General features: G+C 35.7%; 40 protein-coding genes and 2 riboswitches (1 of these 42 cut by a window edge). Of the genes, 7 read left to right on the forward strand and 33 right to left on the reverse strand.

The features are described 5' to 3' along the window. Window positions 1-745: the 3' portion of a 5-methyltetrahydropteroyltriglutamate--homocysteine S-methyltransferase gene (metE, locus tag G3A47_RS04770; RefSeq protein ID WP_166920898.1), read on the forward strand. 1,580 nt of this gene lie to the left of the window's left edge; only the last 745 of its 2,325 coding nucleotides appear in the window; its start codon lies beyond the left edge, outside the window; its stop codon occupies window positions 743-745. A 98-nt stretch (window positions 746-843) separates the two neighbouring features. Here the strand turns inward: metE and G3A47_RS04775 are convergent, their stop codons facing one another. Next, window positions 844-1,539 carry a type 1 glutamine amidotransferase gene (locus G3A47_RS04775; RefSeq protein ID WP_166920900.1) on the reverse strand — a complete coding sequence of 232 codons (696 nt, stop codon included), beginning with the start codon at window positions 1,537-1,539 and terminating at the stop codon, window positions 844-846. Window positions 1,540-1,634: 95 nt separating this feature from the next. Continuing rightward, window positions 1,635-2,216: an outer membrane beta-barrel protein gene (locus tag G3A47_RS04780; RefSeq protein WP_166920902.1), complete on the reverse strand. Its 582-nt coding sequence runs from the start codon at window positions 2,214-2,216 to the stop codon at window positions 1,635-1,637. Between the two features lie 149 nt (window positions 2,217-2,365). Between G3A47_RS04780 and gldA the strand changes: the two genes are divergently transcribed. Both gldA and G3A47_RS04790 read left to right on the forward strand, forming a co-directional pair. Next, window positions 2,366-3,262: a gliding motility-associated ABC transporter ATP-binding subunit GldA gene (gene gldA, locus G3A47_RS04785; RefSeq protein ID WP_166920905.1), complete on the forward strand. Its 897-nt coding sequence runs from the start codon at window positions 2,366-2,368 to the stop codon at window positions 3,260-3,262. Between the two features lie 650 nt (window positions 3,263-3,912). Further along, window positions 3,913-6,036 (forward strand): outer membrane beta-barrel family protein, encoded by a 2,124-nt coding sequence (locus tag G3A47_RS04790; RefSeq protein WP_166920907.1) that lies wholly within the window; start codon window positions 3,913-3,915, stop codon window positions 6,034-6,036. A gap of 407 nt (window positions 6,037-6,443) precedes the next feature. Here G3A47_RS04790 and G3A47_RS04795 read toward each other — a convergent pair whose 3' ends face one another. The 18 genes from G3A47_RS04795 to G3A47_RS04880 all read right to left on the reverse strand — a co-directional run bounded on the left by G3A47_RS04795 (window position 6,444) and on the right by G3A47_RS04880 (window position 30,314). Then, window positions 6,444-7,616 carry a PepSY-associated TM helix domain-containing protein gene (locus tag G3A47_RS04795; RefSeq protein WP_166920909.1) on the reverse strand — a complete coding sequence of 391 codons (1,173 nt, stop codon included), beginning with the start codon at window positions 7,614-7,616 and terminating at the stop codon, window positions 6,444-6,446. A gap of 114 nt (window positions 7,617-7,730) precedes the next feature. Further along, entirely contained in the window at window positions 7,731-8,978 is a 1,248-nt protein-coding gene (locus G3A47_RS04800) for a DUF4374 domain-containing protein (RefSeq protein ID WP_166920911.1), read from the reverse strand. Between the two features lie 72 nt (window positions 8,979-9,050). Then, window positions 9,051-11,408 carry a TonB-dependent receptor gene (locus tag G3A47_RS04805; protein WP_166920913.1) on the reverse strand — a complete coding sequence of 786 codons (2,358 nt, stop codon included), beginning with the start codon at window positions 11,406-11,408 and terminating at the stop codon, window positions 9,051-9,053. Between the two features lie 629 nt (window positions 11,409-12,037). After that, window positions 12,038-13,441 (reverse strand): pyridoxal phosphate-dependent decarboxylase family protein, encoded by a 1,404-nt coding sequence (locus G3A47_RS04810; RefSeq protein WP_166920915.1) that lies wholly within the window; start codon window positions 13,439-13,441, stop codon window positions 12,038-12,040. A 91-nt stretch (window positions 13,442-13,532) separates the two neighbouring features. Next, window positions 13,533-14,756, reverse strand: coding sequence for a dicarboxylate/amino acid:cation symporter (locus G3A47_RS04815; protein ID WP_166920917.1), 1,224 nt, complete (start codon window positions 14,754-14,756; stop codon window positions 13,533-13,535). A 101-nt stretch (window positions 14,757-14,857) separates the two neighbouring features. Further along, window positions 14,858-15,511: a class I SAM-dependent methyltransferase gene (locus G3A47_RS04820; RefSeq protein WP_166920919.1), complete on the reverse strand. Its 654-nt coding sequence runs from the start codon at window positions 15,509-15,511 to the stop codon at window positions 14,858-14,860. A gap of 278 nt (window positions 15,512-15,789) precedes the next feature. Next, complete coding sequence (gene metF, locus G3A47_RS04825; RefSeq protein WP_166920921.1) at window positions 15,790-16,746, reverse strand: methylenetetrahydrofolate reductase [NAD(P)H]; 957 nt, start codon at window positions 16,744-16,746, stop codon at window positions 15,790-15,792. A 172-nt stretch (window positions 16,747-16,918) separates the two neighbouring features. Continuing rightward, a complete protein-coding gene (gene metH / locus G3A47_RS04830) occupies window positions 16,919-19,594 on the reverse strand; it encodes a methionine synthase (protein WP_166920923.1) in 2,676 nt (891 codons plus the stop codon). Between the two features lie 110 nt (window positions 19,595-19,704). Next, window positions 19,705-20,706, reverse strand: coding sequence for a homocysteine S-methyltransferase family protein (locus G3A47_RS04835; protein ID WP_166920925.1), 1,002 nt, complete (start codon window positions 20,704-20,706; stop codon window positions 19,705-19,707). A gap of 280 nt (window positions 20,707-20,986) precedes the next feature. Then, window positions 20,987-21,103: riboswitch (SAM riboswitch) on the reverse strand. A 127-nt stretch (window positions 21,104-21,230) separates the two neighbouring features. Continuing rightward, window positions 21,231-21,407 (reverse strand): hypothetical protein, encoded by a 177-nt coding sequence (locus G3A47_RS04840; RefSeq protein ID WP_166920927.1) that lies wholly within the window; start codon window positions 21,405-21,407, stop codon window positions 21,231-21,233. 116 nt (window positions 21,408-21,523) lie between these two features. Next, window positions 21,524-22,576 carry an NAD(P)/FAD-dependent oxidoreductase gene (locus G3A47_RS04845; protein ID WP_166920929.1) on the reverse strand — a complete coding sequence of 351 codons (1,053 nt, stop codon included), beginning with the start codon at window positions 22,574-22,576 and terminating at the stop codon, window positions 21,524-21,526. Between the two features lie 93 nt (window positions 22,577-22,669). Then, the gene (locus tag G3A47_RS04850; RefSeq protein ID WP_166920931.1) at window positions 22,670-23,251 is read right to left on the reverse strand and encodes a precorrin-2 dehydrogenase/sirohydrochlorin ferrochelatase family protein; all 582 of its coding nucleotides are present in this window, start codon (window positions 23,249-23,251) and stop codon (window positions 22,670-22,672) included. A 41-nt stretch (window positions 23,252-23,292) separates the two neighbouring features. Further along, window positions 23,293-24,069, reverse strand: coding sequence for a uroporphyrinogen-III C-methyltransferase (gene cobA, locus G3A47_RS04855; protein ID WP_166920933.1), 777 nt, complete (start codon window positions 24,067-24,069; stop codon window positions 23,293-23,295). Continuing rightward, window positions 24,062-26,152, reverse strand: a complete 2,091-nt coding sequence (locus G3A47_RS04860; protein WP_166920934.1) for a HEPN domain-containing protein — start codon at window positions 26,150-26,152, stop codon at window positions 24,062-24,064. Before G3A47_RS04860 ends, cobA begins: the two co-directional genes overlap by 8 nt. 143 nt (window positions 26,153-26,295) lie before the next feature. Beyond that, window positions 26,296-27,540 (reverse strand): sulfate adenylyltransferase subunit 1, encoded by a 1,245-nt coding sequence (locus tag G3A47_RS04865; protein WP_166920936.1) that lies wholly within the window; start codon window positions 27,538-27,540, stop codon window positions 26,296-26,298. A gap of 130 nt (window positions 27,541-27,670) precedes the next feature. Beyond that, window positions 27,671-28,570, reverse strand: a complete 900-nt coding sequence (gene cysD / locus G3A47_RS04870) for a sulfate adenylyltransferase subunit CysD (RefSeq protein ID WP_017497285.1) — start codon at window positions 28,568-28,570, stop codon at window positions 27,671-27,673. A 103-nt stretch (window positions 28,571-28,673) separates the two neighbouring features. Continuing rightward, window positions 28,674-29,384, reverse strand: a complete 711-nt coding sequence (locus tag G3A47_RS04875) for a phosphoadenylyl-sulfate reductase (protein WP_166920938.1) — start codon at window positions 29,382-29,384, stop codon at window positions 28,674-28,676. A 27-nt stretch (window positions 29,385-29,411) separates the two neighbouring features. After that, entirely contained in the window at window positions 29,412-30,314 is a 903-nt protein-coding gene (locus G3A47_RS04880) for a sulfite exporter TauE/SafE family protein (protein WP_166920940.1), read from the reverse strand. Window positions 30,315-30,602: 288 nt separating this feature from the next. On the opposite strand from G3A47_RS04880, the gene G3A47_RS04885 reads away from it, so the two are divergent. After that, window positions 30,603-31,385 (forward strand): sulfite exporter TauE/SafE family protein, encoded by a 783-nt coding sequence (locus G3A47_RS04885; protein WP_166920942.1) that lies wholly within the window; start codon window positions 30,603-30,605, stop codon window positions 31,383-31,385. A gap of 188 nt (window positions 31,386-31,573) precedes the next feature. Here the strand turns inward: G3A47_RS04885 and G3A47_RS04890 are convergent, their stop codons facing one another. The 13 genes from G3A47_RS04890 to G3A47_RS04950 form a co-directional block, all read right to left on the reverse strand. Continuing rightward, entirely contained in the window at window positions 31,574-31,984 is a 411-nt protein-coding gene (locus G3A47_RS04890; RefSeq protein WP_047772871.1) for an RrF2 family transcriptional regulator, read from the reverse strand. Between the two features lie 115 nt (window positions 31,985-32,099). After that, a complete protein-coding gene (locus G3A47_RS04895) occupies window positions 32,100-32,630 on the reverse strand; it encodes an alpha/beta hydrolase (protein WP_166920944.1) in 531 nt (176 codons plus the stop codon). A gap of 329 nt (window positions 32,631-32,959) precedes the next feature. Continuing rightward, entirely contained in the window at window positions 32,960-34,132 is a 1,173-nt protein-coding gene (locus G3A47_RS04900; protein ID WP_166920946.1) for a trans-sulfuration enzyme family protein, read from the reverse strand. A 159-nt stretch (window positions 34,133-34,291) separates the two neighbouring features. Beyond that, the gene (locus G3A47_RS04905) at window positions 34,292-34,720 is read right to left on the reverse strand and encodes an OsmC family protein (RefSeq protein WP_166920948.1); all 429 of its coding nucleotides are present in this window, start codon (window positions 34,718-34,720) and stop codon (window positions 34,292-34,294) included. Between the two features lie 23 nt (window positions 34,721-34,743). Continuing rightward, entirely contained in the window at window positions 34,744-35,379 is a 636-nt protein-coding gene (locus G3A47_RS04910) for a LysE family translocator (protein ID WP_166920950.1), read from the reverse strand. Next, on the reverse strand, window positions 35,376-36,062 hold the full coding sequence (locus tag G3A47_RS04915; protein ID WP_166920952.1) for a hypothetical protein: 687 nt from the start codon (window positions 36,060-36,062) through the stop codon (window positions 35,376-35,378). Before G3A47_RS04915 ends, G3A47_RS04910 begins: the two co-directional genes overlap by 4 nt. Before the next feature lie 131 nt (window positions 36,063-36,193). Beyond that, the gene (gene thrA, locus G3A47_RS04920) at window positions 36,194-38,608 is read right to left on the reverse strand and encodes a bifunctional aspartate kinase/homoserine dehydrogenase I (RefSeq protein ID WP_166920954.1); all 2,415 of its coding nucleotides are present in this window, start codon (window positions 38,606-38,608) and stop codon (window positions 36,194-36,196) included. A 1-nt stretch (window position 38,609) separates the two neighbouring features. After that, entirely contained in the window at window positions 38,610-39,593 is a 984-nt protein-coding gene (locus G3A47_RS04925; RefSeq protein ID WP_243860378.1) for an alpha/beta fold hydrolase, read from the reverse strand. A gap of 76 nt (window positions 39,594-39,669) precedes the next feature. Then, window positions 39,670-39,778, reverse strand: a riboswitch (SAM riboswitch). A gap of 188 nt (window positions 39,779-39,966) precedes the next feature. Beyond that, a complete protein-coding gene (locus G3A47_RS04930) occupies window positions 39,967-40,167 on the reverse strand; it encodes a hypothetical protein (RefSeq protein WP_166920958.1) in 201 nt (66 codons plus the stop codon). Window positions 40,168-40,799: 632 nt separating this feature from the next. Beyond that, window positions 40,800-41,888 carry a homoserine dehydrogenase family protein gene (locus tag G3A47_RS04935; RefSeq protein ID WP_166920960.1) on the reverse strand — a complete coding sequence of 363 codons (1,089 nt, stop codon included), beginning with the start codon at window positions 41,886-41,888 and terminating at the stop codon, window positions 40,800-40,802. Window positions 41,889-42,703: 815 nt separating this feature from the next. Further along, entirely contained in the window at window positions 42,704-43,999 is a 1,296-nt protein-coding gene (locus G3A47_RS04940) for an O-acetylhomoserine aminocarboxypropyltransferase/cysteine synthase family protein (RefSeq protein ID WP_166920962.1), read from the reverse strand. 56 nt (window positions 44,000-44,055) lie between these two features. Continuing rightward, the gene (locus G3A47_RS04945; protein WP_166920964.1) at window positions 44,056-44,232 is read right to left on the reverse strand and encodes a hypothetical protein; all 177 of its coding nucleotides are present in this window, start codon (window positions 44,230-44,232) and stop codon (window positions 44,056-44,058) included. A 393-nt stretch (window positions 44,233-44,625) separates the two neighbouring features. After that, entirely contained in the window at window positions 44,626-47,472 is a 2,847-nt protein-coding gene (locus tag G3A47_RS04950) for a TonB-dependent receptor plug domain-containing protein (protein WP_166920966.1), read from the reverse strand. Between the two features lie 554 nt (window positions 47,473-48,026). Between G3A47_RS04950 and metK the strand changes: the two genes are divergently transcribed. The 3 genes from metK to G3A47_RS04965 all read left to right on the forward strand — a co-directional run bounded on the left by metK (window position 48,027) and on the right by G3A47_RS04965 (window position 51,500). After that, window positions 48,027-49,277, forward strand: a complete 1,251-nt coding sequence (gene metK / locus G3A47_RS04955) for a methionine adenosyltransferase (RefSeq protein ID WP_166920968.1) — start codon at window positions 48,027-48,029, stop codon at window positions 49,275-49,277. A gap of 273 nt (window positions 49,278-49,550) precedes the next feature. After that, a complete protein-coding gene (locus G3A47_RS04960; RefSeq protein WP_166920970.1) occupies window positions 49,551-50,891 on the forward strand; it encodes a hypothetical protein in 1,341 nt (446 codons plus the stop codon). Window positions 50,892-50,897: 6 nt separating this feature from the next. Further along, on the forward strand, window positions 50,898-51,500 hold the full coding sequence (locus G3A47_RS04965; protein WP_166920972.1) for a hypothetical protein: 603 nt from the start codon (window positions 50,898-50,900) through the stop codon (window positions 51,498-51,500). Window positions 51,501-51,559 lie beyond the last annotated feature (59 nt).

Raw genomic sequence — 51,559 nt, forward strand, 5'->3', positions numbered from 1 at the left:
TAGCCGTTGTGTAAAACCACCGGTTATTTATGGCGATGTTTCAAGACCCAACCCTATGACGGTAAGATGGGCAAAATTTGCGCAATCTTTAAGTCCAAAATGGGTAAAAGGAATGTTAACAGGCCCTGTTACTATCCTGCAATGGTCTTTTGTTCGTAATGATCAGCCTCGTTCTGAAACTTGTACACAAATCGCTTTGGCCATTCGTGATGAAGTGGTGGATCTGGAAAAAGCAGGAATTAAAATCATTCAAATTGATGAACCTGCCATTCGCGAAGGACTTCCGTTGAGAAAAGAAGAATGGGCCGCCTATCTGGATTGGGCTGTTAAAGCATTCCGAATTTCTGCCAGCGGTGTGCAAGATGACACGCAGATTCACACGCATATGTGTTACAGCGAATTTAACGACATCATTCAGAATATCGCCGATATGGACGCGGACGTAATCACCATTGAATGTTCCCGTTCACAAATGGAATTATTAGATGCTTTTGCCGACTTTAAATATCCGAACGAAATTGGCCCGGGCGTTTATGACATTCACTCTCCTCGTGTGCCTTCCAGCCAGGAAATGGTAAAACTATTAGAAAAGGCTGCCGCTGTAATTCCGGTAGATCAATTATGGGTAAATCCTGACTGTGGTTTAAAAACACGTCATTGGGATGAAACTAAAAAAGCTTTAATTGAGATGGTTGCTGCTGCTCAGGGAATGAGAGCTGCAGTTGAAAACGAAATTACTTTATAATTTTAATTTGGATATTTTTGTTTTTTAGTGCCAACAAGTGGAGTCGAAAATCTTGTAGTTATGATTTCTTTCGACTTCACTGCTGTTGGTTTTATCTTTTATTGTATCAGATAATCTAAAAACCCAAACATAATTGTATTGTTTTGCTCTATAAATGCAGTAGTATTCAAAATAGTATCTAAAGACTGAATGTACTTATTTTCTATTAGTTCCTTTTGTCCTGCTAAGACCATTTCACGCATCGTTTCGTTTGTAACTTCAAAATGAAACTGCAATCCTAAAACCTGTTCTTTATACAAAAATCCCTGATTGTAACAGCCCTCAGATTGAAATAAACGAATCGCATTTTCAGGAATTGAAAAAGTTTCTCCATGCCAGTGAAACACCTCTAAAACCGATGGAACATTTTTTAAGATCGGTAATTCAGGAGCAACAACCTCAACAGGATACCAACCAATTTCTTTGTCTTTATTTGCCGAAACTTCTCCGCCTAAAACATGGGAAATCAATTGTGCTCCCAAACAAATTCCGATTACTTTTTTACCTTGATCAATTGCTTCTTTTATGAATCTCTTTTCTGTTTTAAGCCAGGGAAAATCAGCCTCATCGTGAACACTCATTTCACCACCCATCACGATTAAAACATCAATCTCTGCTAAATCAGGAAGTGTTTCTCCTTTATATAAATGGGTATAAGTTAACTTATGATTGTGGATTGCAATCCATTCTTCCATACAACCTAAACCTTCAAAGTCTACGTGTTGTAAACAATGGATATTTACTATTTGCGCCATAATCTATTTTGTTATCTAATGGAAGTTTGTTTTTCAAAAATACAAAAAAAGCACCCCGATTGGAGTGCTTTTTATAATTGAAAATTAACTTAAAATTAGAAATTTTTAGAAATTCCAATGTTAAATGTCTGTCCAAAGTTAAAGTAGAATTTATTAACATCTGCTCCGTTATTGTCATAACTCAATGTTTCGTATCCTAAACCACCAATACTGAAGTTAAGACCGAATCCTTTTTTCATATTGATAAAAAGAGCTGGAGTTACACCTACGTACATACCGTCAGCTTTAGCTTTTGAAGAAAAACCGTTGTTATCAATTCTTTTGTCTGTTTGATTTTGGAAACCTGCTCCTAAATCAGCAAAAACAGAGAAAGTTTGGCTCAATGGCACTGAATAACGTACAAATGCTCCAAATTTAGAGCTGTTTGTTTTGTATTCTGTAGTTCCTTGATCATCTTTTGAAGAAGCCACTGTAAATTCACCTCCAACAGTCCAGTTGTCGTTGAATTGGTAACCTACTCTAGGAGAGAAATGAAATTCACTTTCTTTTCTTTCATCACCTGCAAATTCTCTAGTTTCTGAAGCATAACCGATACTTCCACCTACTAATACTGTTCCTTTTTGCGCGCTTACAAAACTAGTTATCGCTAATGCAGCGACAATCAAAATTTTTTTCATAATTTGGGTTTTTAATTTAAATTGTATTGTCCCTTAAGCAAGAACGATGCCGTCATTGCTCGGTTTTATATTTATTTTAAGAATTCTTTGAAAGATAATTTTTAGCAATCAAAGTTATTTCTGTTTACTTTTGTAGCAAATAAAAAGTTATGTCGATAGAAGTAAACAGTATATCAAAAAGTTACGGAACACAAAAAGCGCTTAATGAAGTTTCTTTTACAATTGAAAAGGGTGAAATCGTCGGATTTCTTGGTCCAAATGGAGCCGGAAAATCTACTTTGATGAAAATTTTGACTACTTATTTACTTGCCGATAGTGGCGCAGCCCTTGTAAATGGTCATGATGTCATGACAGACACCAAGGCAGTACAACTTTCTATAGGCTACTTGCCGGAGCACAATCCTTTGTATTTGGATTTGTATGTTCGTGAATATTTGGCTTTTAACGCTGATGTTTATCAGGTAGCAAAAGCAAGAATCGAAGAAGTTATTGAACTGACAGGACTGACAATCGAAAGTCATAAAAAAATAGGACAATTGTCAAAAGGATACCGCCAACGCGTGGGACTTGCCAATGCTTTGCTTCATAATCCGGATGTTTTGATTTTAGACGAACCTACTACCGGTCTGGATCCTAATCAGTTAATGGAAATTCGAAATGTAATTAAAAACGTCGGAAAAAATAAAACCGTTTTCCTGTCAACTCACATCATGCAGGAAGTGGAAGCGATCTGTGATCGTGTCATAATTATTGACAAAGGGCAGATTGTAGCGGATAAAAAACTAGACAAACTAATTTCTGAGGACAAACAACAGGTAATTGAAGTAGAATTTGACTATCAGGTGGAGCCGCAATTACTTGCCAAACTGGAAAACATCAGTTCTTATGTTAATACGCATGACATGATCTGGGAACTTACTTTTATTACCGAAAAAGACATGCGCCCTGCCCTTTTTGATTTTGCTAACGCGAATGGCCTAAAAACACTACAACTGAATCAAAAAAATAAAAATCTGGAAGCTGTGTTTAGAGAGATTACCAAATAAGTTCTCAATCTCAGTTTATACTTTGATCTGCAAATACATGAAAAATCGCTCTATTAATTTATAGGGCGATTTTTTTTTCGATTTTAAGACCGGGCAACACGAAAACTATGGAGAGGCAAAAATCTTAGCCTGCTTTGTGTTTATTTAACCGCAAAGGGCGCAAGATTTTTTTGCTTTCCCATACGCAAAGTTCGCAAAGCTTTACGTAAAAAGTCACCTTCAACCTTTGCGAACCTTACGTAAAACCTTTGCACCCTTTGCGGTTAAAACAAACTACATTTTTTCACAAGAGACGAAATATCGTACAAAACCTGCAACTTTTGAATCTGATTATTTAAAAGCAACTAACCTTCAGACAATTGCTTTTTTTACATAGAAATTTATTTTATTTTTATTTAGACTTGTTTTAAATAATACTATCTTTGAGAATTGAAATTTCAAAAAACAGTCCAATGCCTCTTTCAATTCCCTCTATCAAAAACTTCTCTTATCTGTTACCGGAACAGATATTACGCTTTCAGAAAAAGATCTACATCCTACTGAAAGAGATTATCTTAAAATAAAACGCACTCATTAGCACTTGATTTACGCTGTTTTTGAACTCCCTGAGTTTAAAAACCCCTTTAATATCCTTTAAATAAATACGTAATATGAAAAATATTATAACCTCCCTTATGCTTGCTTTTTCGGTATACAGCTATTCGCAAACCGAAAAAGAAAAAGATAGTGTAGTCGAAACCACTATAAATGCTTTAGAAGAAATTGTAATCACCAAAAAGAAGGTTTTATATACCCAAAAATCAGATCGGCTTGTGTTTAATGTCGAAAACAGTATCGTCTCAGAAGGAGGAACTGCCTTAGATGTTTTATCACGTGCTCCGGGTGTTGTAGTCTCTCAGGATGGCGATTTATCGATAAGAGGACAACAAGGCGTTGCTGTTATGATCAATGGCAAATTGACGCAGCTTTCGCAAAAAGAACTTGCCAATTACTTAAAATCTACTGCCTCTTCCAATATCAAACAGATCGAGGTTATTACTAATCCTTCTTCAAAATACGATGCTACAGGAAAAGCCGGGATCATCAATATTGTACTTAAAAAACCAAATTCATCAGGATTAAAGGGAACTGCTTTTGCCAGTTATGCCAGAGGACGAAAAAACAGAACCAATTCCGGATTTAACTTAAACTACAACAAAGACAAATGGGGTGTTTACGGTAACTACAGCTATACTTTTAGAGGAGAAGAGGAACGCAAAAAATTCAATCAGCTGCAATATACAGATGAAACCCGACAAACAGTTTCTTCCAAAAACTACCAAACTTCTGTCACTGATGAACCTCTTACATCAAACAATTTTAAAATTGGAACACAATATGAAATCTCTCCCAAAACAAATTTAGAGGTGTATGTTGATGCCAAAATTGGCCGTTATGAAAATATAGCAGATGGTAGAAATACATTGCTTAACGCCATGAATCAATTGCAATTTGATGCTGCCACCTATAACGACAGCAAAGAAAAATGGAATGATTATACCTATGCTTTTTCCGGAACTCATAAATTCAATACCGAAGGCAAAACGATGTCCTTTGATTTTGAATATGAAACATCGAAATTCAGATCCAATCAATTTCAAAGTGCCAAAAATATAGATCCGGCCATAAATACTGAAATTAAGGATCGCAGAGGTTTTATCCCTTCTCAGTTAAGAGTATTCACAGGAAAAGTTGATTTTAACAACCCTCTAAGAGAAAAAGAGTCTATCGAATGGGGCTTTAAAGGAAGCATAAAAAACAACGACAACCCTTCTGTTTACGAATATTCCGAAAACAATCAATGGGTAGTCGACCTCAATTCTACCAATCATTTTGAGTACAAAGAACAGATCTATGCCGCATATGCCAACTACAAATACCAGCTGGAAAAATTAAATATTCAGGGAGGAATAAGAACAGAATATACGGCAATAAATATCCTGCAAAAAACCATGAATGAAGAGCATAAAGACGATTATTTGAAATGGTTCCCAAGCCTTTCGTTAAAATATGAATTCACCGAAAATCATTCTATGCACGCTTCATACAGTAAAAGAATCAACAGACCAAGTCAGTTTGATTTAAACCCGTTCCGTTTTTATGATGATTCTTTTAACTATTCACAGGGAAATCCGAATTTAATTCCTGAAATAACGCATGCAGCAGAAATAGGTTATGCCTGGAAAAGCGCTTTTATGGCTACCGTATATTTCAACAAAACAAAAGACGTTTTTACCGAAGTTTATGTTTACAATCCGGCAGACAACACTACTGTGACTTCGCAGATTAACGTAGACAAATCCTATAATTACGGGGTAAATATTACCAATACGTCCGAAATCCGCAAATGGTGGTCTGTGAATACTCTTTTTAATGTTTTTGAAAATAAATTTATGGGGAACGTTTTAAACACGGAAAAAATCGATCCTATAGTAACGTTAAACATGAGTGTTCAGAATTCGTTTACGATTACGGAAAGCTGGAAAGCGGAAATAAATGCACAATACCAATCGAAATCAAATCTTGGTATTTACGAACGTGACAGTTTTTTTGACTTGAGTATCGGAATTTCTAAACAGGTACTGGCAAACAAAGGAAGTATCAAACTTAATGTCACTGATATTTTCGATACCAATAACTTTTATATCAATTCGGTTATCAGACAAACAAGCATCGATAAAAGATACGATCTTGATAATCGAATTGCCACAATAGCATTCACCTACAGAATCTAAAACTACCTTTTTTGCCTCTAGAAATCCCATAAAACATTTTGGTCTTATGGGATTTCTTTTGTTTTTGAAAGTAAGCCTCCCTTTTTATTTGACTATAACTGCCGAAGTAAAAACAAAAAAATCATGAAATTAGCGGCAAAAAAAATCTTAGCCACAAATTGCACGAATTTGCACGAATTAAATTTTAAAAACTTATAAATAATCCTTATAATCCTTTTCTGATTCATAGTTAGCACTCAACAATTGAGTTCGCAGCAAAAGCAAAACAATTCGTGTAAATTCGTGTAATTTGTGGCAAAAAAACCGCAATATCCCTTACTAGATTATACTACATAAAAAAGCCTTTTGAAGAGAATTTTACTTCTTTCAAAAGACTTTCACAACTAACACAAAACAGATCAAAAAACTCAGGATTTAACAGCCACGGGCTTTTTTTTCTTTCTTCCCCACCAGATATAAAAACCGGTAACCGGTAGACTGGCACAGATCAGGCTGGCTAAAAAATATATAATTTTGGTTGACAATCCTCCTATCGCTCCTATGTGGAGACTGTAATTGGAACGCATTAACCAATCTGAAAAACGTTCGCTACCAATATACTTTTCTGAATTTGGAAGTAACTTTAAAGTTGTTGAATCAAAATACAAATCCCTCCAAATTCCCTTATGCATATCGGTACAGGCGTAAAAATCTTCTTTTGGATCATCCGGAAAATGAATAATAACCGCTTCTTTGTTTTCCTTGGCTATTTCGGTACGTACTTTTTTCCAAATAAAATCGGCAGCAACCAGTTTATTCATTTGCTGTACGGATAAAGCATCCTTTTTAACCGGAGCAAGCTGTTCTTTTTTATCTTTTTCATCGGCCCAGCCACCACTGATCCAATACGTGCTCTCTCTAAGCCAGTGGAAACTCATCAGCATACCGGTAAAAGAAATAAGGACAGCCAAAAGAATTACATAAAATCCCATTACATTATGGAGATCGTAATTTAATCGTTTGAACTTCGCATCCCATTTTACCTTAAAACTTGTATTGACAGTGGTTTTATTCCACTTTTTGGGAAACCACAGAATAAGTCCGCTCACTAACAAAAAGAAAAAAATAAAGGTCGCCCAGGCCGTGATCTGCGATCCAATTTCGCGATCTAACCACAGATTACGATGTCCTTCGTCTATGATATGGAAAAAATCTTCATGGTCTACAATTCCGGTAATCTTACCGTTATAAGGATTTACATAAAGCAATGAATCCGATTCAATATCGACTTTTATTGTTTTATCTAAACCATTGTACCATAAACCGTGTATTTCTTTTCCCGGCAGTGCTTTCTGAACTGCACTATAAATCTTAGAGGGCGGCAGTAATTGTTCCGAATCTTTGGCTTCAGCATACAACCATGGTGAGGTGAATGCTCTGATTTCTTCTTCAAAAACCAGTATGCAACCCGTAATTCCCATTATAAAAACAATAATTCCGGAAGCAAGTCCAAGCCATAAATGCAACCAGGCATTAATTTTACTAAAGCGTGATTTTCCTTTTTTTTGTGATTTTCCTATTTGTTTTTTAATAACAGTCATTATAGAATATTTTGCTTGACGATAAATGGAGTTCTTCAGCATTTAAAAAACCACATTATCAATGCCACAAAAGAACATAGATAATGTGGTTTTCTGGTTATAAGAAAATAAAAATTATTTTCTAGGTTTCAATTTTGTAATCGCTGAGATATCAGTTCCTCCTCCGGTTACTTTTGCTCCTGCTGTTGCTACACCTGTCTCAAGATTGATTTTGTATATACGAACCTCATCTTTTGTTACAAAAGCTTTGTAAGCATTACCACCTTCAGCATATAAACTTCCAACACCAAAATAACTATCCCCTGCATGTCCGGGTAATCCTGTTACCTGAGTTATTTTTTTAGACGGTAAATCTACAATTGCCGATTTAAATTTATAAGAAGCATGATTAAGGAATCCCCACGAAACAGTATCGTCTGCTGTAGGTACATAAACGATATATGCTTTTTCTCCTCCAATAGGGTATGCTGCTAAAACTTTACCACCAATTGAGCTTGCCTCAAGATCAAAGAAGTAAGAAGCATCAAATTCTGTTTGACCTTTGTTGATACGAAGAATTCCCGAATGTGACTCTGCGATCGCCTTATAACCTGCCGCCTGAGCATTTGATGAAAAACTATAAATATTACCTGAATCTGTACGGATGATCCCTGTATTTGTATAATACATACCAACTGCAGTAGTACGCGGATCAGCAATTCTCTTAACAAAGTTTAAAGATGGGTATTCGTAAACTCTGATGTATGCCTTTTTCTGATCAATATCCCAATTTTCACTTGCGTCTCTATCAAATACTGATACAAACACTTTATCTCCAACAACAGTTACACCAGTAGGAAAATCAAAACGTCCTTTAGTTGTTGCAAAACTGTTAAATTTACGACTTGTAATAGCCTCTTTCGCCGGATCATAAACAATTAATTCATTATCCGTTGAAGTTCCTCCCCAGGATGCACCAACTATTAATAATTTATTATCATCTGTAACACCGTAAGCAAAGGTAGATTCGATAAAAACACGATTTCCGGCCACCAGTTTACTTGCGCTATTTAAATAAAATGGGGCTGCTCCTTCTACTTCGTTGTCACAAGCAAACATTGTATTGGCTAGGGGAATATAAGAACCTCCCTGCTCAATTCCTTTTCCGGTCATATCAACAGTACCGGTCATTAATTGGTCTAATGATTCGAAACTCCACATATAATTACTATTCCATGTTGCGGTTTGATACCCTAAAACATACTTACTGCCATCTTCTGTGATTGGCGCCGGATCTGAATTTGAATCATCACTACTACATGAAAATAGTGTAACAGACAGTAACAATACTGCTAATAGATTTTTACTTTTAATTGTTTTCATTTTACTTAAATTTAGTTAATTTCATCTGTCCTTACTAACAGATTTAGGATTTGTGTTTTTTTAATTTCCGGGCTACATAAAGAAGTATCTCAACTTCAGTGTAAACGATCTTCCCGGTTTCTGTACATTATAATAGTCAAACAGCATTACATCTGTAATATCATGGCATTCAACAGCAATATTGTAACGTCCATTTTTAAGTGTGTAAGCTAAAGCTGCAGAATAATAAAGTTGTTCCGGAATTTCTTTTTTATTTTCTCCTCCCAGAGTCGGAGGACGCAAGTAATAACTATCAGAATAAGTAGCTGACAGATTAAAAGTAAGGAAGTCATCCTTAAATTTTAATTGTTTGAAATGAAATCCTAAATTACCGTTTCCATAGAAAATAGGCTCATTTGGCACTTGTGTCTTATACAAATCGTTTGTTTGATTCGTCCCGGGCTGAGCAGAATCATCCATATTCAATTTCTTTTGATAAGTGGCGTTTGCATCAAAGGTAAACCACTCTTTGTAGCCATAGTGGACTACACCATCAACTCCGGTAACCTGAATGTTTTTGAAATTCCTGCTTATACTTTTAGTGGCATCAGCGGGATCAATTCCGGGTTGTATAAAATTATTTCCCTGGCGGTAAATAAAACTGGTTTCCAATCCTAATGAATGAACCCCGAAAGTTTTTTTATAAGCAAAACCAAGATTAAAATTGTCACTAACCTCTCTTTTAAGATCCGGATTTGGATTTACTCTATATCCTCCGTCACCCAATAACTCAAGAGCTGAAGGCAATCTGAAAGCATGCTCATAAGATGCTTTAATCTGAAATTCTTCCGGAATAACAAAATAAGCTGCCGCAGTACCATATCCGATATCATTAAACATCGGTTTTGTTATACTCCCGTCTTGCTTTTCAATTTCCCCTTTTAAGTCAAACATTTTTGTAAACGCAGTGTATGAAAATCTACCTTCCAGTGCGGATAAGTTATAGGAGAGACCTAAAATATTTTTATTAACAAAAGGCTCTCTGGGCGTGTCTTTATCTGAATATTCATTGTCCTCTTTACGTTTGTAGTTTAAAATCGTATAATTAAGAGCAAAAGCATTATTCTCATTTAACTCGTATTTCAAGTTGGCATTACTCTGAAGCGATTTGACGTTAAACACCATTAAAGTTTTAACCGAATTAATTTCCCCTCCACTATCATAACTTTTTATGGAATAATTACCGGACCAATCATATCGCGCTGATGAAGTATCAACCACGCGGTCTTGCGAGACGTTATAAGACGCGGCTAAACTTGCCGTCAAACCTTTAGTAAACAAATTTGCCTTTTTATATTTTAAAGAGGGTACAAAATTCTGACTATCCGTAAACGCATCACCAACCACTCTTAACATTGTAGTTCCTTGCTGGATTTCCTTTTTATTAGCGCTTACAGCCATTCCAAACATTAAGTAGTCTGCATATTTTTTATCTTTAACGCCTACTTCAGCCATGATTGCTCCCTGTTTATAGCCATCATGAAAGTGCTTTAATTTTTGTATTGGTCCATATACACCTGAAAAAGAATCTGGAATTCGGGCATCAACTTCAAAACTGTTATCAGAATAATTACCAAAAGCAAGAATATTGGCCACTACACCCTTTTTACTTGTAAATCTGGTATTGACTGAAAATTTATGTGTATTAAACGATCCAAAACTGTAGGATGCATCCACGAAGTGTTTTATACTTCTATTGCTGACAATATTAACAGCACCTCCCAGTGCATCACCCCCCAAATCAATTGGCACAACTCCCTTATAAACATCAATTCGTTCAGCCATCGTAGCCGGAATATTATTTAAGGTAAAGGAAGATCCATAATTATCCATCGGAATTCCATCGAGGAAAAACTTAATTTGCTCTCCTGCAAAACCATTCACAGAAAATTTAAACTCAGATCCCATACCCCCGGATTCACGCACACGAACACCTGTAGTTGTGTTTAAAACCTGATTTAAATCTGCCGATGTATTGTACAAATGTTTTAAATCAACTGAAGAAATATTAAATGCCTGCTCTTTAACCCGCTGCACCTTTGTTTTTCCTACTACCTGAACTTCGTCCAAAGCAGCAGTATCTTCTTCTATTTCTATTGTTGGAATAACTTTATCGGATTGTTCCAAACTTATTTTTGTTTGTTTTGACTTAAATCCAACAAAACTAATTGATAGGGTATAATTGCCCGGCTCAGCAACAAGCTCATATTCTCCTTTTTCATTTGTTAAAGTTGAATAGCGTGTTCCTTTTAATGCTACTGAAACACCTTCTGCCGGCTGACCGCTCTGTGTCAGAACAATACCCTTTAAATTTACTCTTTTTTGTTGTGAAAAACCTTGAATTGAAGTCAGGAAAATCAGTACTAAGATTACTATTCTATTTATCTGCATCAGCTAAAATTTGTGGTGAGTATTAAAATTTGGCACAAAATTAACTTCAGAAAATGCTATTTCCAAATTATTTTTAATTATTCTAAATAAGAATAGTATTTAACGTTTAAAATGAGATATTATTAAAAATTAGACAAATCTTAAGTTCACATTAAACAAAAATTAAAATTTTATTAAACATAAATATCAAAAACAGTTAAATCTAAATAAAATGCTTTGTTAAAAACCCTACAAAAAATCAAAAAAAAATCCCGTTTACAGTAGTAAACGGGATTTTCAAAAAGTTAAAAAAAAGAAACTCTATTTCCGAATCGCAATTATCAATCAAAAAAAATTCGTGAAAATTCGTGAAATTGGAAGCAAAAAAAATTAGCCACGAATTTCACGAATTTTCACAAATCCAGTTTTAAAAACTTATAAATAATCACTTTAATTCTTTTAATCTGTGGCAAGATATAAAAAGAACTGCCACAGATTTCACTGATTATAGAGATTTCTTTTCTGAGTCATAGTTACCACTCAACAATTAAGTTCGCAGTAAAAACAAAACAATTCGTGGAAATTTGTGTAATTTGTGGCTAAGATTTTTACCGTGAATTACACGAATTTCCACGAATTAAATTTTAATTCTAGATTTCTAAAAGAGTGGCTTTCATTTCTTCGATTACAATTTTAATATCATTTTCGGTCGTTCTCCAATTGACAAAAGAAGCACGTATTCCTTTTCGGTTTTGATATACTGTTGGCGTCATAAATACTTTCCCTCTATCATTAAGAAGCGATAAAAACGAAGCTACTTTTTCCTGGTTGTGATCTCCTTTTAAAGTAAAGCAAACATTATTAAGACGAATCGGTGCCAGAAGTTCAAAATTCCCGTCTTCGATAAGCGCATTTCCAAAATGCAAGGCCAATCTTGTGCTGTCTTCTATAATATCACAAAAACCTTCCTTCCCATAAGCCAATAAAGAAAACCAAACCGGAAGCGCTCTTAAGCGACGTGAATTCTCCGGCAACACATTTAAATAATTAAAATTTTCCAACGGATTCCCCAAATATGGCGCATTAGAGTTCTGAAAAGTTTCAATCTGTAAATTAACATGGTCTTTTTTAACTAAGTAAAAAGCACTTTCATATGGCACGTTAAGCCATTTGTGACAATCTATGGTAACACTGTCTGCATTTTCCCAACCGTCAACCAAATGTTTATATTTCTCTGAAACAGCTGCAAAACCTCCAAAAGCAGCATCAATATGCCACCAGAAATTGTATCTTTCTTTCAATTTAGAAATGGCTTCAAAATCATCAAAATCAGCCGTATTAACTGTTCCGGCGCTTGAAATTAAAATAAAAGACTTTCCGTTTAAGGTTTTAATTTGTTCTTCGAGATCGACAACATCAATGGCTTCTCGATTGTCTTCCAAGGTTTTAACGACAGTATAATTCTGACTTCCAATTCCGAGCATCGCCAATGATTTTACAGCAGAAGAATGCGGTGTTGCTGTAAAAATATGGATCGTTTCTGAGATTCCGTTTTTAGCAAAATCTTTCCCAAATTGAGCGCCAAACCATTGTCTTGCAATTCCCAAACAGGTAAAATTAGACATTGTTGCTCCCGTTACAAATCCGCCCATAAAAGATTTTGGCAGGTCTAATAACTGCAATAATAAATCGATCGTTTCAAACTCTATTAAAGCTGAAGCGCCTCCCTGCGCTTTTATCGATTGTGCATTTTGATCGTAAACTGAGGCCAGCCAATCTCCAACAATAGATGCAGGTGTTGATCCGCCTGTTACAAATCCCCAATACCTTGGTCCGGGTGAAGCAACCATTAAAGGTGCCATTTGTTTATTAAATTCTGCTAACGCTTCTAATGATCCTAAACCTAAATTGTTTAATTCACGGTCCAGTCCAATTGTTGCTTTAGTAGAGGTGGGGATATTTTCAAGATTGTTTAAGAAACCAATCCCGTGTTGTTTTACTTTTTCAAGTATATTCTCAAAATCATTTAAATCCTTCTGAAGTACTGAGTTCATTCTATAGTGGTTTAGTGCCTATCTGAAAAAACAGCGCGCAGATTTTACAGATTAAGCAAATTAATAAAAGATTTTAATGTAGAAAATTAAGCTACCATTTGGTTTTTTCGGAAAAACGGGAAATCATCATCGAACAGATTAAATCACCGTTAACATTTAGCAATGTCGCAATCGGATCAACAAGGGTTCCTAAAATCATGGCTACCGGCAAAGCCTGCTCCATTGGAAGCCCGTAAACCGTTATGGCCAGAACTTCTCCGATATAACCTCCGTTTGGAATTCCTCCTTCAACAATCGAAACGATTACGGTAATTCCCAATGCTAAAAGAATTGTGGAAGGTTCGGTGAAGTCTTTTCCAAACATGGCAAAAAGAACTGTAATCTTGAGTATCGAAGACATACTCGATCCGTCTTTGTGCAAAGGCGCACCGAGCGGAATAACTAAATTCCGTACATGATTCGGGATATTCATTTTTTCAGCTGCTTCAAGGTTTGCAGGAATTGTAGCAATACTGCTGCAGGTTCCCACTGCTGTTAAAGCCGGCGTTATATTATTACTCCAAAATACCACAAAGGCTCTTTTCCCTCCTGCTATAAAAGCATACAGACTAAAAAAGACAAAAAAGTAAAAGATACAGGCTCCGTAATAAATTCCTAAAGGTTTTGCATAAACGCCAAATAATTGCGGGCCAAAAACACCAACCTGATAGGCAAAATAAGCCCCCAGACCAATTGGGGCCAGTTTCATAATCAGATTCAATAACTGTTTCATGACTTCGTTACCTGAATCTAAAAAACTTCTGAAACTCTTTCCTTTTTCTCCGGATTGCAAACTTGCAAAACCAATTAAAAAAGAGAAAATGATAAGCGCCAGCATACTTTTTCTGGACAATAATTCAAAGAAATCATTTACCGTAACCAATTGCGCTATTTGCTCACCAATACTACCGGATTTTATATTTTCTAAAGGAACTTTAGAAATAATTATATCTTGATGAATAGGAAAAAAATAAACGACCAAAATCATTACAATAGCCGAAATCAATAGGGTTGCGAGAAAAACAAGCACCATAATGACAAACAATTTTCCGAGTCTTTCTGTTTTTTCTAAATTGGCAATTGAAGAAGCAATTGTAAAAAAAATAAGCGGAATAATTGCCGTGAAAAGCAAATTAAGAAAAATGTCTCCAAGCGGTTTTATCACCTCAACTCTGCTACCAAACAATAAACCTAAAATACTTCCTGCAATGATACCTCCTAAAAGCAATAGAATACTACTGTAGCTTTTTAGGAAATTGATTTTTTTAACCTCCATAATTTTAAAAAAGTATTAGGATTCAGAAATAAAAACTAAGAATAGAAAATCAATTAAATTACTCAAAAAAAGCGCACCAAAACCAATAAGCTCTTTTTTTGTTATTTTTCTAATACGATAGTGGTAAAAGCTCTGTCGACCAATTCGCCGGTTTTGCTTTTTATCTTTTCGGTCAGTGTTTCCTTGTACACTATTTTAAAAGCCGTTTTCTCAATCAATTGCTGAGCTTTTTCAGTGCTGTACAATGTAAATTCGTATGCTGTAAACGGAAGTTGTTTCATGAAACTCTCTTCTGCAAACGTCAGACAGAAAGTCCCGTTTGGTTTTAGAACCCTGTAAATTTCCAAAAGTAACTCTTCCGGTTTTTGCCAAAAATAAAGCGTATTTACAGTGAAAATTTTATCAAAAAAGGCATCGGTAGCCGGAATCACATTTCCGTCATAAAGCAAAAAGAAGGCCTGTTTTTGAGAAACAAAATTCCTGTTGATCTGTCGGGCTTCCTGAAACATTAATTCCGACATTTCGAGTCCGTAATAAACCAACTTTTCAGCCTGATCCATTATAAATTCTAAATGTCCCGCATTTCCGTGACCCAATTCCAGAATTTTATTTTCTTTAGAAACATTCAGATTTTGAATCGAATGACGCGTCATGCTGATGTTGGTTTCATGCATCATATTGGCCATTTCAATTCCTTTTTCTCCTGTTGGATGTTTTAACTGAGCGGCTATTGCCTGTAATTCTTCTTGTTTCATACGGATTGAATATTAAATTCCAAAATTTAAAAAACTCCAAATTCTAAGCCACGTTTGTCATTTCGACGTAGGAGACCCGAGCGATAGCGAACAGACGAAGTAAATCACACTAGAAACTTCATGCAGAATGTCGCCAATCTTTGCCGAATTACTGGTGTGATTCCTCATTCTTCGGAATGACAAAGCACACTAAAAGCTCCATGCAGAATGCCGCCAATCTTTGTCGAATTACTCTGTGCGATTCCTCCTTCGTCGGAATGACATAAATAGGGCCTTCTCTAAAAAATACGACTCGCGATCTGGCGAATATTTTCTGATTTTCCCATTGAATAATAGTGCAAAACAGGTACTCCGGCTGCTTTTAATTCTAAAGATTGCTGGATCGCCCATTCTACTCCTACCTGCTTTATTTCGGCATTATTTTTACATTGATCTACAGCATGAATCAAATCTTCCGGAAGATCAATACGGAAAATCTGTGGCAAAATCTGCAAATGTTTTTTTACCGCTATTGGTTTTATCCCCGGAATAATAGGAACGGTAATCCCCATTTCTCTGGCTTTTGCCACAAACTCGAAATATTTTGCATTATCAAAAAACATCTGTGTCACCACATAATCTGCTCCTGCATCTACTTTTTCTTTTAATCTTCTTAAATCAGATTGCAAGGAAGGAGATTCTAAATGTTTCTCCGGATAACCCGCAACACCAATACAAAAATCGGCTTTGTTATCGATATCCATTACCTCATGCAGATATTTCCCTTGGTTCAGCTCATTGATTTGTTTTACTAAATCTATGGCATAACTGTTTCCTCCCACCTTTGGCACAAAAGACTGTTCATCTTTCATCGCATCACCACGAAGTGCCATTAAATTATTGATTCCCAAATAATGACAATCTACCAACATATATTCTGTTTCTTCCTGTGTAAATCCACCACAAAGCAAGTGTGGCACTGTATCAACATTATATTTATGTTTTATAGAAGCACAAATTCCAAGTGTCCCCGGACGCATACGAGTCAGTTTTTTATCTAAAAGCCCATTCCCTTTATCAATGTAAATGTACTCTTCACGTGAAGTAGTGACATCAATAAACGGCGGTTTAAACTCCATCAACGGATCGATATTATCATATAATTCCTGAATACTTTTCCCCTTTTGAGGCGGAATAATTTCAAACGAAAATAATGTGTTCCCCTTGGCGTTTTCTATATGTTCTGTTACTTTCATTTTTAAAATTATGAGTTATGAATTATGAGTTTTGAATTTGAGCTTGTTGTAAAAAATCTGAATCAAAAAACGTAAATCAAATAATCTTCTTTCTTTAGATTTCTCTTAGTTTCAGGTTTCAAGTTTCAAGTTATCTGAGAACATGAAACCTGAAACTAAAAAAAACTTTTTTCTAGTCTGCTATGTTTGGATTAAGCCACTTCATGGCGTAATCGGTTGGTACACTTCTTCTTTTGGCATAATCAACCACCTGATCCTCTTTTATTTTTCCCAGTCCAAAATATTTACTTTTTGGATTTCCGAAGTAATAGCCTGAAACAGACGATGCCGGCCACATTGCCATACTTTCGGTTAAGGTTACTCCAATTTCTTCGGCTACATTCAGCAACTTCCAGATCGTTGGTTTCTCTAAGTGATCCGGACATGCCGGATAACCCGGAGCAGGACGAATTCCTTTATAATTCTCTTCGATCAAATCTTCTTTTGATAAGGTTTCACCGGGATCATACCCCCAATAATCCATACGAACCTGTTCGTGTAAATATTCAGCGAAAGCCTCCGCAAAACGATCCGCCAACGCTTTTACCATAATAGAATTATAATCGTCAAGATCTTTCTCATATTCAGCTGCCCATTCGTCTACGCCAAAACCTGTTGTTACACAAAAAGCGCCCATATAATCTGTTACTCCTGAATCTTTTGGTAAAATAAAATCCGACAAAGCAATGTTTGGTGCTCCTTTTGTTTTTTGTGATTGCTGACGTAATGTTAAAAATTTCTCTAACACTTTTCCGTCCTCATCACGCAATTCAATATCATCATCGTCTACCTGATTACACGGAAAAATTCCGTAAATCCCTTTTGCCGTTAATTTTTTCTCTGCTAAAATAACGGCCAACATTTCCTGAGCGTCTTTAAAAACTGATGTTGCTTCTTTCCCCACAACCTCATCGGTTAAAATTGCCGGATATTTTCCGAACAACTCCCAGGTTCTGAAAAATGGCGTCCAGTCGATATAGGGAACTAAAACGTCTAATTCGACTTCAATGATTTGTTTGCCAATTACTTTTGGTTTTACCGGAGTATATTCCTCCCAATCCAATTGTAATTTATTTTTACGGGCATCTTCAATCGAAAGGAAATTTTTGTCTCTTGAACGATTCAAAAAAGTCTCTCTGAAAGAATCGTATTCTGCCCGAATATCACTTGCGTATATTTTTCGGTTATGATCCAACAGATTTCCGGCAACAGTCACCGCTCTCGAAGCATCGTTTACGTGAATTACCGTTTCTCTGTATTGTGGTGCAATTTTCACAGCGGTATGCGCACGCGAAGTAGTTGCTCCCCCAATCATAATCGGAATTTTAATCCCTTGCTTGTCTAACTCTTTAGCCAGATAAACCATCTCGTCAAGCGAAGGCGTAATCAATCCGCTCAATCCGATAATATCTACATTGTGTTCGATCGCAGCCGCAATAATTTTTTCCGGAGGCACCATTACCCCTAAATCTACGATTTCGTAATTGTTACAAGCCAATACTACCGACACTATATTTTTTCCAATATCGTGAACATCTCCTTTTACGGTTGCCATCAATATTTTTCCGTTTCCTTGTTTGTCTCCGGCTTGTTTACTGGCTTCGATGAAAGGCAATAAATAGGCAACGGCTTTTTTCATTACACGTGCCGATTTTACAACCTGTGGCAGGAACATTTTTCCACTTCCGAATAAATCTCCAACCACATTCATTCCGGTCATCAAATTAATTTCGATAACTTCAATTGGTTTTGTTGCTGCTAAACGGGCTTCTTCTACATCTTCTTCAATAAAAGAATCTACTCCTTTTACTAAGGAATGTGTAATACGTTCCTGAACGGTTCCTAAACGCCATTCCTGAACCGCTTTTTCATCACTTTTTACTTCTCCTTTTACATTCTCTGCAAAGTCTAAAAGTCTTTCGGTAGCATCATCACGCCTGTCCAGAATTACGTCTTCTACGTGTTCTAACAGGTCTTTTGGAATATCGTCGTAAATCGAAAGCATTTCCGGATTTACAATTCCCATTGTCATTCCGTTTTTAATCGCGTGGTATAAAAACACGGAGTGCATGGCTTCACGAACGGTATCATTTCCTCTAAAAGAGAAGGACACGTTACTAACTCCACCACTAATATGGGCATGAGGCAAATTATCACGAACCCATTTTGTTCCTCTGAAAAAGTCCAAAGCATTTAAGCGGTGTTCTTCCATTCCGGTGGCAACGGGGAAAATATTTAAATCGAAAATGATGTCCTGCGGCGGAAAACCAACCTGATTGACCAAAATATCGTACGAACGCTGACAGATTTCGACCCTACGGTCGTAATTATCAGCCTGACCTACTTCGTCAAAAGCCATGATGATTGCCGCTGCTCCGTAACGTTTGATTAGTTTGGCATGGTGAATAAAGGCTTCTTCTCCTTCTTTTAACGAAATGGAGTTCACTACACTTTTTCCCTGTACAACTTTAAGCCCCGCCTCGATGATTTCCCATTTCGAACTGTCGATCATAATTGGAACTCTCGAAATATCCGGCTCTGATGCTATTAGATTCAGGAATTTTGTCATTGCCTGAACACCATCGAGCATCCCTTCATCCATATTGATATCGATGATTTGTGCTCCTCCTTCTACTTGTTGTCTTGCAATATCAAGCGCCTCGTCGTATTTCTCTTCCTTGATCAGACGCAGGAATTTTCTTGAACCTGTTACATTCGTACGTTCTCCAACGTTTACAAAAACACTATCCGGTTTTATAATCAATGGTTCTAATCCGGATAATACAAGGTCTCTTCTATTTTCTGTCATTTCTTTTTTTAAGTTACTGAGGTCCTAAGGGGCTTAGGGTCTAAGTTTTTTTTATTCTATATTTTATTTTCCTGTGAAGTTTTTTGAAACGTCACAGCAGGAACGGAGTTTTAGGTAAATACCGGAGCCACACGTGGCTTATAATCCTTGGCAACCTCGGCAATCAATCTAATATGATCCGGAGTTGTACCACAACAACCTCCTATTATATTGATTAAATTATCGTCTAAATATTCTTTGATGAAGGCCTGAGTTTGCTCAGGTGTTTCATCATATTGTCCGAACGCATTTGGCAAACCTGCATTTGGATGTGCTGAAACGTTGAAAGACGTGTGTTGCGATAATGTTTTTAAATACGGTTTCAATAAATCTGCTCCTAAAGCGCAATTGAAACCAACACTCAATAACGGAATATGTGATACCGAAATCAAAAAAGCTTCAACCGTCTGTCCCGAAAGTGTTCTTCCTGATGCATCTGTAATCGTTCCTGAAACCATGATCGGAATATCGATATTGCGTTCGTCTTTTACTTCTTCGATTGCAAAAAGTGCTGCTTTTGCGTTTAAGGTATCAAAAATCGTTTCTACTAAAAGTAAATCGCATCCGCCATCCATTAAAGCTTCTGCTTGTTGTTTGTAGGCTATCCTTAGATCATCAAAAGTTACAGCTCTGTAGCCCGGATCATTTACGTCCGGTGACATACTTGCTGTACGGTTTGTTGGCCCTATCGAACCGGCTACAAAACGAGGTTTGTCCGGATTTTTAGCGGTAAATTCGTCGGCTACTTCTCTGGCAATTTTTGCTGATTCGTAGTTTAATTCGTAAACCAGGTCTTCCAGAAAATAATCGGCCATACCAATTGTAGTTCCCGAGAAAGTATTGGTTTCGACGATGTCCGCACCTGCTTCGTAGTAAGCGGCGTGAACATCGCGAATTGCCTGTGGTTGTGTTATGGATAGTAAATCGTTGTTTCCTTTTAAGGGATGCGGGAAATCTTTGAAACGCTCTCCGCGAAAATCTTCCTCAGAGAAATTATAGCGTTGCAGCATCGTTCCCATTGCTCCGTCAAGGATTAGGATATTTTTTTTAATTGCTTCTTGTATTGTTGACATATCGTATTTTATTTAAACCTGACGGGTTTTTGAAACCCATCAGATTTAATTTTATTTTAATTTATATAAATTATTCCAAGAGCGCACTATCATGCCTCTTTAGCCCCGATTGAAGTGGAAATCCTTTTGTTTTTTCTTTAAAAACAAAAGATTGCAACAAAAAGCGGGAACCGATGACGGAAAAAAGGCGTCAATGATTCGCTCATGATACCAAAATGCATTCGGTAAAATAATTGTATAAGTTTGTCAGGAAAAGTTTTGAGAAATACTTTATGTATTTGTGTTATCTATCTTAAATACCATGTGTATTGGTAGTAAGTAGAATGTAGCACCTTCTTTATGATAAAGGGTTGCTAAGGTTTCATTGGGTCTTTCCCTCCGCCTTTCGTGATAACTGTCAATAAAATTATGAACAGTGCAAAGTAAAGACATAACCTTAATACTTGCAAGTATTAAAGCTATTTTTTTATTTAAGTTTCTGAGGGGCTAAGTAGCTAAGATTCTAAGGTTAAAAAAACGGAGCTTTACTGTTTGGTTTTATATTTCAAGAATACTTTCATGACTTCTTTGTGGTCAGTAAACTCCCCTTTTTCTGCTTGGTTGATGCCTATCTCTATTTCCATTTGCTCTTCTTCTGACCAATCATCAAACCAATCTTTTTGAGGATCAATGTTATTATAGTTTTTTCTTTCTGAGCCCATTGCGATAAAATTAGCAGAACTTAAATATACAAAAAAAGCCCAAACTATTTAAAGTTTGAGCTTTGTACTATTCAAAACTTGGTGTCTCAGTATTTTAGACCCTCAGTATCTAAAAACTAAACAATTGCTTTCACAACTGCTTTAGGAGCCTCTTTACGGGTTCCGTCAAAACCGTCAACACCTGAAACGGTTGTATATTTTAAAACGTATTTTTTACCCGGATTGATAATTCCGTAGGCAGCCTGACACATTAAAGTCGCTTCGTGGAAACCACAAAGGATTAGTTTTAATTTCCCAGGGTAGGTATTAACGTCTCCGATAGCGAAGATTCCCGGAATATTAGTTTGGTAATCCAAAGCATTATTTACTTTAATCGCATTTTTCTCGATTTCTAATCCCCAGTCCGCGATTGGCCCTAATTTTGGAGTCAATCCGAAAAGTGGAATAAAATAATCTGTTTCAATTTTACGGTGTGCTCCGTTTTCTTCAATATCTAAAGACTCAACGTGTTCTGCTCCATTGATTCCGATTACTTCTGCCGGCGTAATTAATTTAATTTTTCCTGCACTTTTTAATTCCTGTACTTTTTCTACCGAATCTAAAGCTCCTCTAAATTCATTTCTACGGTGAATTAAAGTTACTTCTGAAGCCACATTAGCCAAGAAGATACTCCAGTCTAAAGCTGAATCTCCTCCTCCAGCAATAACCACTTTTTTATCTCTGAATTTTTCCGGATTTTTAATGAAATATTTTACTCCTTTGTCTTCATAAAACTCGATATCTTCGATTAGAGGCTTACGAGGCTCAAAACTTCCCAATCCTCCGGCGATAGCAATAACCGGCGCATGAAATTGAGTTCCTTTGTTTGAAGTCACGATAAAACTTCCGTCTTCCTGCTTTTCGATGGTTTCAGCACGCTCTCCTAAAGTAAAGCCCGGTTCAAATTGTTTGATTTGTTCCATTAATCCATCAACTAAATCTCCTGCTAATACTTCAGGGAATCCCGGAATATCATAGATTGGTTTTTTTGGATACAATTCTGAAAGTTGTCCCCCTGCTTGTGGCAGTGCATCTAAAATATGGCATTTTAATTTTAATAATCCTGCCTCGAAAACGGCAAATAAACCTGTTGGTCCTGCTCCAATAATTAGTATATCTGTTTTAATCATTACACTGTTGTTTATAATCATTCTTAATAATACAAAGAAACGAATAATTTATTCTATTTTCAATGATTTATATCATTCATTTCTTCTGTTTTTTTACTCTTTATTTTTTAATGAAGCGGTAATCTCGTTCATTTTTTTAACTTTATCTTCAAAGTTGCCTTTCAACGTTTTCCGGTATTCATTTAGGTTTTCAACCATTTTATTAATATCGTCCGGAATCACTTCTTCAAAAAATTCTCTAAGCCTTTTTGCTGTGGTAGGAGATTTTCCGTTGGTCGAAATGGCAATTTTTACATTTCCTTTGGTTACAATTCCACCCAAATAGTAATCACATAAATCGGGTGTATCGGCAATATTACAAATCAAATGACGCTTTCTGGATAAATCGTATACTCTTTTATTGACTTTTAAATCATCGGTACAAGCGATAACCATATGACGTTTTTTAAGCATCTTTTTTTTGAATCTCGATTGAGTCAATTTAAGCGAAGGATGATTTTCTGCTAAAACCTTAATCTCAAGATGAAAATGTTTTGCCACCACCTCTACCTTGGCATTCGGACTCGACTTCAATAAAAAAGAGAGCTTTTCCAGTCCAACATTTCCACCTCCCACAATAAGGACATTCAGATTGTGTACTTTTAAAAATATTGGATATAATTCGTTTTGTTCCATTTTAATTCCTTTACATCGCATGAAAGTACGATGTTTTCCCTTTATCCTGCAATTTCTTTTAACAGAAACTCTTCGTAGAACCCTTTCAGTTTATTGCTTTCGCGAACAACTTCCCCAAGAACAATAATGGCGGGTGAGCTTAAACCTTGTTCTTTTACAACATTTAAGATTGAATCTACTGTTCCTACACCTACTTTTTCTTCGGCAGTTGTTCCGTTTTGAATAATTGCAACCGGTAAATTCCCTTTATCTTCTTTCTGAAACAAACTAATAATCTGAGACAATTTGTGCATACCCATCAAAATCACTACCGTTGCAGACGATTGTGCTGCTAAAGCGACATCTGAAGACAATTTTCTGTCTGATGTTGTCCCTGTAATTGCCCAAAAGCTTTCTGAAACACCTCTTTTTGTAATTGAAATACCCTGACTTGCCGGCACCGCCACTACTGATGAGATTCCCGGAACAACAAATGTCGGGATTCCGAAACTTTCTACAAATTCAATTTCTTCACTCCCACGTCCGAAAACAAAAGGGTCTCCTCCTTTAAGACGCACTACATTACCATACGTTAAGGCATTATCTACAATCAACTGATTGATCTGATCCTGAGTGTACGCATGATTCCCCATTTTTTTTCCAACAAAAATGGTAATCGCCTCTTTTGAGGCGTGAGAAAGAATTTCCTCATTTGCCAATGCATCATACAAAACCACATTCGCTTCAGCAAGTGCTTTAACGGCTTTTAGTGTAAGCAGATCCGGATCTCCGGGACCGGCACCTACTAAAGTTACTTTGGGTTTAATTGTACTAAGCATTTTCTAATTCTTGAGCTCTATATTTTTCTATGGTATCAAAAAAAGCAATTCCTTCCTGAATGTATTGTTTTGCAAAAGCTTCTGAAGGCTCTTTCTGATTGATTTGATATACTAATTCTTTGAACGTTGTTGCCAATTCTATTTTAGAAGTTACAACAAAAACATTATCAAACAAATCAACAATTCCGGCGTGATTGTTTGTTTTTTCATTTTCGGCAAGCAATAAAGCTTTTGCGCCATTTACAAATCCTGCGTAAGCATGGTAAATAGCATCCGACCATTTTCCTTCGTCGAATGATTCCTGAGCAAATGTTAGTTTGTCTTTTGCTTCCAACAATAAAGTGGCAACCAAATCTATAACAACACCGGCACATTCTCCTACTCCAACTGCTTTTACATAATTATCTGCATTCCCCCAATCTACAAAATCGGCTTCTGTTAAATTGGTTACATCTGCTAAAGGCTTTAATATTTCGTAGAAGTATTTTTCTCCTTTTTCATCGTAATAATTCAGAAATTTTTGTCCGTTTGCATTGGCATCAAAATCATTCAGAATGGCACGCAGGGCATCCGGTCCTCTACGGCTTGGAATTTTGATTACTTTATCGGCAAAACGTCCTTCTCCGTTTCCTAATCTTCCTCCTCCTAATAAAACCTGCAAAGCCGGTGCTACCAGTTTACCGGAGTTGATAGACATTCCCTGAAAACCGATTGCAGACATGTTGTGTTGTCCACAGGCATTCATACAACCACTGATTTTTATTTCAATTTCACGGTTGTTTCTGTATTGAGGATACTCTGCATTGATCACTCTTTCTAACTCTTCTGCTATCCCGGTACTACTCGCAATCCCCAAATTACAAGTGTCAGTACCCGGACACGCAGTAATATCCGCCGTAGAATTATATCCCAAATGAACGAAGTCCAATTTGGCTAATTCCTGATAAAAGAAAGGTAAATTCTCTTCTTTTATATGGCGAAGCACAATATTTTGACGCAATGAAAAACGCAATTCATTTGCTGCATAATTTTTTATTAAATCGGCTAATAATCTTGCTTTATCCGTATAAAAATCACCTAATAAAACTTTGATTCCAATAGCATAATATCCTTTCTGTTTCTGCGCAATTACATTCGATTCCTTCCAGGTTTCGTAAGCTGCCGTATCTTCAATAGTTACTTGCGGAACTTCTAACAAAGGTTCCGGAATCGGACCATCAAAATCGGTAGTATCAATTTCATAGGTTTCAAAAGCGATTGCTTTTTTCTCTTTTTCAACTAAATCCAAAAAGACATCTTTTCCAATTTCTTTGATTAGAAACTTCATACGTGCTTTCATTCTTTTCGCACGTTCACCGTATCTGTCAAAAATACGAACGATTCCTTCCGCTGTTGGAATGATCTGATTGGCAGGAACAAACTCTGAAAGCAATTCAGCATGAGCCGGCTGTGAGCCTAATCCACCACCGAAAACAATTTTAAAACCACGTTGTCCATCTACAATTTTAGGGATAAATCCTAAATCGTGTAAATAACTCAAAGCAGTGTCTTCATCAGAAGAAGAGAACGAAATTTTGAATTTACGTCCCATTTCCTGGCAAATCGGATTTCTTAAAAGGTATTGAAATAAGGCATGTGCATAAGGCGAAACATCAAATGGTTCATTTACATCTACACCTGCCAATTCGCTTCCTGTGATATTTCTGACGGTATTACCGCAAGCTTCACGCAACGTAATATCATCTTTAGCCAAATTTGCCCAAAGTTCAGGAGTTCTGTCCAAACTTACATAGTGAATCTGAATGTCCTGACGCGTTGTAATATGCAAACGACCTGTAGAATATTCGTCTGAAACTTTAGTAATACGCACCAACTGTTCGCTCGTTACTTTACCATATGGCAATTTAATACGAATCATTTGAACGCCTTCCTGACGTTGTCCGTAAATACCTCGTGCTAAACGAAGACTACGAAAACGCTCATCATCAATTTTTCCCCCACGGAATAAGTGAATCTTTTTTTCAAGATCGATAATCTCTTTCTGAACTATCGGATTTTCTATTTCTGTTCTAAAACTTTCCATTTTCTTTTCGCTTTAGGCTCCAGGCTATACGCTGTAAGCTGACTTTTATTTTTTTGCTTTAGGCTCTAGGCAATAGGCCTTAAGCTCAAATTATCTTGTTATGCATTTTGCTTAAAGCTTAAAGCCTAAAGCATATCGCTTTTTTATCGAATAAATCCAACTCCTGCTGTTGTGTTCGTTGCGGTATCAATTAAGATAAAAGCACCGTTTGATTTATTATCGTTATAAGCATCAAAATATAAAGGTTTACTCAATTTGATACTTACTTCTCCAATTTCATTTATCGCTAACTGTGAAGCCGGAGTGGTTCCCGAATAGTCTGTTGCGATTGTATTTTTAATACTCTCCACTTTTGCCAAAACACGGTTGGTGTTATGTTGCACAATATATTTTGTTCCCGGAACCAGTTTTTTACTGTCCATCCAACAAACTGTAGTATTGATATCTTTTTCTATTTTTGGAAGCTCTGCTGATTTTACAATCATATCTCCTCTTGTCACATTGATATCGTTTTCTAATTCGATTGTGATTGAAGAACCTGCAACGGCCTCATCAAACTGTTTATCGAAAAAGTGAATTTTGGTCACTTTTGATTCTGTTAATGAAGGCAAAACAGTCACGGCATCTCCAACTTTAATTGAGTTCCCATATAATTTTCCGGCATAACCTCTAAAATCATGGTACTCTTCTGTTTTAGGACGAATCACTGTCTGAACCGGAAAACGCGCTTTCCCTGCCTCAAAAACATCCGAAGAATGCAATCCTTCTAAATGTTCTAAAACAGTTTGTCCGTCATACCAACTCATCTTCTCTGATTTGTCCACTACGTTTCCGCCATTAATTGCACTTAACGGAATGTAACTTACATTTTGTTCTTTGAATGTACTTTTAGCATTTAATTCCTGAAAATCGGCTTTGATTTTATTGAAAACTTCTTCTGAATAATCCACCAAATCCATTTTGTTAATCGCTACAATTACCTCTTTTACTCTCAATAAATTATTGATAAAAAAGTGACGGTAAGTTTGCTCGATAACGCCTTTTCTGGCATCAATCAAAATGATTGAAACTTGCGAAGTCGAAGCCCCCGTAACCATGTTTCTTGTATATTCTACGTGTCCCGGAGTATCGGCAATAATGTAACTTTTCTTCGCAGTCGAAAAATAAATATGCGCTACATCAATCGTGATTCCCTGCTCTCTTTCTGCTACCAAACCATCTGTCGCTAACGAAAAATCAAGATAATCGTATCCTTTTTGCTTGCTGCTTTTTTCGATTGCCTCAATTTTATCTGTTGTCAATGATTTTGTATCGTACAATAACCTTCCGATCAAAGTACTTTTTCCGTCATCTACACTTCCTGCTGTTGCTATTTTTAAAACGTCCATTCTGTTTTTGTTTTGTTTCAGGTTTAAAATTTTGTTTCAGGTTTCAGGTTACAAGTTCCTCTAAAGCTTTCACCAAATTTTAAATCTTTTGTTTTTTTGAATTTTACTTTTTACAATTAACTTCTCTCCATTAAAAGTATCCCTGTTGTTTTCTTTTCTCCATTGCGGCTTCAGAACGTTTGTCGTCAATTCTGGCTCCTCTTTCAGAAATAGTAGAAGATCTGATTTCTCCCACTACTTCTTCAATCGTTGCTGCATAAGATTCAACAGCAGCTGTACAACTCATATCTCCGACGGTTCTAAAACGAACAATTCTTTCTTCGATTTGTTCGTCTTCTTCCTGGTACACAAAAGGAGAATGTGACCAGATCAAACCGTCCCTCAAAAAAACTTTTCTTTTATGGGAGAAATAGATCGATGGAATCTCGATATGTTCTTTCTCGATATAACTCCAAACATCTAATTCTGTCCAATTTGAAATTGGGAAAACGCGAACGTTTTGACCATTTTCTATTTTTCCATTCAAAATATCAAATAATTCGGGACGTTGATTTTTCTCATCCCATTGACCAAAGTCATCACGTACAGAAAAAATACGCTCTTTAGCTCTTGCCTTTTCTTCATCACGACGTGCACCACCAATACAGGCATCAAACTTAAATTCTTCAATTGCATCTAAAAGAGTAGTCGTCTGCAAGCTGTTTCTACTGGAATATTTTCCGGTTTCTTCTACTACTTTTCCTTCATCAATAGCATCCTGAACATTACGAACAATTAATTCTAAACCTAATTCTTCTACCAATTTATCTCTGAAAGCAATTGTTTCAGGGAAATTGTGTCCCGTATCAACATGCAAAAGAGGAAACGGAATTTTTGCAGGAAAAAATGCTTTTTGCGCTAAACGTACCAGCGTTATAGAATCTTTTCCTCCTGAAAAAAGTAAAACCGGTTTGTCAAATTGTGATATTACTTCTCTGAAAATGTATATTGCTTCGCTCTCTAAAGCGTTTGTTTTTAATACTGAACTCATTCTGCTTTGTTTCATGTTTAAAATTTCAGGTTTCACGTTTCTCGCCAACTCTAAAATCTTTCAAACTATTATTATCTTTTCTCTATTCTCTTTTTTCTTTGTGTTACTCCTTTTTCGCACTGTGTAAACCACATTCTTTGTGACTTGATTCCCACCACCATCTTCCGGCTCTGATATCTTCTCCGGGAAAAATGGCTCTTGTACAAGGCGCACATCCAATACTTACGAAACCTTCTTTGTGTAAAGCGTTCTGTGGTACGTTAAATTCTTTCAGATGATTTTCAACTTCTTCTAAAGTCCATTTTAGTAATGGATTGAATTTTATAATTTCGAAACCTCCGTCGTACTCAAACAAATTTAAATCGTGTCTGTTTTCAGATTGTTCGGCTCTTAAACCGGTAATCCAAACTGAATTTCCTGCTAAAGCTTTTCTTAACGGAACCACTTTTCTAATAAAACAGCATTCCTTTCTATTTTCAACCGAATCATAAAAGCTGTTTGGTCCTTTGGTTTGCAATAAATTTTCTACTGCTGCTGCCTCGGGAAAATAAACTTCAATCTGTTTTTTGTATTTTTTTAATGTTCTGTGAAAAACATCATAGGTTTCCTGAAACAATCTTCCGGTATCTAAAGTAAACACCTTTATCGCTGTATCATTTTTGAAGATAAAATCAGTTATTACCTGATCTTCCTGTCCAAATGAAGTCGAAAAAATAACTTTCCCCGGATATTCTTCAGCCAAAAAAGCGAATGTTTCTTCCAGTGAAAAATCTTTTGTTTTAGCTACTAATGAAGCTATAATTTCTGTACTCATATTCTCTTTCCCTTTCTAAAACTATTTTTACAATAATTTAGACAATGTTTTTAAACTCAATAAGATGATTAGTATTCCAACTGCAATCATCATTGGTTTTCTTTTAATTTTATTCACCAAAAAAGCCGCCAATGGCGCCGCAATCACACCTCCTAAGATCAGACCTATAATAACCTGCCATCCGTGAATTCCTCCAAAAAGCATAAAGGTAATACCACTTGCAAATGAAACTGCAAATTCAGCCGCATTTACAGATCCGATGGTGTATCTTGGATTTCTGCCTCTTCCTAATAAGGTAGAAGTTACAATTGGCCCCCAGCCTCCACCACCTACGGCATCCATGAATCCGCCAAAAGTGGCTAAAAATCCTAATTTTTTGGTTTTCTTTTTAATGATATTTTTCAATAACGCTTTTCTAATAATAATCACCGCCAAAATGATCATATAAACGGCAATAAATGGTTTGATAACATCGCCATCAATTACATCTGATAACAAATATGCACCAATAGCTGAACCCAAAACACCCGGAATCAATAAATTCTTTACCAGTTTTTTATTAATATTTCCAAATCGATGGTGCGAAATGGCCGAAGCTCCTGTTGTAAACATCTCAGCCACATGTACTCCCGTGCTACTAATTACCGGAGGCACACCATAAGCCAGTAAAAAAGAAGTTGAAGTTGCTCCGTATCCCATTCCTAAAGTTCCGTCTACCAACTGAGCAAAAACACCAATGAAGAAAAAAACTAAAAACTCCTGATTAAAACCTGCTACAAATCCACTCCAGGAAAATTCCGAATAGTGATTATAACCAAGTGTTAGCAGTAAACCTACTAATAACGCAACCGGCACAAGCACCCATAATCTTTCTTTTAAAGACACTTCGGCTTTTACTGCAACTGAACTTACTTCTACTCTTTTTTCCATATTCTTTCTTAAAAATCTATTGCCCTATCGGCTTACTAGATTACTATGCAAAATTAATACTTATTTGTAAATAACAAAATATTATTTTGATTTTTTACTTTAATTAACACCTCCATCTCAAACAATTAAAGCTGAACGTATTTATTTTGATAAAATAAAGGTAAATTTAAAAACGAAAAATACTCAAACAGCTAAATAACAAAGATTTAATTGGCAGTTACAAAATAGTCTATCACATCGATAGGATTATTATGAATTACTTCTTATTTTTGGCAAAATTTTTTATTTATGGATTTCCAAATTGGTCTTGTAGTTGCAGGTTTGTTCGTTGGTTTTGTGGTAGGAATGACTGGTGTTGGCGGCGGCTCTCTAATGACTCCTATTTTACTATGGTTTGGTATTCCCCCAACAACTGCTGTAGGTACTGATTTATTATATGCCGCTTTTACCAAAATGGGAGGCATCTATGTTCACAATAAAAAGAAGAATATCAATTGGAAGATTACCGGCTGGCTTTCCTTAGGAAGTGTTCCTGCAGCTTTATTAACGTTATGGATCTTAGAAAGCATCAAAACAGATGTTACGGCTTTAAATGCTTTAATCAAATACAGTTTAGGTTGGGCATTGTTATTTACTTCTATAGCCATTTTGTTTAAAAAGCAGATTATGAAATTTTCTCAAAGACATGCAGGGGATAAATTTCACTACGAAAGCACTACTCAAAATATACTAACGGTTGCCATTGGAATTTTACTGGGCGCAACTGTAACCCTAACTTCAATTGGTGCCGGCGCATTGGGAACAGTTACCTTGTTTTTCCTGTATCCGCTTTTACCCACTCCGAAATTGGTCGGAACCGAAATTGCTCACGCTGTCCCCTTAACCCTTGTTGCCGGAATCGGACATGCCTCAATGGGAAATCTAGATCTGGGTTTGCTTGCTCAATTGTTATTAGGATCCCTTCCAGGAATTTACATGGGAAGTATGTTAAGTGGAAAAGTGCCTGATTTATTTCTTAGAAACGCCATCGCCATCATGTTGTTTATGGTGGGCTACAAATTAGTTTTTTAAACTTTTACTATTTCATTTTCCTAAAAACAATAGAAAAAAGTTCTCTATACCTAAAAAACCATTTCAATGAGTTTGCTCAACGAAATGGTTTTTCTGCTTTATGTTAAACCATATAAGTTATACAAGAAATTATGAGCTTTTCAAATTAAACTTAGATGACTTATATGGTTTAAAAAAAATTAGGCGTCCTAAAAAGCAATATCCGCAAGAGAATTACTTTCTAATATTTTTAATGTATTATCGCGAACTTCTGTCATTAAACGACGTGCAGCACAAGTAGACTCATCATCACAGTCATCGCATTTTTCATAAAAATTATGACTGGCGCACGGAAGTAATGCAATTGGCCCCTCAAGAATCCGGTATACTTTGGCCATACTAATATCTTTCGGATCTTTAATGAGGTAATAGCCGCCTCCTTTTCCTTTTTTTGCTCCCAAAAAACCGGAATTTCTTAACAGCAACAATATACTCTCTAAAAACTTAATCGAAATATGCTCGCTTTTTGCAATTTCAGCAATTTGTACAGGATCGTTATTCTCACGTCTTGCCAAAAACGTTAAAGCTTTAATTCCGTATTTAGTTTTCTTTGAAAGCACGTATTCTAATTTTAGATTGTTGTTTTTAGATTTTAGATTTCTTGCTGCTAAAATCTCCACCTATTTTCAATTGCAAAAATAGGCTATTGCCATAAGAATAACAAAAGAATAAAAATCAGACCAAATCAAGCAAAATAGCATTGCAAATTAAAAGTACATTCTTTTTTTCCAAATACAATTGATGCTTTTCATTTTCAAAAATTTGATTTGAGATTTTTAGATCTAAAAACCATTGGGAATCAGGTTTATTCAAATCCTCCTCCCCAAAATAGAGTTTGATTTTACTATTTGGAGTCTGTGTTTCAAACCGTAATCTAGTTGATGAAACGGCAATTAACTGTACTACTTTCAGCCCTTTTAAAGCCGCTTTCCAGGCAATTGTCCCACCAATACTAAATCCTAAAACACTAACTTCTTCGCTTTCTTTGTCCAGCAGCGTTTTTACCGCTTTATCAATCCCACCATTTAAGAATTGATTGTGAATATTATTCTCCTCGTTATCAGCCGTAGCTACACCTCCCAATTCCAGAACATCGTAGTACTGAATATCAAATTTAGATCGCAGCAGTTCTATGTACTGATTAACCCAGTCCGAACTTTTGCCACCAAATAAATCCGATAAGATGAGCAGTCTCGGTTTGATCATAATTTAAGTATTTAATTCAAGTTGTGAGTTATGAGTTGTGAGATGTGAGATGCTGAATACGGTAATTTTGTTTATAATAAGCAAACTATTATGAAAACACTATTACAATCAATCAAACATTTTTTTATTTCCCGAATACTCTATTGATTAAGACAATAGGTGCCGCAAACAAAACTCCTCTTTCCAGTCTTCCATTTCACATTTCACATTTCACATTTTACATTTTACATTTTACATTTTACATTTCACAACCAACAGCTTAAATTATTTACATAAAAAACAAAAAGACTATCTAAGTAGTCTTTTTGTTTTTTATGCTAAGGCATTATTTAAGAAAGTGCTTGTTCTAAATCTGCAATTACATCTTTTACGGTTTCTAAACCTACAGAAACGCGCACTAGACCTTGTGTAATACCAACCGCCAATTGATCTTCTTCAGACAACTTACTGTGTGTTGTTGATGCCGGATGCGTTACAATTGATCGGGTATCACCAATATTCGCGGAAAGTGAACAGAGTTTAATTTTGTCCAGAAACTTTCTTCCGGCCTCTATTCCTCCTTTGATTTCAAAGGCAATGATATTACCTCCTAAAAGCATTTGTTTTTTGGCAATCTCATATTGTGGATGTGATTTCAAAAACGGATATTTCACACTATTCACATTCGGATGTGCTTCTAAAAACTCTGCTACTTTTAAGGCATTTTCACAATGTTTTTCTACACGAATAGCAAGAGTTTCTAAACTTTTTGACAAAACCCACGCATTAAACGGCGATAATGCAGGCCCGGTATTTCTTGAGAACAAATAAATCTGTCTGATTAAATCTTCGCTTCCAACGGTTACTCCTCCTAAAACACGCCCCTGACCGTCTATTAATTTTGTTGCTGAATGTACCACCAAATGCGCTCCAAACTTAATGGGTTGCTGAATGTACGGTGTTGCAAAACAGTTGTCGATAATTAAAATCAGATTGTGTTTTTTGGCAATATCTCCCAACAATTGCAGATCAATTACATCTACACCGGGATTCGTAGGGGACTCTGCGTATAATATTTTAGTATTGGGTTTAATAAAACTTTCAATTGTTTCCGGTTTATTAATCTCAAAATAAGATGTTTCGATATTCCATTTCGGAAAATAAGTCATAAACAACGCATGCGTTGAACCAAAAACACTACTTGCCGACACGATATGATCTCCTGCATTTAACAAGGCTGCAAAAGTAGAATAAACAGCTGCCATTCCCGTTGCAAAAGCATAACCTGCTTCAGCCCCTTCCATCTTGCAGATTTTATCTACAAATTCAGTTGTATTCGGATTACTGAAACGACTGTAAATATTTCTTTCTTTTTCTTCTGTAAAAGACGCACGCATGTCTTCAGCATCTTCAAATACAAAACTTGACGATAAGTATAATGGCACCGAATGCTCTAAATACTGCGATCTTTCTAATTGTGTTCTAATGGCTTGTGTTTCAAAACCAAAATCTTCTATATTCATTGTGTTGTTTTTTTGTTTTAACACGAATTGCACTGATGGGCACAAATTCGATTTTTATAAAATTTCACAGAGACCCGCAAAGTCTCACAAAAGATTTACCATGAATTTCCAATAAGTCCTAAAAGAATTATCCAATTCCCTAATTGACTAATTATCTAATTAATTTAATTCTTCGTTGTTCAGGACAACTTTGTATTTTATAGTTGCAGTTGGTTCAACCGTTTTGGATACTGAACAATATTTCTCAAAAGAAAGTTGTGCCGCACGATAAGCCTTTTCCGGATTGATATCTCCTTCTAAATAAAAAACCACATTGATTTCTTTAAAAGGTTTTGCTTCGTCTATCTGAACACGAAGTCCTTCGACCTCAGCATTAAAAGAAGTGATTTCCTGACGTTGCTTTTTTAAAATCGAAATCATATCGATAGCACTGCATCCTGCAACACCCATTAAAACCAGTTCCATCGGGCTTGCACCTAAATCACTGCCTCCAAATTCTGCTCTGCTGTCCACATCGACTACATGACCACGCTCATTTTTTATTTTAAAATGAAATGCGTCATTTACTCTGTTTAAGGTTACTTTCATTTTTTTTTATTTTTAATCTTTAATTATTTTGCTTTCGAAAAAGCCATTTTAATTGCCATTGACGTTAAAACTCCCGCCATAAACCATTTCTGAACCTTTAACCACATTGGCTTTTTAGCAAAAAAAGTAGCTATTTTGGCCGCCGTGAGCACGATTATGAAATTAACGGTGAAACTCACCAAAACCTGCGTTACACCAAGTTGCAAGCTCTGTGTCATAATTGACCCGTATTCCGGTTTTATAAACTGTGGAAAAAACGATAAATAAAACACCGCAATCTTAGGATTTAATACACTTGTTAAAAATCCGATGCTGAATAACTTTTTTGGTTTATCTACCGAAAGATTTTCATTCGGCTGAAAAAGATTCTTCCCATTGGGTCTCACGGCCTGAAAAGCCAAATACAACAAATAGAAGACTCCTGAAATTTTAAGAATATTGTAAGCCATCGGAACGGCAAAAAGTATTGCTGTAATTCCAAAAGAAACCATGATAATATGAAAGAAAAAACCAAAGACAATTCCCGCCAACGATACGATCCCCGCTTTTTTACCCTGAGTAATAGAACGCGAAATCAAATACATCATATTGGGTCCCGGCGTAATAACAAGCAGTAAAGCAGCCAGAATGAAAATAACAAGTTCGTTTAATGGTATCATTTTTTTCTTTTTTTCCCTTTTGTTTCCTGCGGTTTAACTGCTGCTTTTTTATTGCAATTATTAGCTTCGTAAAGTTCGATTATACGGTTGGTTAAAGTATTTTTTTTGAAATTCTCTTTATTAACAGCCTCCAAAAAAGAAGGACACTCTTTAAACTGAATAGCCGAAATATTCCTCACGGCTTTGTCCATCCCTACATTCACCGACATCATGGCAGACAACATATAAACATAAAATACACCATCTTCTTTCTCTTTACCCATATAGAGCATCGTACCGCCACCGGAACCCGTTGTCGTTCCTGTACCCGGATTGTACCTGAGGGTTGAATGAAGTGCATCTACAGTAAGCTTAATTCCGTTTGAATAAACCACATACAGCCAATACTTATCAGAACTTTTTTTTACTCCTTTTTCTCCTTTGTCCTGAAGAATAAACAATCTTTCTGCTTCATATTTGTTTCCCTCTTTGTCAATGTACTCCACCTTTCTGAGTTCTTCACTCAAGATTTTCTCTGTGTCTCCTTTTTCAGCAAGTCTGAATTTAACTTTAGAACTATTCATCTCAACAAGTTCTGCGAAGCCTTTTTTAACCGTTCCGTTTTCGAAAGTCAGAACAGCTTCATAATATTTTGCCTGCATCGTAAACGATATCAGGCAAAATAGGAAATAGATTTTTTTCATTTATTTAGGTTAATTTATTGGGGCATATAGAATTTGTAATTTTCAAATTCTTTGTGTTTTTTTCGAGTTTAAATTTTGATACAATTACTCTTCCCTCGAAATAACAAGTTAACGAAAAAATCTAAAATTTCTTACTCTTTATCTGACAATCTCAAAATATCACCAAAAACACCTCTAGCCGTAACTGCAGAACCGGCACCGGCTCCTTGTATTACGATTGGTCGGTCTCCGTATGATTCTGTATAAATTTCGAAGAAAGAATCTGAACCTTTCAATCCGCCTAGTGCAGTGTCTGAAGGAACAGAAACTAATTTCACTTCCAGAATTCCTTTGTCATTTTGTAGATCTCCGGACAATTCTCCAATATATCTCAACACGTGATTTGGTTGCTGATCGGCTTTGATCTTCTCATAAATCGGATCGAATTCTTTTAATTTCGTTAAGAAATCAGAAACATTTCCTTCGCGTAAATGCTCCGGTATTAAGTTTTGAATTGAAATTTCTTCAAACTCATTTTGCAAATCCAATTCTCTGGCCAAGATCAATAATTTTCTTCCCACATCATTTCCACACAAATCCTCACGCGGATCCGGTTCTGTGTAACCATTATCAATTGCTTCCTGTAAGATCTCACTAAACGGAGCCTCTTTTGCAGAAAAATTATTAAACAAATAACTCAAAGTCCCTGAGAATACTCCTTTTATTTTAGTGATGTTTTCACCAGAAAGATGCAATAATTTTATGGTATCGATTAACGGTAATCCCGCACCGACGTTGGTTTCATATAAATAATTCTTCTGATTCTCCGCCAATGATTTTCTCAATTCTTTATAAAAACCATAACTCAACGTATTGGCTACTTTATTAGACGAAATCAAATCAAAACTACTCTCAACCAAAGAAATGTAGTTTTCAACAAAAGTTGCACTCGCTGTATTATCAATAGCAATTAAATTCTCTAAATGGTGCTCATTTGCATAAGCAATGATATCCTCGATCGTATAAGCAATTCCTTTATTCTGAATGTCATTTTTCCAATCTGCTGTTACTCCATTTTTATTTAAAAGCAGTTTTTTAGAATTGGCAATTGCAAAAACATTCAATTTGATGTCTTTACGTTTTTCAATAGCGGCAGTAGATTCTAAGATCTGATTGATCAGAGTCCCTCCTACCAATCCATGACCGAAAATGGCAATATTGATTTTTTTGGAAACACCGAAAATCTCTCCGTGAATTACATTTAATGCTTTATGCAATTCTGATTTTTTAACCACCAAACTCACGTTTTTACCCGTAACGGTGTTGTTAAACAAAATCGGAACAATTTTATTTTTGATTAAAGCCGTGTAAGGTTTGTGAAACGTACTCAAATCCTGACCAATAATCGAAATAACCGAAACGTTGTCTGTAACTGTAATTTGGTTGACGTCTTTAGAATAAAAATCATTCTCAAACTCTTTTTCCAGTTCGATCATGGCAGTTGTAGCTTTATCTGTTGCCACCACCAGTCCGATTCCTCTTTCAGAAGACCCCTGAGAAATAATACTCACACTGATGTTATGATCTCCCATTACTTTAAAAATACGGGCATCAACTCCGGCTTTCCCAAGTAGTCCGCGACCTTCCAGATTTACCAGTGATAAGTTTTCTAAAACAGAAAGTGTTTTAATTCCTTCTTTTGCAGAATCCGAAGTGATTAAGGTTCCGCGATTTTCATGATTAAATGTATTTAAGATACGAAGCGGAATGCTTTTTTCCAACAAAGGAATTATCGTTTTGGCATGCAAAATAGTTGCTCCAAAATTAGCCAGTTCGTTGGCTTCGTTAAACGATAAATATTCAATTTTTTTGGCATCCGCAACCAAATCCGGATTTGCCGTATAAATTCCGTCAACATGCGTAAAGTTCTGAAGCTCTTCTGCATTTAAATAGTTAGCCAGCAACGAAGCGGTATAATTACTTCCGTTTCTTCCTAAAGTTGTAGTGTCGTTATTATTATTTGAACCGATAAAGCCGGTTACAATATTTACCGTTGATCCGTTGTGCTCTTTAAAATAGTTGACTACATTTTTCTTCGAAAGCTGCTCCAAAGGCTGCGCATCACCAAATTTCGAATCTGTTTTCAACAAATCTCTGGTGTCAACAAAATTAGCAGGAACTCCTTTTTCTACCAAAATTGCCGTCAACAATTTAGCCGAAAGCAACTCACCCTTAGACAAAATCTGATCTTTAATTTTGTTGCTGTAATCTCCTATCAGGCTCACTCCTTCAAAAAGCTTATCGAGAATCTCAAATTCTTCAGACAGATTAACTTGCGGGTAATCTGAAACCTGATACGCTTTAAAACTCTCTAATAACGGTTTGTAATTGCCATTTTTAGAAGCAATACTTAAAATATCTTCTAACTCATCAGTAGCATTTCCGCGTGCAGAAACGACAACGGCAATTTTTTCGCCCTGATTGATTTTATCTGTAATAATTGAAACAACTTTATTAAGTCCTTCTCCGTTTGATAACGATTTACCGCCAAATTTTAATATTTTCATTTTATCTTTTTATTGTTTCTGCCTTAAAAATATCGGCAAGTAAATGATCTAGTTGTTTGTACTCGATTAAAAAAGCGTCATGTCCGTGTACCGAATCTATTTCGCTGTAAAAAACATTGTCTTTAAATTTTATTAATTCCTGATAGGTTTCTCTATTTTCTTTTGCCGTAAAAAACAAGTCTGAATTGATTCCGACAATATGAATTGCCGCATTGGTTTTAGCCAGTAAGGTTTCAAAATCAGCCGTATTTCTCGTGATGTCTATCGTTTTAAGCAGTTGATTCATCAATTTATACGAAGACAATTGGAATCTCTTTTGTAATTTTTCTCCGTGATGTGCCAGCCAGCTTTCGATATTAAAAATGGAAAGATCTGAATTGATCGTGCGTTGAAATTTTTCTTTGAATGATTCGGGAGAGCGATAGCACAACATGGCATGAATTCTGGCATCTTCGATTGGTTTTGAAGAATTATTCAGAATTTGCTCCTGCAAATAACAGTTTGCAATCATCCAGTCGGTCGATTTCCAATCGGTAGCAATCGGTATTAAATTTTGGGTGATAGCGGGCTCTAAAGCCAGTATTTCCCAGGCAATTCCACCTCCGACAGAACCTCCTATTATGGTATGAACCTGCTCTATCTTTAAAAAATGAAGTCCTTTTATAAAAATCCTCGCTATATCACGGGTAGTAAAATCCTGGTACTTTTCAATTAGAAAGGAATCATTCCCATTGCCAGGAACATTAAACGCCAGTACCGTATAATTATCGGTGTCAATCGTTTTTCCTTTTCCGATCAGATTATTCCACCAACCGTTTTCACCGGTAACCTCAGCATTTCCTGTTAAAGCATGATTAACCAAAACAATAGGTGCACTATGCAGTGGTAAACCCGAAATCGTAAAACTTAAGGGCAACGAATGATAAACTGCACCACTTTCGGTAGTGAAATTTTGTATGAGAATAGGGTTTAGTAAATTTTCCAATTTCAAATCTGTTGTATTATTGATTTGTATGAGGAAATATTAAAAAGAAAGTCTAGGCGAAACCAGAAAATTCTTGTTGTTATCTTTCCACGTTTGGGCGTGGTAGAATGCAGCACCTTCTTCGAATTAACGAAGGGTTGCTAAGGATTCATCGGGTCTAATCCCTCCTCCTTTCTTTATAACATTTCAATACGTTTTTGAACTTAACGGTGCAAATTAACTACTATTTTCTTAAACAAGCAAATTTATCTGAACTGAATCTTCTATTTTATGAAAATAGTTTAATCTAAAACTATTATACGCAAAAAATTACCGAACATTACGCCCAGTAAAATTAAGCCGGTTTTACCCTATTTGATAATACTTTTCGATGTTAGATGAAAAGCGTTTCATTTTCTTTAGAATACATCAAAAACAACAATGAATTTGGCGCTTTTTTTTCTGCATTTTTATCCGCTTCGGTAATTCCAAAACTTGGGTGGATCAATTCATTTGTTGGTGACGCATTGTTTCTTTTTGTCCTGCCATTTTTCAATCTGGAAAATGCTCTTGCTAAGTAGTTTGTTGCACTCATGATATTTAAGTTTTAGTTCAGTTGTGTATTATTATGTTTATTACTCTTTTATTATTTTGTTAAAGCAACCCGATGGAATAAAAAAACCCTTTTGGTTTCAGATGCCAAAAGGGTTATAAGTTTTACAAAACTTGTATTTACTTTTGGAATCAACAGACGTATGCGCAAATAGTTGCGACATTAAACATCTTATTCATCTTAAAGGATTGATTCATCTGTGATTTATTCGTTATTTTAAAAAAATTCTGCATTTCTTATTAAATTAAAAAAGCCTCTCAAAATTTCTGGGAGGCTTTGCTATATTTTTATTGTTTTACAATATTAAGCAATAGACATCCCCACGGTTTTAACCGAAATGGCACAAAACATTTTGTAGACATTTAAATTCATCTGATTAATAGCTTTTTGGGTTTTACAAATATGCGAATATTATTTTTATTACGCAAATAAAAATGAGGTATTTAAGTACAAAAAAAGTTAAAAAAACATCGTTTAAACGTTAAAAAATAACGATCAAAAGCAAAATTTCTTAAAATACCCCTAAAAGGTCACAAAAAAACAACTTTACACACTCAATATCAGCTCCGCAAATCAGTTTATCAAAGAACATTTTCAAAGCTTCCGTTCTTAAATTACAACCAAACTGCTTCTTTATTTTTGATTTTTTCAGCTACTTTTAAGATATCTGTTATGATTCCACGCGAAATGGCCTGTTTACATGCCGAAGCACTTTTTATTACAATCGGAACAGCCGCATACGATTGCGTGTAGATCTCAAAAATCGTATCAGAACCTTTCAATTGTCCGATAGCCGAAGTAACGGGTTCGGAAACCAATTTCACTTCCAGTGTATTTTTTTCAACATCAAATTCTCCTATATATCTAAGCACATGATCCTCGGACTGTGCTATTTTAGCAATCTTAAAATGTCGATCAACAGCTTCCTTACTAAGTGTACCGTTTTTCTCCAAATGCGCCTCCTCGATCAGCGGACTGATTTTTATATCCGAAAACTCAAAGTCCTTCCCAATCTCCCGCGTTAAAATCAATAGCTTTTGTGCGGTATCATTTCCCGACAAGTCTTCTTTAAAAGTAGAACGCATTAACCCTAAAAGGCTGGCATCTTTTAAAATAGCAGAAAATGAAGCCTCCTCTGAAGAAAACTGATTAAATACATAACTCAGATTGTCTGAGAAAACACCACGGATTTTAGTAATTTTTTCTCCCGAATAATACAAATCCCTCAAAGTCTGTAAAACCGGAACTCCGGTATCAACCGAGGTTTCGTACAAAAACTCTTTATCGTACTTTTTGAGATTCTCTCTTATTTCTTTGTAAAGTTTAATAGGCAACGTATTGGCTTTTTTATTCACCGCTACAATATTAAATCCGTTCTGGATTAAGGTATTATAATGTCCTACCAACTCCTCACTCGCCGTTGCATCAACGGCAATTAGATTTTCAAATTCATTTTCTTTTGCAAATTCAATAATATCTTCCACTCTAAAAGGCACTGCCAATTCTACAAAATTGGTTTCCCAAGCATACCCGACTCCTTCTTTCTCAAAAAAAGCAACGGTAGAATTGGTGATAATCGGAAAATGAAAGTCAACATTTTTGTTTTGCAGAAAAAACTCCTGACTTTCGATAATCTGATTGATAAGGGTGCTTCCGATATTACCGATCCCGAAAAGGACAATGTTTATTCTAAGCTTTGACATAATTTTTAATTTTAAAATGACCTAAAAACATAATTGCTTTTAATTAATTTAACCATATAAGTCATTTAAGTTCATTTCACTACTCGACCTTAGCTTACCTGAACTTATACTACTTATATGGTTTAAAATTCTATAACCTGTTGCGCGCATTTTTTTTTTAACACATAGAGACATAGTTTTGAAAACGTAAAAAGGCGTTTCACTTATTTAAATCATCATAGTTTGACTATGTGATAGAAACGTGTTTCTTTTTTTAAACTCTTTTTTTATAAATAAAAATCTATGTTTCTATGTGTTAAGTATATTTTTTTGAATCGCACCTGACAGGTTTTCTTTTAATCAATTTAACCATATAAGTCATTTAAGTTCATTTCACTACTCGACCTTAGCTTACCTGAACTTATACTACTTATATGGTTTAAAATTCTATAACCTGTTGCGCGCATTTTTTTTAACACATAGAGACATAGTTTTGAAAACGTAAAAAGGCGTTTCACTTATTTAAATCATCATAGTTTGACTATGTGATAGAAACGTGTTTCTTTTTTTAAACTCTTTTTTTATAAATAAAAATCTATGTTTCTATGTGTTAAGTATATTTTTTTGAATCGCACCTGACAGGTTTTCTTTTAATCAATTCAACCATATAAGTCATTTAAGTTCATTTTAGTACTCGATCTTAGCTTACCTGAGCTTATACACTTATATGGTTTAAACTTTATATTATATTTTGTTTCTATTAAAAATCACCTTTAGCAAAATCATATTGCTAAAGGCAATTTTTCAAACAAAAAACAAAAAAACCTCAACTTTTATTAATTGCTGTACTCCGCTTTCGCAACTGTTGCAAAAACGGTTTGCAAATCAGCAATTAAATCTTCAATATCCTCGATTCCGACAGAGAGACGAATCAAATCTTTAGAAACCCCTGTTTCTATTTGCTCCTCCTCTGTCAATTGTTGGTGCGTTGTGCTTGCCGGATGAATGATTAGTGATTTTGTATCACCGACATTGGCCAGAAGAGAAAACAATTTTGTTTCGTCCACTACTTTTTTAGCCGCTTCGAAACCGCCTTTTAATCCAAAAGTGATGATTCCGCTTTGTCCCTCAGGCAGGTATTCTTTAGCTAAATCAAAATATTTATTTGATTCTAAGCCCGGATAATTGACCCAGGCCACCTGTTCTTGTTTCTTCAGCCATTTAGCCAAAGCCAACGCATTTTCGCTGTGTTTTTTAATTCGGATTGGCAATGTCTCTAGTCCCTGAATGATCTGAAAAGCATTAAATGGACTCAGAGCAGAACCAAAATCCCGTAAACCTTCAATTCTCACTTTGGTGATAAAGGCCGCATTTCCTAAAACTTCATGATAAACCAAACCATGATATCCCGGAGAAGGTTCTGTAAATTCAGGGAATTTTCCGTTTGACCAGTCAAAAGTTCCGGCATCAACAATGGCGCCTCCTAACGAAGTCCCGTTTCCTGCAATATATTTGGTCAAAGAGTGAATCACAATATTTGCTCCATACTCAAATGGTTTCAGCAAATAAGAAGTTGCTATTGTATTGTCTACAATAAAAGGCACTTTGAAATTTTTGGCCTGATCTGAAATAGCCTTCAGATCTAATACATCTAATTTTGGGTTTCCTAAAGATTCCACAAAAAAGGCCCTGGTGTTTTCTTTTGCGGCTTTAGAGAAATTTTCCGGTTTTGACGGATCAACAAACGTAGTTGTGATTCCCAATCTCGGTAAAGTCACTTTTAATAAGTTATAGGTCCCTCCGTACAGGCTATTGGATGCCACAATATGATCTCCGGCTTTTAGCAAAGTCAGGAAAGTTGTGGCAATTGCAGCGGTTCCGGATGCCGTAACTACCGCTCCAATTCCACCGTCAAGCGCCGCTAGCCGTTGCTCTAAAATATCATTTGTCGGATTGTTTAATCGAGTGTAAATAAATCCTGCTTCTGCAAGGCCAAATAAATTGGCGGCATGATCAGAATCGTTAAAAACATAGGATGTTGTCTGGTAAATAGGCACTGCTCTTGTTCCTGCATTTTTAGTAACATCGTGTCCTGCGTGTAGCGCGTTTGTGGCAAATTTTTGTGTGCTCATAATTTCTTAGTTTTTAGTATTGTTAATAGTATTTAGGTTTGTTATTGATTTATCTTTTAAGCAAAAAGGTCCTCTTCTTCTAAGGCATACATTTGAAACAGCAATGATTTATGTCCTTCTAAACTCAACTCTTCTTTTAATTGAATTACTTCCTTTATAGCAACTTCGATAACGTTGCTGTTTTCTCTAAAATCTGTTTCTATTGCTTTCAAACTTTTATCTGATGTTTTCATATTTATAATTTTTTAAAATGGTGAAATAAAAAAGCCCTTTTGGCTGGCTTACCAAAAGGGCTTATAGTCTAACTATAACAAAGATTCTATCTTTCACTTTTGGCAACAACAGACCGGAACGCATTTACGCATCATACAACACATTCTCATTTTATCTGCTATTGTTTTCATTTTATAAAATTGTAATTAATAAAAAAACTAATCGTTTTTTTTAATTCTACTAGTTTGATAGAGTAAATATAGTAACTATTTTTTAACTGCCAAAAAAAATTTTAAAATTTAACATTTAAAAAGAATTAAGCTACATAAATTTTATCGAAATTCTTTGAGAATCCCTTTCAAAATCAAGCGTAGAGCAGCTTTATACCTGAAAGAGATTCTTTATTTTTTTATTTAAAATTTGAATCCTAAACGTGCAAAAACAAATCTACCGTTTAATCCAAATTGTGAGACTGCTCTCGAATACGCAAATTGATTGGCATTACTTAAATCTGTACTCGGCGCAGGAGACAATGTTGGAGTTGTGTTTGTAAAAGCAGGAGTTGAAGGATTGTTTCGGTCCGGATACACATCACCTATATTATTAACTCCAAGCGTGATTCTGAATTTTTCATTAATCTGATACCCCAAAGACAAATCCGTAACAATTTTAGCGCTGTACTCCGGATGTTCGTACACAGAAGAGAATCCATCTAAATTTACATCTGTAGCCCCCGGATCTGTTACTTTTCCGAAATAACTGTTTCTTAAATAAATATCCAGTTTTTTAATATTGAACGTTGTCGTCAAATTGGCTTTCAATTTCGGAATTGCTTCCTCTAAATACACTCGGCTTGACTCCGGAAAAAAGGAATATTTAAAAGGTTCTCCTCCGGCATTGATAATAGACTGAGGAACATTTAAATCCCCTACTCTTTTTGTTTCATTATAACTTATAGCAAAATCATTTCTAATCGTAAAATCAGCTACCACATTATACTTCTGAGAAATCACCACATCTATTCCTTTTGTTTCTGAATTGATTCCGTTTGTCCAGAAAGAGGCTCTTTCTACTCCCTTTAGATCAAATGCCTCCTGAAACAATGTAAGTGCTTCTTTTTGTTCCGGTGATGTAGCTCCGGCAATTTGTCCGTCTGTTGGTCTTGAATATTGACCTGTTAAAACAATACGATCATCGATTCTTGTGAAATAAGCATCGGTAGAGATTGTAATATTAGCTTCCGGGATTTTGAATGTAAAACCTGTACTTATACTTTTAGATTTTTCCGGATTTAAATTTTCTACTCCAATGCTTTTCGCCGCATCAGAATCATTGGTAAAATATCCTACCTGATAAGGTGAACCGTTAATAAATTGTGTAGAGCTCGTTTCAAAATATTTTTGTTGCAATGATGGCGCTCTAAAACCTGTTTGTCCCGAGATTCTCCAATTGATGAAATTATTTAATTTCAAAAGAGAAGCCAATTTAAAGGTAACTGTGTTTCCAAAATCAGAATAATTTTCAAAACGTGCAGCTCCGTTCAAAAGCCAGTTTTCTGTAGGGTTTAATTCTAAATCTACATAAGCGGCAACACTTCTTCTATCTTTTTCTTTGGCATCGGTAGCCTGAAATCCTGAGAATCCCTGAGCTCCTGCTCCACGTTTGTTTCCAAAGAAATCGGTTACGATTAATGGCGAAGTTGTTGGCAATGTACCGGAAACAAATTTTCCGTCTACATCATACAATCCGTAAGAAGCTTGTTCTCCGGCTTTGATCTGATAGTTTTCGTATCTGAATTCCCCACCAAAAGCAACATTCAAACCTTCTAAAACATCGAGTTTTTTACTAAAATCCAAATTGGTTGTACTTTGTAAAAACGAAACTTTACCTGCATCAAAACTAGACGGTGATTGGGTTCCCAAAGTTGCATTTATAGTATTGTTTGCCCCGTATTTAAAAGAGTTTGTTCCAAGATTCGAACTGAAATCAGTGTCAAAACCAAACAATTCGGTTGTAATTCCGGCTGCTGCAGAAGCATCCAGGATATCTGATTCTATTTCAGGTAAAAATCCATTTGAATACACCTGTGTAAAAGTTCCGGAACCATTTGGAAGCCTGTTAAAGGCATAGGATTTACCGTTTCTGTAAGAGACTCCTCCAAAGGAATACAAGGAAGTACGCTCGCTCAAAGGATATTTAGCATTAAAATACAATTGCCCTGTCGCCAATTCGGACTGTCCCACACTCATATTATAGTCGCTTCTTTCCTGTCCTCTGTAATTCAACTCATTGTTCGTTACATCAAAATTCAGGGCTGTTTGCATCTGAGCAATTGTCGTTGCAGAAGAAATCGCAGTTTGTTGCGCCGGTGTAAAATAGCTAACCTGTGGCGCGTACTGTTGCAAAGTACTAATGATCTGTCCTGAATTTGGAGTTGAATTAATATTACTGAACAAAGAATTAACCTGAACTCCATTTTGAGCCGCTCTGTTTTCGACTGCGTTGTAAGCATTAAAGATCGCATTACTTCTAATTCCGGCACGGCTTGTTGCTTGTCTGGTTAGTGCACTTCCGGTAAAGTTCAGATAACTTCCCTGTTTCCCTAAAGAAGTACCATAGTTTAAATCTAATTGTAAAGATTGTCCGTCGCTTCCTCCTTTAAAATTATTGGATCCTGAAGACAAATTTGCTCCGTATTGAATATCACCTGAAACGTATTTTGCGTTTTTCTTCAATACAATATTAATTACTCCGGCAATCGCATCAGAACCGTATTGTGCGGCAGCCCCATCTCTTAATACTTCTATTCGCTCAATCGCATAGGAAGGAATCGCATTTAAATCGGTTCCTACTGAACCTCTTCCCGGCGATCCGTTGATGTTTACCAAAGCGCTGGTATGTCTTCGTTTGCCATTTACCAAAATCAAAACCTGATCCGGCCCCAAACCTCTTAATTGTGCCGGATCAACGTGATCTGTTCCATCTGCCGTTGACGTCGGATTACTCGTAAAGGAGGGTGCTACATAATTTAATATTTGCGTAACACTGGTTTGCGGAGCGCCTTTGGTTATTTCTGTTATATTGAATACGTCAACAGGAACCGGTACGTCTGTTTTTACACGGTTTTTACTTCTCGAACCTACTATTGTAATTTCTGACAGTTCATTGTTTTGCAAAGTATCTTTTTCTTTTTTGTTCTCCTGTGCATACAATCCGGAGATGGTAGCCAAGCTAAAAATCAGTAGTAATTTATTTTTCATTGTATTTTAATTAGGTTCTTTTATTCTAGTTTATAATTGAATGTTGTTTTTTTTCAGTTCACTTTCGACCAAAAAAAAACCTCCGCAAATTGGCAGAGGTTCTTTTAGTATATCGTTTAAAACAGTCTACAATAGTCTCTCTGCGGAAGTTTCCGGCATCATACAAGACATATTCTTTAAGATTGATTTCATGTTTATTTTGTTTTCTTTCATTTTGATGGGGCAAATTTGCGGACTTTTTTCGGAACCACCAAACAAAAACCAAAAAAATTTCTATTACCCTATCGAATTAGTATGTTATGTTAAATTTATATACAATTAATAAAAAAAGCAAAACTTTAATTTGTCAATCAAAATGGTTTTTTAACTTTGCACCCGAATAAAGAGGAAAAATTTGAACTGATTGCAACCTCTTCATAATGAAATGATTTGTTATGAATACCGGAACGTTTTGATTTCGGTAGTAAAAAATGCTAAAGCAGGAACTCTCCTTTAGCATTTTTTAGCAATTTTTTTTCCTCGCTTAACTTTAATTATCTAATTAATAAATTATTATGGCTTATTTATTTACGTCAGAATCTGTTAGTGAAGGACATCCAGACAAAGTTGCAGATCAAATTTCGGATGCATTAATCGACAACTTTTTGGCATTTGATGCTAACTCAAAAGTAGCATGTGAAACTTTAGTTACTACGGGTCAGGTAATTCTGGCTGGTGAAGTAAAATCCAATACCTATCTTGATGTTCAACAAATTGCTCGTGAAGTAATCCGTAAAATCGGTTATACTAAGAGTGAATACATGTTTGAAGCCAATTCTTGTGGAATTCTTTCAGCCATTCACGAACAATCTGCCGATATCAATCAGGGTGTTGACAGAGCTAAGCCGGAAGAGCAAGGTGCAGGAGATCAAGGTATGATGTTTGGTTATGCAACTAACGAAACAGAAAATTATATGCCATTGGCACTTGATTTATCTCATAAACTATTGCAGGAATTAGCGATCTTAAGACGTGAGAACAAAGAGATCACTTATTTACGTCCGGATGCAAAATCACAAGTAACTTTAGAGTACAGTGATGACAACAAACCAACACGTATTGATGCCATTGTAATCTCAACACAACACGATGATTTTGATGAAGAAGCTACTATGTTGGCTAAAATCAAAAAAGATATTATTGATATTTTGATTCCAAGAATCATCGCTAAAAATCCGGCTCACGCTCATTTATTCAATGATAAAATCCAATACCACATTAACCCAACAGGAAAATTCGTAATTGGAGGACCTCACGGAGATACTGGTTTAACAGGAAGAAAAATTATCGTTGATACTTACGGTGGAAAAGGAGCTCACGGTGGTGGTGCTTTCTCAGGAAAAGACCCAAGTAAAGTAGACAGAAGTGCTGCTTATGCTACTCGTCATATCGCTAAAAATTTAGTTGCTGCAGGTGTTGCTGACGAAATCTTAGTACAGGTTTCTTACGCAATTGGTGTTGCTGAACCAATGGGAATCTTCATCGAGACTTACGGAACTTCTAAAGTAAACTTAACTAACGGTGAAATCGCTAAAAAAGTAGAAGCTATCTTTGATATGCGTCCTTACTTTATCGAGCAACGTTTGAAATTAAGAAACCCAATCTATAGCGAAACTGCTGCTTACGGACACATGGGACGTAAACCGGAAACCGTAACCAAAACTTTTTCTGCTCCGGGAGGAAATGAAAAAACAGTTACAGTAGAGTTATTTACATGGGAAAAACTTGATTTTGTTGACCAGGTAAAAGCAGCATTTGGATTGTAATTGAATCTGAAATCATATTTTAATAAAGAGGTTAGCCAAAGTAAAATTAAAGAAAAATAGAGATCAAACAGAACTCTAAGATATTTTTAAAATTGCTTTCTGACTTCTCTTTTAAGACTCATATTGAGCCTGTTCCTTAATTGGAGCAGGCTTTTTTTTGTGGAATAAGGAACGAAAATAAATTACCTGTCTACAAATAGTAAGAAAAATATACAATTGCAATAAATATCATTAAAATTATACTCAAAATCTTACAATTAATATTTGTCAGCCATGAAAAAGATTTTCTCCGCCCTAGTTTTAACAGCGACTCTTGTTCTGTTATTTTTTAGCTCCTGTGCAACAGAAGAACCCGCTGTTGAAAAGCAAACCGGTTCTCTGAATGTAAACCGGGCAGCTGATTACTTTAACAACAATCCTATTGCGTTAAAGAATAACTTTTATTTCCTGGGAAAGCCCGATTGGAAAAAAGCGGTTTATGTGCAAGATACTTTAACTGTTCCGTTTATTACAGAACGGCCCATTTTTGTAAAAAATGGAGCCAGGAAAAACAACTCCGGTTATTTCTTAAGATCTTATCTGGTGGTAACCCCAAAAAATGCCGGCAGTAATTTTGATTATAAACTCAAAGTTACCTTTTCTCCAAAAACAAATGAAGCGGCCGTAAAATGGTACCACATCTACAATCAAGCAAATGTATTAATTTCTGAGAATGGTAAAAGACCAATTAAAAAGCGCCGAATCAAATCTGAAACGGCTTTGGACGCATGTCCGTATAGAATAGTTTCTTTTGACGTTTCCCTAGCTGAGCAACAAAGAATATTTGATGAATGGTGGGAATGTGTGATGAGATACCATGACAACGAAGAGGAAGAAGTCCTTCCTCCGGACGGTGGAAATGAAGAGGAGGATCAAACCGATGCAGAGATTATTGAAGAGATTATAGTTGATAGAGAACTTGATCCTTGCCCTAAAGCTGTTTTAGCCCAGTTAAAAAATGCCACCAATTGTGATATCTCCAATATATTGACTAAATTAGGGACTAATTCTGTTTACAATGTTACAATTACTTCTGGAGATGCTGGAACTGTGCCTGCCATTACTTCAAGAATCCGTGAGAACAATTATAAGATAACTCTAAGTAAAGATCGCTTTACTTCTGCAACTCAATTATTCAAAGCTTCTATTTTACTACATGAACTGGGACATGCTTTTTTTATGAGCTTAGTAGAGGATTTCGATGCTTCAAAAAATCTAGTGGTATTTAGTGAATTCCCATTACTTTTTCAAGCATTTGTTGACAAAAAATATCATGGGAGTACAGAAGATTTTCAACACGCAGAAATGGCTAATACCTATGTAGAAGCAATTGGAGCAGCCTTACAAGAATTTCAAACCGGGGTTGCAGTTCCTTATGGAACAAAACCTACAGAAATTTATACTGATTTAGCATGGGGAGGATTAAGAGATGCACCAATTTTTAGCAAGAAGTTTCCAAAAGGAACCACAGAGAGATTAAGAATTGAAAACAGATTAGCGTCAGAACAAACAGGAAACCCTGTTGGTTCAGGCACTCCACTAGAACAAAAGCCTGTGGGTAAACCTTGTAAATAAACCGACATGAAAAAGCTATTATATATCGTTATCGTCATTCAATTTCTTTACAGTTGTGCTGCACAAAAGAACCATCAAGCACCAATTAATGATTATTTATCGAGTTTGAATTTGAAAGAATCAGATAAGATTATGATAATTCAGGAAAAAATCAATAATAATGTGACAATTGATATTTTTAAAGGACAAATATACTTTGAACCTAGAAGAAATAAATACGAAAGAAATGAAGGAGTTGATAAGCCTTTATACAATGAAAAAGTATGGGAGAAAATGAAATTTAAATATGAAGAAAAATACATTAAAGACCAGTGGATAAAAAGTAATTACTGGACTTTAAAAGATTTTAAACATCAGAATATCATTTTCATAAAACAGGAAAAATTTCCCGATCCTGGGAAATATGAGACGTTTGATTTTAAGGAAAACTATGAGGTTTTTTCTTTTTCAGATCCAATTTATTATAAACAAAATAAGTATGCAGTTTTTACAATAAAATCAACTACAACTGATTATAAAAATATTGATACAACTTCTATATTAATTCTGGTCAAGAGTAAAGGAAAATGGACCGTGATTGAAAAAGTTGGTGATGGGATTTATCGTTAGAAAATTGCTTTCTGACTTTCTCTTTAAGACTCATATTGAGCCTGTTCCTTAATTGGAGC

It is taken from the genome of Flavobacterium poyangense, assembly GCF_011751075.1.
Taxonomy (GTDB): domain Bacteria; phylum Bacteroidota; class Bacteroidia; order Flavobacteriales; family Flavobacteriaceae; genus Flavobacterium; species Flavobacterium poyangense.

Excerpts from the sequence above, each read along its gene's own strand:
- G3A47_RS04775 (WP_166920900.1), bottom strand. The coding sequence starts at position 1,539 with ATGGCGCAAATAGTAAATATCCATTGTTTACAACACGTAGACTTTGAA.
- G3A47_RS04780 (WP_166920902.1), bottom strand. The coding sequence starts at position 2,216 with ATGAAAAAAATTTTGATTGTCGCTGCATTAGCGATAACTAGTTTTGTA.
- gldA (WP_166920905.1), top strand. The coding sequence starts at position 2,366 with ATGTCGATAGAAGTAAACAGTATATCAAAAAGTTACGGAACACAAAAA.
- G3A47_RS04790 (WP_166920907.1), top strand. The coding sequence starts at position 3,913 with ATGAAAAATATTATAACCTCCCTTATGCTTGCTTTTTCGGTATACAGC.
- G3A47_RS04795 (WP_166920909.1), bottom strand. The coding sequence starts at position 7,616 with ATGACTGTTATTAAAAAACAAATAGGAAAATCACAAAAAAAAGGAAAA.
- G3A47_RS04800 (WP_166920911.1), bottom strand. The coding sequence starts at position 8,978 with ATGAAAACAATTAAAAGTAAAAATCTATTAGCAGTATTGTTACTGTCT.
- G3A47_RS04805 (WP_166920913.1), bottom strand. The coding sequence starts at position 11,408 with ATGCAGATAAATAGAATAGTAATCTTAGTACTGATTTTCCTGACTTCA.
- G3A47_RS04810 (WP_166920915.1), bottom strand. The coding sequence starts at position 13,441 with ATGAACTCAGTACTTCAGAAGGATTTAAATGATTTTGAGAATATACTT.
- G3A47_RS04815 (WP_166920917.1), bottom strand. The coding sequence starts at position 14,756 with ATGGAGGTTAAAAAAATCAATTTCCTAAAAAGCTACAGTAGTATTCTA.
- G3A47_RS04820 (WP_166920919.1), bottom strand. The coding sequence starts at position 15,511 with ATGAAACAAGAAGAATTACAGGCAATAGCCGCTCAGTTAAAACATCCA.
- metF (WP_166920921.1), bottom strand. The coding sequence starts at position 16,746 with ATGAAAGTAACAGAACATATAGAAAACGCCAAGGGGAACACATTATTT.
- metH (WP_166920923.1), bottom strand. The coding sequence starts at position 19,594 with ATGACAGAAAATAGAAGAGACCTTGTATTATCCGGATTAGAACCATTG.
- G3A47_RS04835 (WP_166920925.1), bottom strand. The coding sequence starts at position 20,706 with ATGTCAACAATACAAGAAGCAATTAAAAAAAATATCCTAATCCTTGAC.
- G3A47_RS04840 (WP_166920927.1), bottom strand. The coding sequence starts at position 21,407 with ATGGGCTCAGAAAGAAAAAACTATAATAACATTGATCCTCAAAAAGAT.
- G3A47_RS04845 (WP_166920929.1), bottom strand. The coding sequence starts at position 22,576 with ATGATTAAAACAGATATACTAATTATTGGAGCAGGACCAACAGGTTTA.
- G3A47_RS04850 (WP_166920931.1), bottom strand. The coding sequence starts at position 23,251 with ATGGAACAAAACGAATTATATCCAATATTTTTAAAAGTACACAATCTG.
- cobA (WP_166920933.1), bottom strand. The coding sequence starts at position 24,069 with ATGCTTAGTACAATTAAACCCAAAGTAACTTTAGTAGGTGCCGGTCCC.
- G3A47_RS04860 (WP_166920934.1), bottom strand. The coding sequence starts at position 26,152 with ATGGAAAGTTTTAGAACAGAAATAGAAAATCCGATAGTTCAGAAAGAG.
- G3A47_RS04865 (WP_166920936.1), bottom strand. The coding sequence starts at position 27,540 with ATGGACGTTTTAAAAATAGCAACAGCAGGAAGTGTAGATGACGGAAAA.
- cysD (WP_017497285.1), bottom strand. The coding sequence starts at position 28,570 with ATGAGTTCAGTATTAAAAACAAACGCTTTAGAGAGCGAAGCAATATAC.
- G3A47_RS04875 (WP_166920938.1), bottom strand. The coding sequence starts at position 29,384 with ATGAGTACAGAAATTATAGCTTCATTAGTAGCTAAAACAAAAGATTTT.
- G3A47_RS04880 (WP_166920940.1), bottom strand. The coding sequence starts at position 30,314 with ATGGAAAAAAGAGTAGAAGTAAGTTCAGTTGCAGTAAAAGCCGAAGTG.
- G3A47_RS04885 (WP_166920942.1), top strand. The coding sequence starts at position 30,603 with ATGGATTTCCAAATTGGTCTTGTAGTTGCAGGTTTGTTCGTTGGTTTT.
- G3A47_RS04895 (WP_166920944.1), bottom strand. The coding sequence starts at position 32,630 with ATGATCAAACCGAGACTGCTCATCTTATCGGATTTATTTGGTGGCAAA.
- G3A47_RS04900 (WP_166920946.1), bottom strand. The coding sequence starts at position 34,132 with ATGAATATAGAAGATTTTGGTTTTGAAACACAAGCCATTAGAACACAA.
- G3A47_RS04905 (WP_166920948.1), bottom strand. The coding sequence starts at position 34,720 with ATGAAAGTAACCTTAAACAGAGTAAATGACGCATTTCATTTTAAAATA.
- G3A47_RS04910 (WP_166920950.1), bottom strand. The coding sequence starts at position 35,379 with ATGATACCATTAAACGAACTTGTTATTTTCATTCTGGCTGCTTTACTG.
- G3A47_RS04915 (WP_166920952.1), bottom strand. The coding sequence starts at position 36,062 with ATGAAAAAAATCTATTTCCTATTTTGCCTGATATCGTTTACGATGCAG.
- thrA (WP_166920954.1), bottom strand. The coding sequence starts at position 38,608 with ATGAAAATATTAAAATTTGGCGGTAAATCGTTATCAAACGGAGAAGGA.
- G3A47_RS04930 (WP_166920958.1), bottom strand. The coding sequence starts at position 40,167 with ATGAGTGCAACAAACTACTTAGCAAGAGCATTTTCCAGATTGAAAAAT.
- G3A47_RS04935 (WP_166920960.1), bottom strand. The coding sequence starts at position 41,888 with ATGTCAAAGCTTAGAATAAACATTGTCCTTTTCGGGATCGGTAATATC.
- G3A47_RS04940 (WP_166920962.1), bottom strand. The coding sequence starts at position 43,999 with ATGAGCACACAAAAATTTGCCACAAACGCGCTACACGCAGGACACGAT.
- G3A47_RS04945 (WP_166920964.1), bottom strand. The coding sequence starts at position 44,232 with ATGAAAACATCAGATAAAAGTTTGAAAGCAATAGAAACAGATTTTAGA.
- G3A47_RS04950 (WP_166920966.1), bottom strand. The coding sequence starts at position 47,472 with ATGAAAAATAAATTACTACTGATTTTTAGCTTGGCTACCATCTCCGGA.
- metK (WP_166920968.1), top strand. The coding sequence starts at position 48,027 with ATGGCTTATTTATTTACGTCAGAATCTGTTAGTGAAGGACATCCAGAC.
- G3A47_RS04960 (WP_166920970.1), top strand. The coding sequence starts at position 49,551 with ATGAAAAAGATTTTCTCCGCCCTAGTTTTAACAGCGACTCTTGTTCTG.
- G3A47_RS04965 (WP_166920972.1), top strand. The coding sequence starts at position 50,898 with ATGAAAAAGCTATTATATATCGTTATCGTCATTCAATTTCTTTACAGT.